Below are 57,316 nucleotides of genomic sequence, written 5' to 3'. Positions count from 1 at the left end.
AACGGATCATGCTGGCCCCGGCCGCACGCTCACGACCTGCCATCTCGCTCGCATTGGCCATTAGATAGTAGGCAGAGACCCAGCGTGTTATTCCCGGATCCGTCGCGCGTCGAACAATACGCCCAACACCATCCAGCAACCCCATGATGATGCCGGTGTAGGCTTGCGCTGATTCACCGGCCGTAATGCGCTGCGCATCAATGGAGGCTCGCTCCTGCGAAAGGCCATCCAGACGACGTGTGGTCTGATTGATACTGGCCCCGATCCGGTCCGGAAATTCATAGACAGCGCGCAGCTGACGGAGTGCCTCCTGATAGCTCTTGATTGCTTCATCCGTTCTTCGGCGCTGGGCTTTCATCGCATCAACTGCCTCCCCGGAATTCGCACCTGCGGCGAAGACTACCGCTGAACGCCCCCGCTCTCTCTGCAACTGCTCAACAACAGGCGCGCCCGCCTGGACAAGCTCAATCATGCTGCTCAACGCCTGAGCATCACGATAACTGCTGTAACTTTCCTGGATATTGAGTGCTGCAAACCAAAGGATCACAGCCAGCGCAGGACAGACCAGGGCAAGGAGTTTGCCCCGCATGGAAAGGCGGTTGAGGAGGTTCATTACAGAGGGGTCCGTGGCAGACAGTGTTAGTGGGCAGCTGTTGGCAGCTCATCTGCCCCCAATAATGCACAGGGATTAGAAGCAAGCAAGCTCTGGAACTTCGGAAAACCGAAACTGACAACCCAAGAGGTAGATCACGGGGGCGTGGACTTACTAGAAAGAGGGAATAAGGCTATCGCTTCAGGGGTAAACGCAACACATGGTCCTGTGACACAGAGACTCGGAAGGCCTGAAACAAAAAAAGGCAAACCAGTAAATAACTGATCTGCCTTTTTGGAATCTGGTAGCGGGGGCTGGATTCGAACCAACGACCTTCGGGTTATGAGCCCGACGAGCTACCTGACTGCTCCACCCCGCAACTGCTTTGTCACCGCTGGGCCTTGGCCCGTCGATGTGGTGCGTATCCTATGGAATCGCGCCCCGCCCGTCAAGGGCTTGGGGCGGATTTCCACTGAAAAGGCCAGCCCGGAGGCTGGCCTGGTTAGACAGACCTTTTACTAGGTTGGAGATGAAGTTGAGATAGAGCCCCTCTTTCGGAATGTTCAAAGACAGCTCAAGGGTTACAAGTCCCAGATCTTCAAATCCTGCCGTATTAGCAGTTACATTTCGTTACGCCTGAAACTCTATACCCCTTCCACGCTTACACTTTGGCCAAACCGGCATCCGTTTGTGTCAAAGAAGGCAGCCGCCACCACTCATTACCAATTCACTTGGTCACCGTTGCCTAATATCAATAACTTAAAACCTAAAAACACGCTATTGCACAAATGTTGTTCACTGTATGTTTCGTTAAATCAGGCATTTATGTGGCGCAAATCACACAGCGAATAAGGTTGTCATGCGGAGGCATCGCGGAAGGCGATGGACTGACGGCGGGAACCAGCCATGCTAGGCTTCAACGAAACGTTCATGCGGCCTGTACAGTACAACATAACGGGATGACGCACGGCCATGCCGGAAGCCTTCCAGCACTACCCTGATGACATTTCCCTCGAGTCCCTGCTCGAGCATGCCCGCCGCAATGAACGGATCGCCCGTAACCTGTTCGATATTGAGCGCGAAATCATGGGGTGCCAGGACTGCGCCGCCTTTGTGGACAGCCTGGTAGACCGGGTACGGGAACGCTTCGAGCTTGATGAGGTCTGGCTGGTGCTCACGGATGTGGAGGCCAACCAGCCACTGCACACCATGCTGGCGGAGGACGGCGCCCTGAGCCTGCTGGTCACGGCCCCGGCGGCGGATTACCTCCACCTGACCGGCGGCAGCCGCACGCCCCTGCTGATTCCGGATACCCGGGGATATCAGCACCTGATCCCGGCCGCTTGGCAGACCGATATCCGTTCAATGGCCATACTGCCGCTGGAAGTTGAGGATCGGCTCGCCGGAGGCCTGGTGCTGGGCACCCGCACAGCGGGGCGATACAGCCGCAACATGGACGCCTTTTTCCTGGAACAGCTGGCGGTGAAGGCCTCCATGGGTCTTGATTCAGCCGTGGCACGGGAGCAGCTGCGCCGCCTGGCTACCAGGGATGCCCTCACCGGGTTGCGCAACCGCCGCGAGATGGAGACGGTCCTTCAGAAGGAACTGAGCCGTTCGCGCCGGTATCAGATGCCACTGTCACTGCTGTTCATCGACTGCGACAACTTCAAGCGGATCAATGACGATTACGGCCATGAGTGCGGCGATGCGTATCTGTGCCACCTGGGCGAGTGCCTGCGTCGCCAGGTGCGCGAGGACGACAGCGTCTTCCGTTTTGCCGGGGATGAGTTCGTGGTGGTCCTGCCCAACCAGAGCGTACAGGCCGCTACTCACATCGGTGCCCGCCTTCAGGAGCGTGTAGCCAAAGAGCCCCTTCAATGGGAAGGTCACCGGATTCCGCTGTCCTTCAGCGTTGGCGTGGCGGGCAATGAGCAGCCCGGCCTTGAGGACTCCCGCGCCCTCCTGCGCTACGCCGACCAGCGACTCTACGAGCAGAAGCGCGAACGGTAGGCCCCGGGGGTCACCCCGGTCCACTTCTTGAAAGCCCGATGGAAAGTGGAGGTCTCCGTGAAGCCCGCGCGATGGGCGATCTCGTTGATGGCAAGCTGGTCCCGCGTGAGGTGCACGATGGCAATGTCCCGCCGCAGGTTGTCCTTGATCTCCTGGAACGAGGTATTCTCCGCCCGCAGGCGCCGGCGCAGGGTCTGGGGGCTGGTGTTGAGCTGCTGAGCGATAGTCTCGAAATCCGGTATGGGCTGGGTGAAGTCCCGCCCGATCAGGGCCCGGATACGGGCGGTGTAGCTGTTGCGGTCGTCCGGCCGGGCCATCAGGTCCGCGGGCGAGGTCATCAGGAAGTGGCGCATCTCCAGCTCATCCCGGATCACCGGTTCCTGCAGGTAACGCACCGGGAAGGCCAGGCCGGTCTGTGGCTGCTCGAACAACATCGGGGCATGGAAGATCCCCCGGTATTCATGGCTGTGGGCCGGCTCCGGGTAGTCAAAGCTGACCCGGGTCAACGGTATGCCCTGGCCAATGAGCCAGGAGCTGAGCCGGTGCCAGATCACCAACAGCGATTCCCGGAGAAAGTGGTGACTGTCTTCGCTGAACGGTGCTTCCGTCTCGAGCGTGATCAGGGCCTCTTTACCACGGATGCTCAACGGCATGGTGATGCCCGTCTCGAACAGACCGTAGAAGTGGCTGGCCCGGCGCAGCACGCAGTCCAGGTTGTCACAGTGGATCACCAGCTGGCACAGGGTCGCGAAGGTCCCGGGACGGCTGCGTGCCGGGGCGAACCCCATGAACTCATCCTTCATCGTGGCCCAGATCACCTGCATCAGCCGGGTGTACTGGTTACCGGTCACCCGCGCCTGTTCCTCCTCGATAAGTTCAGGCTCAATCCCGGCCTCGCGCATCATGGCATGAGTGTCATATCCCTGCCGCCTGGCGCCGGCCAGGGCTGCGGTTACAAAATGGGCGGAGACAGTGAGACGTGCCATGGGCGTCCGTGTCGGTGAGCGGATTGGTCAATGGATCTGAGCACCGGCGCCGGTGGACGCCTGTTCACAGGTGGGTATGGTAGAGCCATCCGCAAGAGAGGACAAAACCCTGATGACGGGACCGCTTACATCGCTCAAGGTACTCGACTTCTCCACCCTGCTTCCGGGCCCCTATGCCACCATGATGCTGGCGGACATGGGCGCGGAGGTCCTGCGGGTGGAATCACCGGACCGCATGGACCTCACACGCATGACGCCGCCCCATGACGGCGGCGTCTCCACCGCGCACGCCTACCTGAACCGCGGCAAGCGCAGCATGACGCTGAACCTCAAGGAGCCGGAGGCTGTGGCCTGGGTGAAGGAGCGGATTCACGAGTACGATGTGCTGGTGGAGCAGTTCCGGCCCGGCGTAATGGCACGTTTCGGGCTGGATTACGAGAGCCTCAAGGCGATCAACCCGGGGCTGGTTTACTGCAGCATCACCGGCTATGGCCAGAGCGGCCCGTACCGCGACCGGGCCGGGCATGACATCAACTATCTGGCGCTCTCCGGTGTAGCCAGTTACAGCGGTCGTGCAGAAACCGGACCACCGCCTCTGGGCATCCAGGTGGCGGATGTGGCCGGGGGCTCCCATCACGCCGTCATGGGCATACTCGCGGCAGTGACCCATCAACGCCAGACCGGTGAGGGCCAGCACGTGGACATCAGCATGACGGATGCCGCCTTCGCTATGAACGCCATGGCAGGCGCGGCCTGCCTGGCCGCCGGCGAGAAACCGGAGCCGGAGGGCGGCATGCTCAACGGCGGTGCCTTCTACGACTACTACCAGACGGCGGACGGACGCTGGCTCTCTGTCGGCAGCCTGGAGCCACCGTTCGCGAAGCAGCTGTTCAGTGTGATCGGCCTGCCGGAACTGGCCGCCAAGGGGCTGAGCCCGAAACCCGAGGACCAGAAAACGCTCAAGAGCGCACTACGGGACGCCATTGGCGGAAAAACGCTGGCGGAATGGCAGGAGATCTTCAGCGAGCAGGATGCCTGTGTGGAGCCGGTCCTGACCCTGAGCGAGGCCACCGAGCACCCCCAGATCCAGGCCCGGCACATGGTGATCGAGGTGGACCGCGGTGACGGCACCACCCAGAAGCAGATCGGCCACCCGCTGAAGTTCAGCGCCACGCCCTGCGAGAGCGCCTTCATCGGGCGATCGTTGGGCGCGGATAACCCCGGCCAATAACCTGCCCGGGAACTGATCGCGAGCGAGGCTCGCTCCTACGGGGCCACATTTTACTGTAGGAGCTTGCCTCGCAAGCGATTACCGATGCCGACTCAGACGCCTTTCAGGGTCGCCATGTCGATCACGTACCGGTACTTCACTTCGCCCTTCTTCACTTTCTCGTACGCCTCGTTGATGTTCTGCATATCAAGCATCTCGATGTCGCAGCGCACATCATGCTCGGCACAGAAGTCCAGCACTTCCTGGGTCTCCGGCATGCCACCGATCAGGGAGCCGGCCAGCACACGGCGCTTGAACACCAGGTTGCCGGCATTGAGGGCCGGATCCACAGGTTCCAGAAGGCCCACCAGGATGTGCGTGCCGTCGTACTTGAGGCAGTTCAGGTAGGGGTTGAGGTCGTGCTGCACGGGAACCGTATCCAGCATGAAATCGAAGCTCTCGGCCGCATCCGCCATCTGCTGGTCATCCGTGGAAATGACCACATGATGGGCACCCTGCTTCTTCGCTTCGGCCACCTTGCTGTCGGAGCGGGTGAAGATGGTGACTTCGGCGCCCAGTGCCCGGGCGAACTTCACGCCCATGTGGCCAAGGCCACCCATGCCAATCACGCCTACCTTATGGCCGGCTTTAACGCCGTAATGGCGCAGCGGTGAATAGGTGGTGATGCCGGCGCACAGCAGCGGCGCGGCGTGGGCCATTTCCAGCTTTTCCGGAATGCTGACCACAAAGCGCTCGCTCACGACCACTTTCTCGGAGTAGCCACCGAAGGTGACGGAGCCATCATGGCGGTCCTCGCCATTGTAGGTGGGCGTCATGCCATCAAGGCAGTACTGCTCCAGGCCGTCCTTACAGGCCTCACATTCACGGCAGGAGTCCACCATGCAGCCCACACCCACGCGGTCCCCCACGGAGTAACCCTTGACCTGGTCACCAACGGCCGTGACGCGACCGACAATCTCGTGCCCGGGCACCAGCGGGTACTGAGTGATGCCCCAGTCGTTCTGGGCAAAATGAATGTCCGTGTGACAGACCCCACAATAGTCGATTTCGATGGCAACGTCGTCCGCACGAAGCTCGCGGCGATCGATGCCATGGGGTGCAAGACCGGAGTCCGGTGCCGTGGCGGCGTAGGCTTTGGTATTGGCCATAACTATCGTTCCTCGCTCTGAATTAGTGTGATATCAATCACGCGCCGATGGTGCGCCTCACCTTTACGGCCCGTCAAACCCTTGCTGCCTGCACGACGGAGCTTTGCCCGCCATTAGATGAACGCTTGCAGGGCAAGCTCCTACAGGGTGACCTCTGCTTCAACTCTGTAGGAGCGAACCTTGCTCGCGATATCTCCCTGACCGCTTGCGGGGCAGGCGCCTACAGGTGACAATCGCGGCTTTGTCCAAGTGAGTACGCTGCCCATGGGCGAACAGGATCATCAGGGCCCGCGCGCCGTAGTCGAGCACGCCGGAACCACCTTCACCATTGTGGGCACGGCCCATGTGTCGAAAGCGTCAGCGGATGAGGTCTCGGAGCTGATCCGCTCCGGCGACTACGATGCCGTGGCGCTGGAGCTGTGCGATTCCCGCTACCAGAACCTGGCCGATCCGGACCGGATGGCGAAGATGGACCTGTTCGAGGTACTGCGTAACGGCCAGGCGGGCATGGTAGCGGCGCACCTGGCCATGGGCGCCTTCCAGCAGCGAGTGGCGGAGCAGTCCGGCATCGAGCCGGGCGCCGAGATGAAGGCGGCCCTGCGCGAGGCCCAGGCTGCTGAACTGCCCGTGACCATGATCGATCGCGACATCGGCACCACCCTGCGCCGGGTCTGGCGCGGCGTTTCCTGGTGGCAGCGTATGCAGCTGGGCAGCGGCCTTTTCGCCAGCCTGCTCACGCGCGAGACCGTCAGCCCCGAAAGCATTGAACAGCTCAAGGAAGGCGATGTCCTGGAATCCACCTTTGCCGAGTTTGCGGAGCAGTCCGAGCAGCTTTACCGGCCGCTGATTTCCGAGCGCGACCGTTATATGGCCCTGAGACTGATGGAATCCATGGCCGGCAAGGGGTATGACAACGTGCTTGTGGTCATCGGCGCCGGTCATCTTAAGGGGTTGAGCGGCCACCTTGAGGGCGAACCCGCAGCCGATCCGGTGTCAGAGCGCGAGAGCCTTGAGCAGGTGCCACCCAGCGGGCGCTTCCTGCGCTACCTGCCCTGGGCGGTGGCAGCCCTGGTGATTGCCGGTTTCGTGATCGGGTTCAGCCGGGATACAGCACTGGGTGTAAAGCTCGTTTCAGAGTGGTTCCTGATTAATGGCGCGCTCTCGGCGCTGGGTTCCGCCATTGCCCTGGCCCACCCGCTGACCATTGTGGCGACCTTCCTGGCGGCCCCGCTGACCTCGCTCAACCCGACGATTGGCGCGGGTTTTGTGGCAGCGGGCGTGGAGCTTCTGCTGCGCCGGCCCAAGGTTGAGGATTTCTCGAACCTGCGCCATGACGTGATCGAGGTCCGGGGCTGGTGGCGCAACCGGGTGTCGCGCACCCTGCTGATCTTCATCCTCTCTTCGGTGGGGTCGGCGGCCGGCACCTACATCGCCGGCTTCCGGATCTTCGATCAGCTGGTGGGCGGCTGAGCGCCTTCGTCAGAGCTTGCTGACGGGTGAGAAGGAGCGTCGGTGCACCGGGCTGGCACCCTGGGCATGCAGTGCTTCGATGTGGACCTTGGTGGGGTAGCCCTTGTGCCCGGCCAGGCCGTACCCCGGGTACTGCTGGTCCAGCGCCACCATTTCCCGGTCCCGACTAACCTTGGCCAGGATGCTGGCCGCCGCAATGGCATCCACACGGCCATCGCCCTTCACCACCGGCAATGACGGCCACTGCCAGTCCGGACAGCGGTGGCCATCCACTAGCACGTATTCGGCCGCCGGCGCCAGGGCCGCCACCGCCCGTTCCATGGCCAGCATGGTGGCCCCGTGGATGTTAAGCTCGTCGATCTCCGCCACCTCGCAGCGCCCCAGCGCCCAGCTCAGGGCCCGCTCCTGGATCACGCCGAAAAGGGCCTCGCGCTTGCGCTCGCTGAGCTTCTTGGAATCCCTGAGTCCTTCCACTGGGTTGTCCGGGTCCAGGATCACAGCCGCGGTGACCACCGGGCCCGCCAGCGGCCCACGGCCCACCTCGTCCACACCCGCCAGATACAGACCTTCATAGGGTACGGTCACGTCATCCAGGATCATGCGTCCTCCAGGTCCTCGGGAAGGGGGTCACCACGGATCAGTGCAGCCACGGACTCGGCAGCACGGTCGCTGGCGTTGCGCCGGAGCTGATTGTGGATCTCCGAAAAAATGGCGCGTTCGTGCTCAATGGTCTCGGGCGCGGTCAGCCGGGTTTTCAGTGCCGCGCCCAGGGCCCCGGCGGTGGCATCCTCCTGCAGGAATTCTGGCACCACCGGTTCCGGGGCCAGCAGGTTGGGAAGCGCCACATGGTCCACATAGACGAGGCGTGAGGCGATCCAGAAGGTCAGCGCGTTCACCCGGTAGGCCACCACCATCGGTCGCTTGAGCAAGGCCGCTTCCAGGGTCGCCGTGCCGGAGGCCAGCAGTACGGCATCAGCGGCCGTCATGACGGTGCGTGACTGGCCGTCCACCAGACGCAGGTCCAGCGCCTGCCAGGCCTCACTGCCCTGAATCATCGCCTGGATCTGTTCACGGCGCTGACGGTTGATACAGGGGATCACGAAAGTGGGCACTGGCGTCATGGCGTCGGCCAGCCATGCAGCGGTTTCCAGGAAGAGCGGGCCCAAGCCCCCCACCTCACTGCCCCGGCTGCCCGGCAGCAACGCCACCATCTGCCCGGATTCGGGCAGGTCCAGTTCCTTCCGGGCCACCTTGCGGTCCGGTTCATCGGGAATCTGGTCAGCCATCGGGTGACCCACAAACCGCACCGGGATGCCATAGTCCCGATAGACACTGGCCTCGAACGGCAGAAGCGTCAGCATCAGGTCCACCGATTTCGCGATGCCCTTGAGACGCCCGCGCCGCCAGGCCCAGACGGAGGGACTCACGTAATGCACCGTGGGAATTCCAGCCTCACGCACCTGGCGTTCAAGGCCCAGGGTAAAGTCCGGCGAGTCGATGCCGATGAGCGCGGCAGGCCGATTGTTAAGACAGTACTCACGCACCCGGGCACGGACATCGAACAGCTCCCGGATACGCCCGAGCACTTCCACCAGCCCCATCACAGAAAGACGCTCCATGGGCACGATGGACTGGAGACCCGCGGCCATCATCCGCTCACCGCCGATACCCACAAAGCGGGCATGAGGGAAGTGGCGTTTAAGGCTGAGGATGAGGTCCGCGCCCAGAAGGTCTCCCGAGACCTCGCCCGCCACCAGCACAATGACCGGGCCGGGTGCGGGGGCTGAGCCCCGGGAAAGCAGCGATTCCATGGCCAATCAGCGGACGATGCCGCGTTCCGCCCGCCGCAGGGTGCTGGCAAAAAGGGCGACCTCGTCGCTATCCTCAAACTCCTGCTCCAGGCGCTCAATCGCCTGCTGCAGCGTGAGGCCCTCACGGTAGACAATGCGGTAGGCGCGGCGAAGATGATGCAGAGCGTCCTTGCTGAAGCCACGACGCTTGAGGCCTTCGATGTTCAGCCCGTGAGCGCCGGCGGACTGACCACCGGCCATAACAAAGGCGGGCACATCCTTGAGTACGATGCTGCCCCCGGCCGTCATGGCATGGGCACCCAGGTGGCAGAACTGGTGCACCATGGTGCCGCCGCCGAGAATGGCGTGGTCGTCCACGTCCACGTGGCCGGCCAGGGTGGCACAGTTGGCCAGGATAGTATTGCTGCCGATCACGCAGTCATGGGCCACATGAACATAGGCCATGAGCAGGTTGTTGCTGCCGATCCGTGTCTCGCCCCGATCCTGAATGGTGCCGCGGTGCACAGTGCAGCTCTCGCGGATGATGTTGCCGTCACCGATCACCAGAGTGGTGGGCTCACCGCCGTACTTCAGGTCCTGACATTCCTCACCGACACTGGCGAACTGGAAGATACGGTTGCGGGCGCCGATACGGGTGGGGCCACTGATGACCACATGGGACCGCACCTCGGTATCATCACCGATCTCCACATCGGGCCCGATCCAGGTCCATGGGCCCACGGTAACGCCTTCCCCAAGTCGGGCTCCGGGATCGACAATGGCTAGGGGATGCACTCCCGGATGAGCATCGCCCGTCATCAGATCGGCCCCTCGGCGGTCGTGATTTCGCCGGCGCAGGCCAGCTGATCACCGACCCAGGCCTTGCAGTCGAACTTCCAGATGTTGTGCTTGTCGGCCACCAGCGTGGCCTCCAGCGACAGCTGATCTCCAGGCACCACCTGGCGCTTGAAGCGGACCTTATTGCAACCGGCGAAGTAGTGGGTGAAACCATCCGCCGGTGAACGCCCAACCGTCACAAAACCAAGCACACCAGAGAGCTGCGCCATGGATTCGACGATCATGACCCCCGGCATGATGGGTTTGGTGGGGAAGTGCCCCTCGAAGTAATGTTCGTTGACGGAGACGTTCTTGATGCCGGCTATGTACTCACCGGCGCGCACCTCGGTAACCCGATCCACCATCAGGAAGGGGTATCGGTGCGGAAGGTACTGCTTGATGTCTTCAATCTGCATGCGCCACAGCCTCGACGTCATTCACTGAGTTTTTTTTCAATCTGGCGCAGGCGCTGAGCCATATCGTCGAGCTGACGAAACCGGACCACACTGCGACGCCAGTCACGATTGGGCTCTACCCCTGTCCCTGAGGAATACAGCCCCGCTTTCTTGAGGCTGCGGGTAACCATGGTCATACCGGTCAGCTGCACGCCATCGGCAATGGTCAGGTGGCCACCGATTCCCGATGCCCCTCCGAAAACGCAGTGCCGCCCGATGCGCGTACTGCCCGAGATGCCGACCAGGGCCGCCATGGCGGAGTGGTCGCCGATCTCCACATTGTGGGCCACCTGCACGAGGTTATCGATCTTCACACCGTTGCCAATGACGGTATCGTCCAGGGCTCCACGATCAATGGAGGTATTGGCGCCCACGTCCACGTCGTCTCCGATTTGGACGCCGCCAATCTGGGCAATACGCTCCCAGTTACTGCCGCTGTGCGCGTACCCGAAGCCATCACTGCCAATCACGGCGCCGCCGCTGATGCGGCAGCGCTCGCCAATGGTGACGCCGTGGTGAAGCGTTACGTTCGCTGCCAGCACGGTATCCGCACCCACGCGTGACCCCGCACCCACAACACTGTTCGGCCCTACCCGTACCCTTTCGCCAACCTCTGCGTTCTGATCAATCACCGCGCCCGGTCCAATCCAAGCGGATTCGGAAACGGTGGCGCTTTCCGCCACGGACGCGGAGGGATGAATGCCCGCCTCGCGTACGGGCTCAGGATTGAAAAAGTGGCTCAACCGCGCAAAACACCCATAGGGGTCTTCCGTCACCAACGTATTGGTCGGGCACTGGTCAGCTTCAACCGGCCGAACGAGAACCGCGCCAGCCCGGGTTGTACCGAGCTGACGCGTGTACTTGTCGTTAGCCAGGAAACTGATGTCATCCGCGCCAGCACTGGCCAGAGTCGCCAGACCGGTGATCCGTTTGCTGCCGTCCCCACGGAGTTCTGCGCCCAACAGGTCAGCCAGTTCGGAAAGGGTTCGTTCCACGCTGTGCATCCACACTCCCGCCGCAGATCAGCGCCGCTCAATTACTGTTTGTGTCACCGTCACCGGCCTGCTCATTGAGCAGCTCGATCATCTCATCGGTCAGATCCATATCCGGCTTGGCGTAGATGACAGCCTCCGCCGGAATGACGATGTCCAGGTCATGCTCTTCCAGCAGCGTTTCCATGGCTGAGTCCACCGCCGGCCGGGATTGCTGAAGAAACTGCTGCTGGCGCTGGTTCACGGCCTGCTGAAAGCGCGCACGGCGCTGCTGGTATTCCTGGACCTTTTGCTCAAACTGGGATTGCAGGTCTGAGCGCTCGGATTCATTCATCATGGCGCCATCGCTTTCCAGGCGCTCCTGCATCTCCGTGGCTTCCGACTCGAGCTGGCTGATGGCCTGCTGTTCCTCTTTCAGCTGGCCCTGAATAACATCGCCGAATTCAGCCCCTGCATCCGAGGAGAACACCGCCTCACGCAGATTGATTACGCCAATGCGCTCCTGTGCCAGGGTCGGCACTGACGCTGTCAGCATCAGTAGAGCCGCAGCGACTGTCAGCGTCCGTCTCATGGATCGCCTCCCCGTGTTGATGTTTGTCATGCTGTAGGAATGCCGCCCATTGTGCCCGCCTGGAAGGGATTCTTCCAGAGGCCACTCAAAATTGCTGGCCGAGCGAGAACTGGAAGCGGCGCGTGTCGTCTTCCGCCTGTTCGTTGAGCGGTTCCGCGAAACTGAAGCCCAGGGGGCCGATGGCCGTGATCCACTCAAACCCGATGCCCACAGAATAACGGATTTCATCGGCTGCCGGCTCAAAACCGCGCTCGGTATCGAAGACGTTACCGCCGTCCAGGAACACCGAGGAGCGCATGCTTCGGCTGTCGGCCGCGAACGGCACCGGGAAGATCAGCTGGGCGCTGGCCTCCGCGAGGACGTTGCCACCGAAGGGCCGGTCATCCCGAAAGGGATCATCGGTGGCGGGCGTCGCTTCATTACCCAGACTGTTGGCCTCGAAGCCCCGCACCGAGTGGTAACCCCCCGCGTAGTAATGCTCATAGAAGGGAAGCGATCCCGTATCAGAGAAACCATCGCCATAACCGAACTTGGTACGCAGCCGTGCCACCCAGCGCTGGTTACTGGTCAGCGGGTAGTAGGCATCCGTTCTCTGGGTGATTTTGTAGTAGGTCTGGTCACTGCCGGGCACTGCTGTCTCCACGGTCAGGCTGTTACGCGAGCCCGACGTGGGCATCCGCCCCCGGTTGTGGGTATTGCGAACAATGGAACCCCGCAGCAGGAAGGCACTCTGGGAGTTACCCTCCTCGTCAATGAACCCGGTAACCTCCCGGGCTGGGAAACGCCCGGGATCAATCCGATTGTATTCATACCCCGGTCCGAAGTTCAGCCGCGTGTACTGGCTGATCGGGTAACCGAAGTTCATACGGGCACTGAGGGTATCCAGTACGAAGGAGGACACCTCTTCCTCTTCGTAGTCGGTCTCGCGTGCCTGAAGACTGAAACCACGACTGACGCCGTCAACGGTGTAGAACGGGTTGGTGTAGGACAGATTGGCACTGGTCACCGAATCACTTTTATTAAGCCCCAGCGAGGCGCGTCGGCCACTTCCGAGGAAATTCTTCTCAGAGACACTGGCGCCGAAGATCAGCCCCGAGGTCTGGGAGAAGCCGATATTCGCGGAGAGGCTGCCAGTGGGCTGCTCTTCAACCGAGTAGGTGACATCCACCTGATCGTCCGTGCCGGGCACCGGTGACGTATCGGCATTCACCTGCCCGAAGAAGCCGGTGCGCTCAAGCTCGTTGCGCGATGTCTCGATCCGGCTGGAAGAAGCCACACCCGCCTCCATCTGGGTCATTTCCTGACGCAAGACCTCGTCGTGGGTGGCCGTATTACCCTCGAAGCGGATGCGGCGTACGTAGGTGCGCTTGCCCGGCTGAACGTCCACGGCCACCGTCACGGTGCCGTCATCATGGGTTTGGGGCGTGGCCTCCACATTCGCGAAGCTGTAGCCCTCACGCCCCAGCCGGCGTGTGATCAGATCCGTGGTCGTCGTCATGCGTTCCTGGGAAAAGAGTTCGCCCTCTTCCAGAACCACCAGCTTGCGCAGTTCCTCTTCGTCCACGATCAGGTTGCCGTTGAGCGTGACCTCACGCACCTTGAATTGCTCCCCCTCGTCCACCGCCAGGGTCACGAACACCTGCTTCTTGTCCTGTGCCAGGGAGATATTGGTGGACTCGACATTGAACTCCACGTAGCCCTTGTTCAGGTAATGGGAACGCAGACTCTCAAGGTCACCGGAAAGCTTCTCGCGCGCGTACTTATCCGCGTTGGTGATGGAGTTCCACCAGCCGGTTTCGCGCAGTTCCATCAAGCTGATCAGCTCTTCCTCGGTAAACGCCTCGTTACCGATGATGTTGATGTGCTGGATGGCGGCGACTTCGCCTTCATTGATATTGAAGTTAATGGCAACGCGGTTGCGCTCGAGTTCTTCAACCTCGGCATTCACATCCGCGTTATAGCGACCCTGAGCAACGTAGGAACGCAGGATCTCGAGCTCAAGGCGCTCCAGCGTCGCGCGCTGGAAGATCTGGCCTTCCTCTACCCCGGCCTGGCGCATGCCTTCCATGAGCTGTTCAGTCTCGATGTTCTGGTTGCCCTCAACCTCAATCCGGGCAATCGAGGGCCGCTCCTCAACAGAAACAATGAGGACATCGCCCTCACGGGCGAGACTGATATCGGCGAACAGGCCGGTCTGAAAGAGATTGCGGATGGCTTCGGAAGCGGTGACGTCATCCACCTGATCGCCAACATCGACCGGTAGGGCGCTGAAGACATTGCCCGCAGACACCCTCTGAAGACCTTCCACCTGAATGTCCGAAACCCGAAAGGTCTCGGCTGGAGCCGACAAGCTGGCCAGAGCCAGCACAACAGCCGGCAGCAACGTCCGTAAAAGGCCCTTCATGGATTCACTAAACGCCTTTTGTCTCGTGACTTGGGAAACAGGGCTGACAGCCTAACGGATACCATCAGTTCGGCGAATACGCCGCCCCATTACGGAAATGTCATGGCGGCCGGGCGCCGACAGAGCCGGGCAATTCTCACAACCGGAGCACGTCATTGTAAAGCGCAAGCACCGTCAACATCGCGATCAGGAAGAGTCCAAGCCGTAACCAGACCCCCTGAACCGCCTCTGAAACCGGGCGTCCGCGCCCCCATTCCCATGCATAGAACAGGATGTGACCGCCATCGAGAATGGGAATAGGCAGCAGGTTGATGATGCCCAGACTGATGCTCAGATAGGCCAGAAACCGCACGAACGACTCGAAACCACTGGTAACCGTGGTCTCGGCCACGCGGGCAATCGTGATCGGACCGCTTATATTGCGTACCGAAAGCAACCCGCTGGCCATCTTGCCCACTGCCACCAGAGTGGTCCGGGTATCATTCCAGAATTGGTTGAACGCCTCTGGTACCGCTTGTACCGGCCCCAGCTGGGTCTGGCGCTGCATCTCCTCCGGCCAGGACACCGACTGCACCCCGGCCCCGATACGACCGATGCGCCTACCCTCGCCATCCGTCTTACGGGCAGGAGTGACCGTAATGGTACGCTCGCTGCCATCACGCTCAATGCGCATGGACAGTGCTTCGCCGGGTGCCGCCTGAATGCGCTCCACCAATGCAAACCAGTCCGGAACCGGCTCATCCTCGACAGCCAGGATGCGATCCCCGGGCTGAAGGCCGGCCTCCTCGGCGGGTGACCCGGGTCGGATCTCACCCAGGACGGGGGGGATGTCCGGCCGCCAGGGTTCAATGCCAAATTCCCGTACCGGGTCCGGATCCCGGGCGCCGCCCAACCAGCCGTCCAGGGCCGTACTGCGCTCCAGACGGCGACCTTCCTGCTCCAGGGTCAGGCTCACCTGCCCCTGCTCACCGGCACGCTGTAGAAGCGCCATACCCACATGGCGCCAGGAGGGGGTCTGGCGACCGTCGACTTCCAGCACCTCCATGCCAGACTCAAGCTCCATGCGCTCAGCGGGGGTCTCAGGTTCCACATCGCCCACTACCGGCGCGATCGTGGTGAACCCGATCACCGCCAGGAGCCAATAGGCGAAAACAGCAAAGATGAAGTTGGCTATGGGGCCGGCAGCCGCAACGGCAATGCGACGCGGAGGGGTCTGGCGGTTGAAGGCCAGATGCTTCTCCTCCTCCGGCACCTCACCTTCGCGCTCGTCCAGCATCTTGACATAACCGCCGAGCGGGATCGCCGCCACGGCGAACTCGGTGCCGTGGCGGTCGCGGCGCATGAAAAGCGGCTTACCGAACCCCACCGAGAAGCGCAGAACCCGTATGCCCAGGCGGCGCGCTACCCAGAAGTGACCGAATTCATGCACCGTCACCAGGATCCCCAGGGTGACGATCAGCGCCAGTACGGTCTGGATCACACTCATGAAGCGTTCTCCGCAGCGTTCAGTTGGTTCAGGGCCCATTCGCGGGCGCGCCCGTCACAGGCCATGACGGCCTCAATGGAGTTCGCGCGGCGCGGGGCCAGCTCCGCCAGGGCCTGTTCCACCAGGCCCGCGATCCGGGTGAAGCCGATGCGCCCGCCGAGGAAGGCATCTACCGCCACCTCATTGACCGCGTTCAGTATGGCCGGCGCGGTGCCCCCGGCTCGGAAGGCCTCAGCGGCCAGGCGCAGGGCCGGAAACCGTTCCAGGTCCGGGCGTTCGAAGTGGAAGGAAGCCAGCTCGAACAGATCCAGCGGCGCGACCCCTGCCTCAATACGTTCCGGCCAGGCCAACGCGTTGGCAATGGGGGTGCGCATGTCCGGGCTGCCCAGCTGGGCCAGCACGGAACCGTCCCGGTATTCGACCATGGAATGGATGATGCTCTCGGGGTGCACATGCACCTGTACATGCTCCGGCGTAGTAGCAAACAGCCAACAGGCCTCGATCAGCTCCAGCCCCTTGTTCATCAGGGTGGCCGAGTCCACCGAGATCTTGCGGCCCATGGCCCAGTTAGGATGGGCACAGGCCTGATCAGGGCTCACGTGTTCAAGCTCGCTGGCTGGCGTAGTCCGGAAGGGCCCGCCAGAGGCGGTCAGGAGAATACGCGTGACACCGGATTCCCCAACACTGGCACCGGCCCTGGGCAGGCACTGGAAGATGGCATTGTGTTCGGAGTCAATCGGCAGCAGCGTCGCGCCATGGCGTTCAACGGCCTCCATGAAGAGCCCACCGGACATCACCAGGGCCTCCTTGTTGGCCAGAAGCACCCGCTTGCCCTGCTCGATGGCCGCCATGGTCGGTGCCAGGCCCGCAGCGCCCACAATCGAGGCCATGACGGCGTCAACGGCGGCATCGGAAGCCGCTTCACAGAGCCCGGCCTCGCCGCTCAGCACCGTAACATCCAGCCCGTCCAAGGCATCGCGCAGCTCGGCTTCCCGCGCGGGATCACTGATTACCGCCAACCGTGGCCGAAACCGGCGGCACAGATCCGCCAGCGCTTCCACATTGGCGTGAGCGCTCAGGGCATGGACGCGGAAACGCTCCGGATGACGGGCCACCACATCCAGCGTACTGGTGCCGATGGAGCCGGTAGCGCCAAGTATCGTGAGGGTCTGCGGTGAAATTCCACCCATCCGGGTTCCTGTCCGTATCGAAGCGTTACTGAACCGGCGTCAGCCAGCCCAGGAGGGTAAAACAGGACGCCAGCACCGGAATCGCAACCACCAGGCTGTCGATGCGATCCAGGATGCCGCCGTGACCGGGCAGCAGCTGGCTGCTGTCCTTGATGCCGCGGTGGCGCTTGAGCATGCTCTCGAACAGATCCCCCAGCACCGAGGCGAGCGCGGTCAGCAGTGATGCAAGAACAAACTGAACCACCGCGATGCTGGCGAGATCAAGCCGCCAGGCCACGACCAATGCCAGCGCCGCCACTACCGCCAGGCCACCCCAGACACCCGCCCAGGTCTTGCCGGGGCTGACGGCCGGCGCCAGCTTTCGCCGCCCGAAAGCGCGCCCGGCAAAATAGGCGCCGATATCCGCGCCCCAGACCACCAGGAAGGTGTACAGGATCAGCAGCAGGTTGTTCCCGGTATGCCCCAGCACCAGCTCGCCACTGCGCAGGTGGTTCAGAGCCAGCCAGGCCCCGACAAGAGCCAGAATACCCAGGGTCAACCGTGCCGGTCGTGGATGCCAGAAGCCCCTGCCACCGGGATAGGCGGCAACCAGCGCCGCCACCAGCAGCCAGAACACCGCCAGCGCCCCCAGAAGGGGCACTACTGGCAGCGCCTGGAATAAGACCATGAGAGCAATCAGAACCAGCGCGAAAGCCCAGCGCTGCAACCCACCTTCAAATCCAGAAAGGTTGGCCCACTCCCAACCGGCAATGGCCAGAAGAGCGCCGGTGAATACCGCAAATCCCGTGGGAGGCAGCAGAAAAAGGCCACCCACAACAATCGGCGCCAGAACGACAGCCGTGATCACCCGCTGTTTCAGCACCGCGCCCCCTTATCCATACTGCCTCTGGGGCATAGCGGTTTCGGCAGCCCCGCCTCCCTGTTGCTCCGAGGTTTCCGCGACCTGGTCACCGGTGCGGCCAAAGCGGCGCTGGCGCCCCGCAAAGTCCTCCAGCGCCTCGCGCATGGCGGTATGCTGGAAGTCAGGCCAATACAGGGGCGAGAAATAGAATTCGGTATAGGCGAACTGCCAGAGCAAAAAATTGCTGATGCGCTGTTCACCGCCGGTACGAATCAACAAATCCGGCATGGGCCGGTCGCCCAGACTGATGTAGCGCTGGACCAGGTTTTCGTCCACCTCATCCGAACTCAGGCGCCCCGCAGCCACCTCCTGCGCGATGCGCCGGGTAGCCTGGGCCACATCCCAGTGCCCGCCATAGTCCGCCGCAATCACCAGCTCCATGCTGTCGCATTGCGCGGTTTCCTGTTCCGCCCGGGCCATGTGCTCCTGGAGCGTATGGCTGAAGCGCTCACGATTGCCGATGAAGGACAGACGGATGTTGTTCTCCCGGAGCCGCCTTACCTCCTTGCGCAGCGAGCGCAGAAACAGCGTCATCAGGGCGCTGACTTCTTCCTCGGGACGACGCCAGTTCTCACTGCTGAAGGCAAACAGGGTAAGGACCTCAACACCGGACTTGCCGCAGGTCTCAATGGCCGCGCGTACGGATTTCACACCCGCCCGGTGGCCGCTGATGCCGCGCTGGCCCCGGGCACGGGCCCAGCGGTTGTTGCCATCCATGATCACCGCCACGTGGCGCGGGCAGCCCGCCAGTGGCGGCATGTCCGTTTCCCGTTCAGTCTCGTTCATGCTTGCCCCAGCAACCCGGGCCTCAGATGGCCATCAGGTCGTTTTCCTTGCTCTTGAGGAGCTCGTCGATCTTAGCGACGTACTTGTCCGTCAGCTTCTGGATCTCACCCTCGGCCTTTTTCTCTTCGTCCTCGGTGATCTCCTTTTCCTTGAGCAGATCCTTGATGTCACTGTTCACATCCCGGCGAACGCCACGCACCGCGACCCGTCCCTGTTCCGCCTCGTTGCGCGCATGGCGGACGTATTCCTTGCGGCTGTCCTCGGTCAGGGTGGGCATGGGAACACGCACAACCTCGCCCGTGGTGGCCGGGTTGAGACCCAGATCGGCTTTCATGATGCCTTTCTCAATCTTGGGCGCCAGATTCTTCTCATACGGCGACACGGCCAGGGTACGCCCGTCCTCCACGGAAACATTGGCAACCTGCTTGAGTGGTGTCTCCATGCCGTAATAATCCACCGTCACCTCATCCAGGATGCTGGGATGCGCACGCCCTGTCCGGATACGTGCAAAGGCCTTGTTGACGGAATCCACCGCCTTCTGCATACGTTGTTCAGCGTCTTGCTTGAGCTCGTCTAACACGGTTTCCGCCCTCTTTTTCAGGCTTCCTCAATGAGTGTTCCTTCGTTGCCACCCAGTGCGATGTCACGCAGAGCACCGGGTTTGCCCATGTTAAACACACGGACCGGCATGTTGTGATCCCGGCACAGGCAGATGGCGGTGAGGTCCATCACACCCAGGCGGCTTTCCAGCACCTGGTCGTAGGTGAGCCGGTCGTACTTGAAGGCTTCCGGGTTGGAGACCGGGTCGTCGTTGTAAACACCGTCAACCTTGGTCGCCTTCAGCACCACGTCGGCGTCGATCTCAATGGCCCGCAGGCACGCCGCTGAGTCCGTGGTGAAGAACGGATTGCCAGTACCAGCAGTGAAGACCACCACGTCGCCGCCCTTGAGATCGCGCGTGGCTTCACGGCGATTATAGTGCTCCACGATGCCACTCATGGGAATGGCCGACATCACCCGGCTCTGGATGTTGGACCGCTCGAGCGCATCGCGCATGGCCAAACCGTTCATCATCGTGGCCAGCATGCCCATGTGGTCACCGGTTACCCGGTCCATGCCGGCCTCGTTCAGCACCGCTCCCCGGAAGAGGTTGCCGCCGCCGATGACGATAGCCACCTGTACACCGATGCTCACAAGCGAGTCGATCTCGACCGCCATGCGATCAAGAACCTTTGGATCAATCCCGAATTCATGATCACCGATCAGGGCCTCGCCACTGAGCTTGAGCAGAACGCGCTTATATCGGGTCTGTGTCGTACTCTGGGTGGGCATGGCCTGCGACCTCCTAACCGGTGTTCTGGATACAAACCGGCCGCACTCTCCCCAACGCGCCATGCGCCGGGAGATGCGGCCCGAGTTATTGGCGGATCATGCCGCCGACTGCATAGGGATCAGCCCTTGAGCTGTGCCGCCACCTCGGAGGCGAAGTCCGTCTCGTCCTTCTGGATGCCCTCCCCCACCTCGTAGCGTACAAAGCTCACGAGCTCGGCGCCGTGCTCCTTGAGAAGATCCTTGACGGCCTGATCCGGGTTCTTGACGAAGCCCTGCTCAACCAGGCTGTTCTCCTTCAGGAACTTCTGGATCCGACCGCTCATCATCTTCTCGACGATTTCCGGCTTCTTGCCTTCCATGTCGGGCTGGGAGCGGATGACTTCACGCTCTTTCTCGACTTCCTCTTCCGGCATGTCGTCCGGCGTGGCAACCCGCGGGTTCACAGCCGTGACGTGCATTGCCAGATCGCGGGCCAGCTCACCTGAGCCGCCCTTGAGCGCCACCAGCGCGCCCATGCCGTTGGTGGAGTGAACATAGCCACCCACAACATCGCCCTCAAGGCGCACAGCACGGCGTGCAGTGATGTTCTCGCCGATCTTCTGGACGAGCTCTTCGCGCTCCTTCTCCAGGTCATCGACAACCAGCTTCTCGATATCGGTTTCGCCGTTCTGGAACGCGGTGTCGAGCACCCGGTCGGCAAACGCCAGGAAACCGTCATCACGGGCGACGAAGTCGGTCTCGGAGTTGACCTCGACCATCATGCCGACGCTGGCGTCATCGGTAACCTTCAAGCGTACAACGCCTTCAGCGGCGGTACGGCCCGCCTTCTTGGCGGCCTTGAGGCCGGAGTTCTTGCGCAGATTGCTGATGGCGGTTTCCACATCACCTTCCGCTTCCACCAGCGCTTTCTTGCATTCCATCATGCCCAGGCCGGTGCGCTCACGCAGCTCCTTAACCTGTGCGGCAGAGATTGCAGCCATTATCTGTTCCCCACTTAAATCAATTCGGTTGTTGCCGTTCGCTCGGGCCGGGGCTTATTCAGCCGCCGGCGCCTGCGGTTCGTCTTCGCTGACTTCAACAAACTCGTCAGCGGCACCGCCACCTGCCTGGGTGCCTTCGATCACGGCATCGGCCACGGCGCGGACGTAGATCTGGACCGCACGGATGGCGTCGTCGTTCCCCGGGATGACCACGTCAACGCCCTTGGGATCGCTGTTGGTATCCACCACGCCGATCACCGGAATGCCCAGCTTGTTGGCTTCCTTGATGGCGATGTCCTCGTGGTCCACGTCGATGACGAAGAGCGCGTCCGGCAGGCCGCCCATGTCCTTGATACCACCGATGTGGCGCTCGAGCTTTTCCATCTCGCGGCGATGATCCAGCGCTTCCTTCTTGGTCAGCTTGTCCAGGGTACCGTCCTGGTCCTGCTGCTCCAGATCGCGGTAGCGGCGGATGGACTGGCGGATGGTCTTGTAGTTGGTGAGCATGCCACCAAGCCAGCGATGGTTAACGAACGGCATGCCACAGCGTTCCGCTTCTTCCTTAACGATCTTGCTGGCGGAGCGCTTGGTGCCCACGAACAGGATCTGGTTCTTGTTCTCGGCCATCTTCTGAACCTGGTCGAGCGCCTGGTTCAGTGCCGGAACGGTATGTTCGAGGTTGATGATATGGATCTTGTTGCGCGCGCCGAAGATGTACTTGCCCATCTTCGGGTTCCAGTAGCGCGTCTGGTGTCCGAAGTGTGCGCCTGCCTTGAGCAGGTCGCGCATGCTCACCTGTGCCATTGCTATCACCTTTGTCTGGTCGGGTTACGCCTCCACGCATCCCATTATCCGACCCTGGGGCCACCTGGCCACCGGAGCACCCGGGACAATGTGTCGATACGTGTGTGTATTTGGTTTTTGCCGCTGCCCGATGAGTCCGGCTGGAACTCCCCGGAGCGGCGCGCGAATTTTTACCATAAAACGCGCCCAAAAGGAAGTTACACCGCCGAACGAATTGCCTTTGGGGCCGGCCTGAAGCCATAACCGCAGGGGGCGTCCTGAAACCGCTGCGATCCCGGGCAGGTTCAATCCATGGCCACGAGCCGGTAGAATAGGCTACCTTTAAATCAACAGACTGCGGGAGCTGCATGAGCGTTCAGATCAAAACCGCCGAGGAAATCGAGAAGATGCGGGTGGCGTGCCGGCTGGCCGCCAGTGTTCTGGAGATGATCGGCGAGCACGTAAAGCCCGGCGTCACCACCGAGGAACTCGACCGGATCTGTCACGAGTACATCGTTGAGCACGGGGCGACGCCGGCACCGCTGAACTACAAGGGCTTCCCCAAGTCGGTGTGCATCTCCGTCAACCAGGTGATCTGCCACGGCATTCCGAACGAGAAGAAAGTCCTGAAAAACGGCGACATCCTCAACATCGACGTCACTGTCATCAAGGACGGCTACCACGGCGATACCAGCAAGATGTTCGTCGCCGGCAAGGCCAACCCTGCGGCGGAAAGACTCAACCGGGTCACCCGGGAGTGCCTGTTCCGTGGCATCGAGATTGTTCGCCCCGGCGCGAAGCTCGGTGATATCGGCGCCGCCATCCAGAAGCACGCCGAGGCCAACCACTACAGCATCGTCCGCGAGTACTGCGGTCACGGCATCGGTCAGGGCTTCCACGAGGAGCCCCAGGTAATGCACTTCGGCAAGCCCGGCACCGGGCTGGAACTGCAGGAAGGCATGACCTTCACCATCGAACCCATGGTCAACCAGGGCAAGCGCCACAGCAAGGTCCTGCCGGACGGCTGGACAGTGGTGACCCGGGATCGCAAACTGTCCGCACAGTGGGAACATACGGTGCTCGTCACCACCGACGGTTACGAGATCCTGACCCTGCGCAACGGTGAGGAACCAGCCTGAACGTCACTACCGTAGGAGCAAGCCCTGCTCACGATGGATTCGACCGCCTGCGAGGCAGGCTCCTACACGATCCACCAGCCGGGACACGCCTGTAATGAATACGACCGGCCCGATTTTTGATCCGGACCAGCATCTGGACCCTGACTCCCTGGCCAGGGAAATCCGTAGCGCGGCGTCTCCAGGCGTGCCCGTGCGTCGCCACCTCGAGCACCTTCAGCAGGTCATGGCGGATGCCTTCCGGGCCGGTGCCGATGTGCGCTCACTGGTACACGGTCGTGCCTACATCATGGATACCGTGCTGTCGTTGCTCTGGGACCACTCCCCCCTCGGCCAGGCACAGGATCTTTCCCTGGTGGCCGTGGGTGGTTATGGCCGTGGCGAACTGCATCCCTGGTCGGACATCGACCTCCTGATCCTGACCGGGGAGGCCGGGGCCCAGGCGCACGAAGAAGCCCTTTCGGACTTCCTGACCCTGCTCTGGGATCTGGGCCTGGCCATCGGCCACAGTGTACGCAGCATTGAGGAATGCGTGTCCACCGCGCGCGAGGACGCCACCATCCTCACCAACATGCTCGAAACCCGGCTGATCGCCGGCAACACCGAGCTCCCCTGCCAGCTCCGCAAGCGGGTCTACTCCAGCGACACCCTCTCCGACCGGGAATACTTCGCCGCCAAGCGCCGCGAGCAGCAGCAACGCCACGGCAAGTACGGCGCCACCGAATACAACCTGGAGCCCAACCTCAAGGCCTCCCCCGGCGCGCTGCGCGACATCCAGACCATCATCTGGGTGGCCCGCCGCCACTTCGGGCTGGATGACCCATCCGATCTGAGGCACTTTTCCATCCTTTCGGACGAGGAATTCGAGATCCTGCGCGAGGGTGAGACCTTCCTGTGGCAGCTGCGCTTCGGCCTGCAGATTCTCGCCGGACGCAACGAGAACCGCCTGCTGTTCGACTACCAACCGGATCTCGCGCGCATGCTCGGTTTTGATGAACAGGACGGGCGCCTGGGCGTGGAACGGATGATGCAGGCCTACTACCGCTGTGTTCTGGCACTGGCGGAGCTCACGGATGTCATCCTGCAGCATCTGGATGAAGAGATCCTGCGCGCGGACGAAACGGAAAAGATCCAGCCGGTTAACCGCCGCTTCCAGATCCGCAATGGCTATCTTGAGGCCATCAACACCCAGGTCTTCGCCTATGCGCCTTACGCACTGATGGAGATCTTTCTGGTTCTGGCCCAGCACCCGGAAGTGAAAGGCATCCGGGCGCCGACCATCCGCGCCATCCGGGCCCACCGGCACCTGATCGACGACGCCTTCCGCCAGAACCTGGCCTGCACCACCCTGTTCATGGAACTGCTGCGCACACCCCATGAACTGGACACCACCCTGTCCTATATGAAGCGCTACAACGTCCTCGGGCGCTACCTGCCCGAGTTCGGCAGCATCATCGGGCAGATGCAGTACGACCTGTTCCATGTCTACACCGTGGATGCCCATACCCTGCGGGTGATCGGCAACATGGTGCACATGCAGACCGCCGAGGGCCGTGAGCAGTTCCCGCTGGCCTCAAGACTGAGCCACCAGCTGCCCAAGCCTGAGCTGCTGTACGTGGCGGGGCTGTTCCATGATGTGGCCAAGGGCCGCGGCGGCGATCATTCGGAACTCGGCGCCATCGACGCCGCCCGCTTCTGCGAGCAGCACCACCTGAGCGACCGCGACACCAAGCTGGTAGCATGGCTGATCGAGAACCACCTGCTGATGTCGCTCACCGCGCAGAAGTGCGACATCTCGGACCCGGCCATCATCCGTGAGTTCGCGCGCAAGATCCCGTCCAAGGTGCACCTGGTCTATCTCTACATACTGACCGTGTGCGACATCGCCGCCACCAACCCGAACCTGTGGAACACCTGGCGGGATTCGCTGCTGCGCCAGCTCTACATCGAGACCCGGCGGGTACTGCGCCAGGGCATCGACAGCCCCTTCGACCGCAACGACTGGATCCGCGCCACCTGCGAGGAAGCCCGGGACATGCTGCGCAGCCAGGGCTACAGCAACGAACAGATTGACCGTGTCTGGAACACCCTGGACGATGACTTCTTCCTGCAGGACGCCACGGTCGACATTGTCTGGCAGAGCGCCGCCATCATCCGCCACGGCGACAACCCGGACCCGCTGGTGATGATCCGTGATACCACCGGCGGCCCGACGGACGGCTACACCCACATCATCATCTACATGCGCGACCGGGCCGCTCTCTTCGCCGCCACCACGGCGGTGTTGGAACAGCTGCACCTGAACATCGTGGACGCCCGCATCCTTTCCGGCGAAGGCCCCTACAACCTGAGCAGCTACGTGGTGGTGGACGAGCAGGGCCAGCCCCTGGGCAAGGACCCGGAGCGCCGGGACCACATCCGGGACCGGCTGGTGGAGGAGCTGGACGACCCGGACGACTACCCGGCCATCATCGAGCGCCGTGTGCCGCGCAAGCTCAAGCACTTCGCCTTCCCCACGGAAGTGACCATCTCCACGGACACGGCCAACCACCGCACCATGCTCGAAGTGGTCACGCCGGACCGCCCGGGCCTTCTGGCACGCATCGGCCGCATCCTGCTGGATCATCACATGCGGCTGGTCAGCGCCAAGATCGCGACCCTGGGCGAACGGGTGGAGGACATCTTCTTTGTGACCGATGAACGCGGCAACCCGGTGGAAGACCCGGAGGCCTGTGAGTCCGTGCGTGAGGCACTCTGCCAGCAGTTGGACGAAGTGGCCGGCCTCAACGGCCACAATGAGCAGGAAATCACGATATGACCCCGAGGCTCGACGACCTCCACCCCTACCCGTTCCAGAAACTGGCCCAGCTTTTTGAGGGAACGGAACCGCCGGATCAGCCGCACATCGCCCTCTCCATCGGCGAACCCAAGCACCCGGCCCCGGAGCCCGTACTGGATGCCCTGCGCGACAGTCTCGCGGACGTGGCCCGCTACCCCGCCACCAGGGGCCTTCCGGAACTGCGGGAAGCCACTGGGGACTGGGCCACCCGGCGCTTCAACCTCGGCGGAGCCAACCTGGATCCGGAAACCCAGATCCTGCCGCTCAACGGCACCCGGGAGGGCCTCTTTTCCTTCGCCCAGGCCATGCTCTCCGGCAGTCCGGATTCACTGGTGGTCAGCCCCAACCCCTTCTACCAGATCTACGAAGGCGCAGCCCTGCTGGCCGGCGCCCAGCCGTATTTCGTCAACAGCACCCGCGATGGCGGCGGCCTGCCGGATTTCAGCAATGTCCCGGCTGCCATCTGGGACCGGTGTGAGCTGGTCTATCTGTGTTCACCGGGCAACCCCAACGGGGCCGTCATGGGCCTTGAGGACTACCGCCACCTGCTGGAACTGGCGGACCGGCATGACTTTGTGATCGCGGCGGACGAATGCTACTCGGAGATCCACCATCCCGAGGCCGAACCACCGCTGGGCATGCTCGATGCCTGCCACCAGCTCGGCCGTGACGACTACCGCCGCTGCGTGGTCTTTCACAGCCTTTCCAAGCGCAGCAACCTTCCCGGCCTGCGCTCGGGCTTCGCTGCCGGGGATGCGGACTGCCTCGCGCGCTTCCTGCGCTACCGCACCTACCACGGCTGCGCCATGCCCATCCATCACCAGAAGGCCAGCATCACCGCCTGGAATGATGAGGCCCACGCCCAGGCCAACCGCGAGGCCTACCGCGCCAAGTTCGATGCCGTGCTCCCCATACTGGCGCCCTGGCTGGACGTGACACGCCCGGAAGCCGGCTTCTACCTCTGGCCGCGCACGCCCATGGATGACGAGACCTTTGCCAGAGCGCTCTACAACGAGGAAAATGTCACCGTATTGCCGGGGCGCTATCTGTCACGCACCAGCGACGGCGTGAACCCCGGCGAAAACCGGGTGCGCATGGCGCTGGTCGCCCCCCAGGAAGAGTGCGTGGAAGCCGCTCAGCGCATCGCCCGCTTCATTGAACGCCGGACACAGAACGGATCCATCTAACAGGAGAGAACCAGGACCATGAGCTTTGCATTCGGCATTGGCATCGGCACCCGCAACCAGAAACAGGAATGGCTGGAGGTGTATTACCAGCAGCCCATCCATGACCCCGACAGCACCCTGGTCGGGATCGTGCGCGACAACATTGAGGGTCTGGGCGAAGGCAACGCGGCCGTGGATGCCGACGCCAACCAGCTTCAGACCCTGGCGGACCGGCTGGAGGAAGCCGGCTACGCCGATCTTGGCGCGCTCGCCGACCAGGCCAGCGAAAGTTCCCTGCCCGTGGTTGTGACGCTTCTGGACACCGACGCCGAGGCGAGCAGCACTCCGGAGGTCTACCTCAAGCTCCACCTCCTGTCCCACCGGCTGGTGAAGCCCCATGGCGTGAACCTCAAGGGCATCTTCCCGCTGCTGCCGAACCTGGCCTGGACCAACGAAGGCGCCATTGATCTTGAGGAACTGCCCCAGCGACAGCTCCAGGCGCGCGCCGCCGGCCGGGTTCTGGAAGTGAAGGCCGTCGACAAGTTCCCGCCGATGACCGATTACGTGGTCCCGAAAGGGGTCCGGATCGCCGATACCGCCCGCGTGCGCCTGGGCGCCTATGTGGGCGAAGGCACGACCGTGATGCACGAGGGCTTCATCAACTTCAACGCCGGCACCGAAGGCAAGTCCATGATCGAGGGCCGGATCTCCGCTGGCGTAGTGGTCGGGCAGGGCTCGGACCTGGGGGGCGGTTCTTCCACCATGGGCACCCTCTCCGGCGGCGGCAACATCATCATCTCGCTGGGTGAGAACTGCCTGCTGGGCGCCAATGCCGGCATCGGCATTCCGCTGGGCGACCGCTGCACCGTGGAGGCAGGCCTCTATGTCACCGCCGGCACCAAGGTGCGGGTGCTGGATGACAATGGCGAGCTTGTCCAGAGCGTAAAGGCACGGGACATGGCCGGCCAGTCTGACCTGCTGTTCCGCCGCAACTCGGAGACGGGCGCGGTTGAGTGCCGGACCAACAAGACAGCGATCACGCTGAACGAAGAACTCCACGCCAACAACTGAGTGAGCGAATGAGCGAGCCGCGCAGCGTCACCCTCGAACTGGCCCGGGACCTGATCAGCCGGGCCTCGGTCACGCCCGACGATGCCGGCTGTCAGCCGATGCTGACAGAACGCTTGGCCGAGGTGGGGTTCCGGGGCGAGGATTACCCGTTTGGTGAGGTTCGCAACCTCTGGCTTCGCCGTGGCGACAACGGCCCGCTGTTTGTTTTCGCCGGCCACACGGATGTAGTCCCGCCCGGCCCGGAAAGCGAGTGGAGCACACCGGCTTTCGAGCCCACCGAGCGTGACGGCATGCTCTACGGCCGGGGCGCTGCGGACATGAAAGGCTCTGTTGCGGCATTCGTTACAGCAGCGGAACGTTTTGTGGCCCGTTACCCGGAACACCAGGGCAGCATTGCCCTTCTTCTGACCAGTGACGAGGAAGGCCCGGCGCGTGATGGCACCCGGCGAGTGGTTGATGCGCTTGCGGATCAGGGCATCCGCCCGGACTGGTGCCTGGTGGGCGAGCCCTCCAGCAGCGAGCGGGTAGCCGACACCATCAAGAACGGGCGCCGTGGTTCGCTCTCCGGCAAGCTGCGCGTTCGCGGCACCCAGGGCCATGTGGCCTACCCCCAGTTTGCGGACAACCCGGTTCACCGCGCCGCTCCGGCGCTGGCGGACCTGATCAACACGGAATGGGATACGGGCAACGACCATTTTCCGCCCACCAGCTTCCAGGTCACGCGCGTGGAAGCCGGGGAAGGCGCCAACAACGTCGTCCCGGGTTCCATGGAAGTGGACTTCAACTTCCGCTTCTCCACGGAGGTCACCGAAGCCCGGCTAAGGGAACGGGTCACCACCCTGCTCGAGCGTCACCGACTGGATTACGAACTGGAATGGCACCTCAGCGGCGAGCCCTTCCTTACAGAGCGCGGTGATTTCATCGATGCTGCCGTGCGCGTGGTCGAAAGGGCCACCGGTCAGCGCCCTGCGCTCTCAACCGGCGGCGGCACCTCTGACGGTCGCTTCATCGCTCCCACGGGGGCTCAGGTGATGGAGCTCGGCCCGCTCAATGCCACCATCCACAAGGCGGATGAGTGCGTATCGGTCGCGGATCTGGAAGCGCTTTCGGGGATCTACGAGGGGATTCTGGAGGAACTGCTCGCGGGCCAGATGGCCTGACCCGCGGAGGGGAACGGCTCAGTCTTCGTCGAGAGTCGTTACGTCGTTGGCCTGAAGGCCTTTTTCCGCCTCGACCACGGTGTAGCTCACCCGCTGGCCCTGGCGGAGGACCCGCCGGCCTTCGCCCTGAATGGCGCGAAAGTGAACGAACACGTCGCCGCCGCTGTCACGGGTGATGAAGCCAAAGCCTTTCTTGACGTTGAACCACTTAACGGTGCCCTCTTCCGAGTCCTTGCCCTTCTTGCGACCCGGCGTTTTGCCACCTTTGGAGGCCTGCTTCTGCTGGCCGCTTCCCGTGTGCGCGGCAAGACTGGACGCCACCAGGGCCACGATAACGAACAGGAGATAGGCGAGCAGGTAGTCCACCAGTGATGCTGACGTCTCCAGATACAGCTCGATATTCCCGTTCATGGGGATCAGCGCCAGGATGAGCGGCGCCGGCAGGGAGACCAGCAGTGATGCGTAAAGTGCTTTGCGATTGATTGGCATGGTTGATGTTACTCTCTTGTGACCTCTTTGTTCAGGCAGCGCGCATCATACCAGAACGCATCCGATGCTGACGAAGCCACCCCTAAGCCCTGCAGCCAGGAAACCACTGCGGCCTGATCCAGAACCAGCTCAGGCGGTCTTTCATACCATTCCACCTCCAGAGCAGCGCGCTCCACAGAGGCTTCATCGTCAAGGGCGTTCCCGGGCGTATCGCCGCGCGCCAGGCTCACCAGTTCCGCCTGCTCATCCATGGCGTGTCTGCGGGTAAGGTGCTCCAGCCGTACGGGGCCGCAGGCCCACTCGAACCGGACCATGGCCGCAGCGGCACTGAGGGCCGAAAGCACATAACCCGGGTCGGCCTCCTGCGCCAGAAGCACCTCATCAAGAACGCTGAACGTCCCGTATTTCCCCGCAGATGCCGATGACGCCCGCACCGCCACTTCCAGTGCCGACTGCTCAATGGGCATGCCAAGCCATGCCTCCATCGCTGGCTGACGCTGCCGGCACCAGGCCAGCACATCCGCAACACTTGAGGCGGGCACCCTGAGACTATGCCGCATTCTGGGAGAGCAGGCGGGAACACGCGACTCCGGTGGGCCATCGTGAGCGGCCATCAGGGCAATCGAGGGATCACCGATCAGCTCCGACCACGACAGAAGTCCTTCCGCCTGCACCACGGAGGCCAGCAGCTCAGGCCCGGTGGCCTCCAGCAGAAACCAGCAGACATCGGCACCAGTGTTGGCCCGGATTTCCCTCATGCTCTGGCAGATAGCCTCCCCGTTACGGATCAGCGCCATCACGGGCACCAGCCAGAGCTCATGCGCATGGCCGGTCGCCTTTTCCGCTACCTGGCGGGCGGATTCCGCCAGGCCCCGGGATGCAAGGGCGTCGCCTCGGCACAACTCGATCGGCCCGCGCACGGAGCTGGCAAGCGCAGCAAGCCGCCGCGACTGGGCAAGCGCTGTTTCGCCAACAGGCGCAATCCGTTCGGGATAAGCGTTAGGGGTGTTGATGAGAAGCGGTTCCGTGGCGCTATGCCAATCTTCCATACCAATTCCCTCTGGTCAGTGGAGGCGGCATCCAGCCGCCCCGGGGGTCAGTGTCTCAGTCAGACGCGGTTGTAGTTGTCCTCAAACCGGACGATGTCATCCTCACCCAGATAGCTGCCCGTCTGCACCTCAATCACCTCCAGGGGAATCACCCCGGGGTTGGACAGGCGGTGGGTTACTCCAAGTGGAATATACGTGGACTCATCCTCGGTCAGCAAGGTTTCCTCATTACCACGTGTTACCAGTGCGCTCCCGCGCACAACAACCCAGTGCTCCGAGCGGTGATGGTGTTTCTGCAGTGACAGCGTGGCCCCGGGATCCACCGTGATCCGCTTGACCTGGAAGCGTTCACTGCGGGCCACACCCTCATAGCTGCCCCAGGGCCGATGCACCTTGCGGTGAAAGCGGTATTCATCCCGGTTTTCGGCCTTAAGGCGGCTCACCAGTTTCTTCACGTCCTGGACCCGGTTGCGATCCGCAACCAGCACCACGTCATCCGTTTCAACAATGACGTGATTGTCCACGCCAATTGCCGCCACCAGGCGCCCTTCGGAATGGAGATAGGATTGGTGCACGTCCTCGGTGATCACATCACCGCGAACGACATTGCCATCGTCATCCTGACCCTGCAGTTCCCAAAGCGATGACCATGACCCCACATCACTCCAGCCAGCGTCCAGCGGCAATACGACGGCGCGCTCTGTCCGCTCCATCACCGCATAGTCAATGGACTCTTCAGGGCACTCCGCAAAGACCGCCTCTGAAACCCGAACGAAATCCTGATCATCCCGGCGTGAAGCCCAGGCCCGCTGGCAGACCTCCAGGATATCCGGGCGATGGCGCTCCAGTTCCGCCAGGTAGTCACTGGCCCGGAAGAGGAACATACCACTGTTCCAGTAGTAATGGCCGTCATCCAGGTACCCCTGGGCCGTAGCAGCATCCGGCTTCTCCACAAATGCCGCCACAGGCCGTGCACCGCCAGCGACCTGCTCGGACTCGGCCCGGATGTAACCATAGCCGGTATGCGCACAGTTCGGTACAACCCCGAACGTCACCAGCCGACCCTCGCGGGCCGCCTCCTCACCCGCCTGAACCGCGCGGGCAAAGGCCTGGGTGTCCTTGACCACATGATCCGACGGCAGCACCAGCATCACACCGTCCGGATCCGTCTCCTGAATCCGCAGTGCCGCCAGTGCAATGGCCGGCGCCGTGTTGCGCCCCACTGGCTCCAGAAGAATGCGCCCGGCCTCCGCCTGCTGCCCGTAGCGCTGCAGATGAGCCGCCACAATGAACCGGTGTGCCTCATTGGTGATCACGGACAGACTCGAACAGCCGGACACCGCACAGGCACGCTGCAGGGTCTCGTCCAGAAGGGATTCGTGGGTGTTCAGTGCCAGGAACTGCTTGGGGTAAGCCTCACGGGACAGAGGCCAGAGACGGGTACCGGAACCTCCGGAAAGGATTACTGCGTGCATGATTCTTCCCTGTTGTCTGATGCCCCAAAGGGTACCGCAGCCAGAGGCCCGGGAAAACAAGCTGATCCTGGATCAGATGCACACCGTAGGAGCGAGCCCTGCTCGCGATGGCTGATCACACGCAGGACCGGCCCCTACAGCGCAGAAGCCGCTAGCTCAGCTTTCCTGCCAGCGGGCAACCTCTTCCTTGCCATACTGCTTCCGCCACGCGTTCAGCGTCTTGTGGTTACCACCACGGGTCTGGACGACTTCACCAGTGTGCGGGTTGCGGTAGGTCTTGAGCGGGCGCTTCTTGCGGCCATCATTTGCGGATGCACCACCGCCCTGATCCAGCTTGCTCTTAACCGCCGGATCCAGCGCCGAAAGTACTTCCAGCATGTCCTTACCGGACTTGCCGTACTTCTCCATGAGCTTGTTCAGCTCCTCCTTGAAGTCAAGCTCTTTCCGGAGCTCCTTATCCTCTTCCATCTTCTGGAGATCTTCCTGAAGTTGTTTTACCGCTTTTTGCTTTTCGTAATAAGTCGAGATCTTTCCCATCAAAATATCTCCGGTTGAGCTAGAGCTGTGCCAATGTTTAAAAACATCTCTATTGTAAAGAATTCATCAACGCTGACAACAACTTTTACCCCAAACACAACAATCCGTTCCAATAGTCCTTTTCACCGGTAAAAGGATTCAAGCCGTTTATACACGTAATCATAAAATCGACGCTTTCCATGCGTTCCATCAGGTGGCTCTCCTGCTCCAAGCCATACAAAAACGCCACCTTCTGAGTCGGCAACAACTGCGGCTGAACTACCGGGGAGTGCGCCCCCATGGATGAATACCGGCATACGATTTTCACCAGGCTGATAACGGTAAAAGGCATAGCCATAACACTGGTAATGCTGATCCACACGACACTCAGGCTCAACGGGAGCTGAGCGAAGCCCAGGTGCCTCTGACTGAATCATCCGACGTACAACTTCCGCGAGATCTTTGGCGCTGCCACTTAAACCCGCCACGGCCGAGAGCGCTTCAAAGTCAAAATACCCCTGATAGCCTTTCCCATAAAACCCCGCAAAACGGAAATCATAGTCAACCTCATCAGGCAGATACTCGCCATCAACAAACCTGAATGACTGACCTGACTTAAAGTAATTATCTTCTATATAGGTTCTGTAATCAGAGCCTGAAACCTGCTCAATAACTGCCCCAAGCACACAATACCCCTCATTGGAGTACGCTTGTTTCTCACCTGGCTTGTAAGCCAATTTTCTGGAAGCGAGCCTTTCAAGTTCATAGGGGCACCACGGCTTTTTATTGATATGGAACATGGCATCCAGAGAACGAACCCGATCAAACCCTGCGCTGTGCATTAAAAGTTGCTTGATCGTAACCTGACTGGGGGGCTTCGCGGGGACCCCGTCAAGGTAGTTAACCACTGATTCGTGTAGCTTGATATGACCACCTCTGACCATTCGCAGAATGGCGTCGGCGGTAAACAGCTTGGTTACACTCGCGTAACGAAAACGTGTGGATGGTCCAACCCGCTCACCGCGCAAGAGCCCTTCTTCCCACCCATTCTGGCAGTAATGAAGTGCCCCTTCCGGCGTCACGTAGGCAATCTGATTAGCAGGCGAGCCATGACTCTTCGCGGCTTCCCTGGCGGCACCGGAAAGCCAGGATGGCGCGTTATCGCTGCACTCAGTTGACCAGGCTGAGATCTGACCAACGGCTGGATAAATGAATTGGCGAGGACCTCGGGGCGAAACAGTAATCCAGTGGACAAAAGCCGCGATAGCTGCCACGGCTCCGAGCACCAGAACAACTTCAAGAGCACGCGATACACTGGCTGTTTTCAAACGCCCGACCCCATACTAAAACTGCGCCCGCAAGGGGCGCAGTATCTTTTCTAGGAAAATAAGTACTTTATATATACCTTAATCTTCAGAACTTACCTCACTTTCAGCTTCTGACTTAGATTGATCACAGCCAGAGGGACGATAGTCAGAAAGCGCCTCAGTAGTGCCACACGCCCAAGTTCCATCGTCACCGCGATACCAAGCAATGGATTCACCACTAATTGCCGCAGACGTATTGCCTGCCAGAGTAGCGTCCAGAGTTGCCGAGGCTCCGTCAAAAGTTATTGTTAGATTATCACCCTGAAAGTTTACAGTATCTCCGCCACCACCGTCTTCATTGCCGAGCAGATTACTGTTGGTCCATCCGAACTCACAGTCGCCAGCTGCTGTACCGTTCATCATGCAGGTTTCGACCGACGTACGCATCGCACCGACCTCACCCACAACCCTGGATACCTGGGAGCTTGCAACATAGGTCTGGTATTGCGGAATCGCGATAGCCGCGAGAATGCCGATGATGGCAACCACGATCATCAGTTCGATGAGCGTGAAGCCCTGTTGGTTCTGATTCGTCTGAATTGATTGCATTGGCGCACCTCCTGAAGGTGTTGTCTTTTTGATTACCGGCGTCAGCAATGGACCCTGCCTTTGCCTGCCTTCAGTGAAGTTAGCAGCTCCCATGCCAGTTTTCCCCCGAACGCGATAAAACTGCAAAATCAGTAACCTGCTAATGTCCAGTGAAAAACGGAACCTCCCAGCAGGGCATCAATGTGACACTTTTTGACAACCAAGGGTGACGCATTACGTCACTGTCATCCCTTTTTCATCACTGGCTGAACCCTCGGGCAGACACTAGACTCTTGTGGCAGAGCAACAGGCGTACAAGAGCCTGTTTTCAGGTTTCAACCGACGATTAAAGAGACGATGGCTTCCGACCCGAACAACGTAACGCTGACCGGCCTGGCCCGGCGATTTGTGGACGATGGCATCCTGGAGGAAACAGTGGCCCGGGAGGCGTTCATCCAGGCCAACCAGGACCGGATCCCCCTCATCACCTATCTCATCCAGAACGAGCTCGCGCCCGGACAGGCGCTGGCGTTCTCAGCGGCCATGGAGTTTGGTGTTCCGGTGATGGACCTGAATGCCTTCGCCACCGAGATGATGCCGGAAGGGCTGGTGGATGAGAAGCTGGTCCGCGCCCACAGTGTGTTGCCCCTATTAAAGCGCGGCAAGCGTCTGTTCGTGGCCATGGCGGACCCTACCAACCTCCAGGCACTGGATGAGATCAAGTTCCACACCGGCCTCAGTACTGAGGCGGTTCTGGTGGAGGAAAGCAGTCTTCGTCAGGCGATCGACCGGTATCTGGAATCCCAGGACACGTCCATGCAGGAGTTGGGCGGCGATTCAGACCTCGCGGATGTGGACTTCGAGGGCGATGACGATGAAGAAGGCCAGGATAAGCACGCTGTAGACGCCACGGACACCGATGACGCCCCGATCGTCAAATATGTGAACAAGCTGCTGCTGGACGCCATCAAACAGGGCGCCTCGGACGTGCACTTTGAACCCTATGAAAAGATGTACCGCATCCGTTACCGCTCCGACGGCATCCTGAACGAAGTCGCCAAACCCTCGATCAAGCTCTCCCACAAGCTGGCCGCACGCATCAAGATCATGTCCCAGATGGACATCTCCGAACGCCGTGTTCCCCAGGACGGGCGCATCAAGCTCAAACTCTCCAAGTCTAGGGCCATCGACTTCCGGGTGAACACCCTGCCCACCATCTGGGGCGAGAAGATCGTGCTGCGGATTCTCGACCCCACCGCCGCTCAGATGGGCATTGACCAGCTCGGCTACGAGGAGGACCAGAAGCAGCTCTATCTGGAGGCCCTCAAATCACCTCAGGGCATGATTCTGGTGACCGGGCCCACCGGGTCCGGTAAGACCGTCTCCCTCTATACAGGACTGAACATCCTCAACACGCCGGAAGTGAACATCTCCACGGCAGAGGACCCGGCCGAGATCAACCTGGAGGGGATCAACCAGGTCAACGTGAACAACAAGGTGGGGCTGACATTCGCGGAGGCCCTGCGCTCGTTCCTCCGCCAGGACCCGGACATCATAATGGTGGGCGAGATCCGGGACCTGGAGACCGCCAACATCGCGATCAAGGCAGCCCAGACCGGGCACCTGGTGTTATCAACTCTGCACACCAACAGCGCGGCGGAAACACTAAGCCGAATGATGAACATGGGTGTAGCCTCGTTCAACATCGCCACCTCGGTGAGCCTGATCATCGCACAGCGGCTTGGGCGCCGCCTGTGCGGCAACTGCAAGCAGCCCTACGACGTCCCGCAGGAGGCCTTGCTGAAAGAAGGTTTCACACAGGAACAGATTGATACAGGCTTTACGCTTTACAGACCGGTAGGCTGTGATAAATGTAAAAACGGGTATAAGGGTCGAGTGGGCATCCTCGAGGTGGTGCGTATCACCGAGGACATGGAGAGCATGATCATGAATGAGGCCAGCTCCGTTGAACTTGCCCGCCAGGCCCGCAATGAAGGCTTCAACAGCCTGCGCCAGTCCGCGCTCGAGAAGGTGATTCAGGGCGTGACCAGTCTGGAAGAAGCGAATCGCGTAACGAAGGACTAACGCAATGTCGGCCAATGAACAGAAGCTGGACACCTATGTCTGGGAAGGCAAGGATCGCAAGGGAAACAAAACCAGCGGTGAAACCACCGGCGCCTCAGTGGCGCTGGTTAAGGCCCAACTGCGCAAGCAGGGCTTCACACCTGGCAAGATCAAGAAGAAGAGCAAACCGCTGTTCGGCGGCAAGAAGAAAATTACACCTTTTGATATCGCGACCTTTACCCGCCAGATGGCGACCATGATGAAGGCGGGGGTGCCGCTGGTTCAGTCCTTTGACATCGTCTCCGACGGTCTGGAGAACAAGGGGCTTCAGGAATTGATCATTGCCATCCGGAATGACGTCGCCTCGGGTAACAGTTTTGCTAACGCGCTGCGCCAACACCCGAAGTATTTTGATGAGCTCTACTGCAACCTGGTGGATTCCGGCGAGGCCGCCGGTGCGCTGGAGAGCATGCTGGACCGGGTCGCGACCTATCTTGAGAAGACGGAAAACCTCAAACGCAAGGTCAGGAAGGCCATGACCTATCCGATTTCCATTATTGTGGTCGCCGTTATTGTGACGGCCATCCTGTTGGTTAAGGTAGTGCCGCAGTTCGAATCCCTGTTCCAGGGCTTTGGTGCGGACCTGCCGGCATTTACCCAGATGGTGATCGCAATGTCAGAGTGGCTCCAGGCTTGGTGGTGGGCTGTTCTGCTCGGTATTGCTGGCACCATTTTCGGGTTCCGGACAGCGAAGAAACGGTCCCCACGTTTTTCCGATACCGTGGACAAGTACGTTCTCAAACTCCCTGTTGTGGGCATGATTCTTGACCAGTCCGCTGTGGCCAAGTTTGCACGCGTACTGTCCACCACCTTCGCCGCAGGTGTGCCGCTGGTCGATGCTCTGGACTCCGTCTCTGGCGCCACCGGTAACGCGGTCTACCGGGATGCCATTCTTCAGATCAAGGATGAGGTGTCCTCAGGCACCCAACTTCAGACCGCCATGCGCCAGACCGGCGTCTTCCCGGTGCTGGCCATCCAGCTCACCTCCATCGGCGAGGAATCGGGTAACCTGGACGAAATGCTCGCTAAGGTAGCCGACCACTACGAGGCCGTGGTGGATGATCTGGTGGATAACCTTACCTCTCTCATGGAGCCGGTGATCATGTCAGTACTCGGTATCCTTGTGGGCGGCCTGATCATCGCGATGTACCTGCCCATCTTCCAGATGGGTTCTGCCATCTAGGGATCATAACCAAGGAAGCAGTCTTGCAGAACCTGATACAGATCATTCTCAGTACACCCTGGCTTCTGTGGCCAGCCCTGGTGGGCGTCTCGCTGTGCGTGGGCAGCTTCCTCAACGTCGTGATCCTGCGCCTGCCTCGGATGATGGAGCAGGCCTGGCGGCAGGAATGCGAAGCTCTTCTGGAACACGACCGTAGGAGCGAGCCCGCTCACGAAACCAGCAACACCGGCAACGCCAGCACAGATAACGATCGCGAGCAGGCTCGCTTCTACGGGCTGTCGTATCCGCGGTCGCACTGCCCGGAATGCGGCAACACCATCCGGGCCATCGACAACATCCCCGTGATCAGCTGGCTGCTGCTGCGGGGGCGCTGCCGGCATTGCGGTACGGGCATCTCTGCGCGCTACCCAGTAATCGAGGCGCTGACGGCCGTGCTTTCAGTGCTTACCGTGCTGATCCTGGGCGCCAACGCCGAGGCACTGGTTACCCTGCCCCTGGTATGGGCGTTGGTCGCCCTGACGGCCATCGACCTGGACACCACCCTGCTGCCGGACAGCATCACCCTTCCCCTGCTCTGGGCCGGGCTTGTGGTCAGTGCCCTGGGGCTGGGCCAGGTGGGGCTCGAAGCCGCCTTCTGGGGGGCCGTTGCGGGCTATCTCAGTCTCTGGAGTGTCTACCATCTCTTCCGCCTTCTTACCGGCAAGGAAGGCATGGGGCACGGGGATTTCAAGCTGCTGGGCGCCCTCGGTTCCTGGCTGGGCTGGACCATGCTGCCGGCCATTATTCTGCTCTCGAGCCTTGTGGGTGCCGTGGTGGGCATTGCGATGATTGCCATACGTGGGCATGATCGCAATATTCCGATTCCCTTCGGCCCCTACCTTGCCGCTGCGGGCGTGATCGCACTCTGGTACGGGCCGGAACTGCTGGATCTGTGGCTGTCCATGATGAGGGTCTGACATGTTTGTGGTTGGCCTGACCGGAGGTATTGGCAGCGGCAAGAGCACCGTGGCCGACCTGTTCCGTGAGCACGGCATCTTCGTGATCGACGCTGACGATGTATCCCGCGAGGTGGTTGAGCCCGGCGAACCGGCCCTGGAGGCGATCCGGGAACACTTCGGCGATGCCATTCTCCAACAGGACGGCACCCTGGATAGGGCCACCCTGCGCCAGCGTGTGTTCAGCGATGACAGCGAACGCCAGTGGCTCGAGGCGCTGCTGCACCCACGTATTGCCGAACGCCTGAAGCACTACCTGAGCGAGGCTGACTCCCCCTATCAGATGCTGGTTTCACCGCTTCTCCTGGAAACGGATCAGTACAGGCTCTGCCAGCACATTGTGGTGGTGGATGTCAGTAACGAGACCCAGATCCAGCGCACCATGAGCCGTGATGACAATGACCGCGCCCAGGTGGAGCGTATCATTGCCACGCAGATGCCCCGGGAAGAGCGACTCAGGGCGGCCGGCAATGTGATCGACAACGACCAGCCTCTGGAACGCGTGCGCGAGGAGGTCGCGGGCCTGCACCAGCACCTGCTTGCCATGGCAGCCGAGGTTTCCGGGGACACGCTCTCATGAAGGGCAGCATCGTCGCCGGCCTGCTCATCATTCTCCTCTTCCAGCTTGCCGGCCTGGCACTGGAACAGATTCCGGGCATGCCACTGCCCGGTCCGATTTCCGGGATGGTACTGTTCTTTCTCTATCTGGTGATCACAGGCGGGGGCTATGACCCGGAGCGCGAAGCGGCGCGAAACCTGCTCACCCACATGGCGCTGTTCTATATTCCGGCCGGCGCGGGCATCGTCACCCTGGGAACACTGCTCATGGAACAGGCCCTGGGCATCACCCTGGCACTGACGCTGGGCACCCTCATCGCCTTCGTGACCACCGCCCACCTGATGCAGTGGCTGAGCCGATGAGCGCCATACTGAACTCGCCCCATTTCGCCATCACCCTGACCCTGCTGGCCTATATCGCCGGCCATGGGCTGTATCGGGTTACCGGCAAGCCCAGTTTTCTTCAACCCGTGGTATCCGGCATAGCCATCGTAGGCGTTACCCTGTTGGTGCTGGACCTCGACTACGGCACCTACATGGAAGGTGCCAGCATCATCCATTTCATGCTCGGCACCGTCACGGTGGCCCTGGGCCTGCCGCTTTACCAGAACCTCGGCCTCATCCGCCGCCACCTGCTGCCGCTGATGGTCACCCTTGCTGTCAGCGGCGTTGTAGCGGCGGGCAGCGCCACCGGTCTGCTCTGGCTCACCGGCTCGGACCATGCCACCCTGATGTCCATGGCCACCAAGTCCATCACCACCCCCATGGCGATCTCCGTCACCGAGTCCATAGGCGGCTATCCACCGCTGGCGACCGGCTTCGTCATGGTCACCGGGATCCTGGTCGCCGCCTGCGGCGGTCCGGTACTGCGCATCACAGGCGTCACGCACCCCGCCGCCAAGGGCTGCGCCATGGGCATGATCGGCCATGGCGTGGGCACCACCCGCGCCTTTGAGATGGGCTCGGAAACCGGCGCCTTCTCCGCGCTCTCAATCGGCCTGATGGGCCTCTACACCGCCATCGGCCTGGGGGTGCTGATGCCGTGAGCTGGATACGGGCCCTGATCGGCACCAGCTGCCTGGCCATGGGCGGCGTGGAAACCACCTGGGCCACCCTGGCCCCACCAGCGGAACGGGAACCGCCGCCGAGGGTGGACATTGAGGCGCTCCCGGCGGATTTCTTTGACTGGGATGGCCCCCGCTACCTTGAACCCCAGGACACCTGGCTCGACCAGACCGGCCACTGGGTGGTGCGCCGCCGCCGCATCCATTCCCGCCATGTTGAAGCCCTGGGCCAGGGGATTGACCAGACCCTGGCCGGCCAGACCTGGGTGGACCAGGACAACGACAGCTACCTGCGGCTGGGCGCCTTCAACCGCTATACCGAAGACGGGAAGATGGGATTTGAGCCGGAAGCCCGCTTCAAGCTTGATGTCCCCACCTCCGAAGAGAAATTCCGCATCATTGTGGAAAGCGACGCCAACGACCTGGCGCCCCTTTCCGAACAGCAGCAACGGGGTACGCTGACGCCTGAGGAGGAGGATGAGAACAGCTTCACGGCCGGCGCTTTGCGCTTCCTCTCGCCACTGTCCGAGCGCTGGAACGCCAGCACCGACGTTGGTGCCCGATTGCGCCTGCCAATGGAGTTCTTCGCCCGCGCCCGCACCTGGTCCGACTGGCAACTCTCCCGAGAATGGCGGCTGCGCGTGGACCAGCGGATATTCTGGTACCTGCAGGAGGGCTGGATCTCCCGTTCATGGTTCGGGTTTCACCGCTCGCTTGGCCCTCACTGGCGGTTCCGGGCTTCATCAGAGGCTCGCTGGGTCCACCGCAAGCGCGGTTTCGAGATGGCCCAGATATTCCGCCTGCAGCGCCGTTACCGCAACCGTCACTTCGTGCGCCTGCGCCTTGGCGTTCTGGGAAACACCTTCGACAACTGGGCTCGCACCGAATACTTCACGGACATGCTCTACCGCAAGCGCCTCCATGACGACTGGCTCTACGGCGAGATCATCCCGTCCCTGCGTTACCGCCGTGAAGAGGACTTCCAGCCCGAAGCCACCCTGACCTTCCGCATCGAAATGTTCTTCTCAAGCAGCGGAGATCTCCAGTGAGCAGCGATTACCGCATCACGCCCGTCGGTACGGTCCACTCCTGTTTTCCGGACAAGTTCGGCGTCCCGCGTCAGCCTTCCCTGTGCCCCCACGCCCGGGGTGAGGTGGTGCTGCACCCGCCCTGGAACAGCGAGGATGCGTTCCGTGGCATCGAGGACTTCTCTCACGTCTGGATCACCTTCCTGTTCCATCAGGTTCCGGCGGATCATGCGCCCTCCACACTGGTCAGACCACCGAGACTGGGCGGCAACACCCGGGTCGGTGTCTTTGCCAGCCGCTCCCCCTTCCGCCCCAACCGCATCGGCCTGTCACTGGTGCGCAACCAGGGGCTCACCCATCGTCAGGGTGAACTGCGCCTGGCGATCAGCGAAATCGATCTGGTGGACGACACCCCCGTGCTCGACATCAAGCCCTTCCTGCCCTGGTGCGATGCCCCGGAGGCGGCCACAGGGGCCTGGGCCAGTGAGCCACCAGCCCCCACGCTGCCCGTCAGGTTCAGCCCGGAAGCAGAGCACCGTCTGCAGCAGATACAGTGGAGCTACCCGGAACTGCGTGAACTGATTAAAGAGGTGCTCAACCAAGACCCGCGCCCCGCCTTTCACCGCGACGATCCGGAACGGCGCTACGCGCTCCGCCTTTACGACCTGGACGTCCACTGGCTGGTGGTGAATGGCACCTGTGTGGTTGAACGGCTTGAGAAGGCGTAATTGTGGAACCGCACCGGTGGCACTATCATGGAGCGCTGAGTCACCATGGTCACTGACAGGAGCACAAGCCCCTATGCGATACAACCGACTGATCCGCACCACCTGCCTCGGCGCCGCCCTGTTTACCGCGTTTGCCGGCACAACCCATGCGGACAGCCTGGACCTGAGCCTGAGCAACGATTCCGTCCGGGGTGAATACAGCCTCACCGATGCCAACGAGGAACTTGGCGGCGGCGTGGGCTACACCTACCACGACGGCAGCCGCCACCTGGCAACGCTCGACCTGCACGCCCAGGGTCGCACGGCCATCCAGAACATACCCATGACCGTGGGCCTGGGCGTCCGCAACATGTACTTCGACGACGGCGATCGCGACATTGACGGTGGAGCCACCGCGCCGGGTGTCTTTGCACGCATGAATATTCCGGAGGTTCCCGGCCTGTCCGTTAGCGGCAGCCTCTACCTCTCCCCGTCCATTCTGTCCTACGGGGACGCGGACGGCATGCGTCACACCGACGCCACCGTCAGCTACCGCCTGATCCGCAACTCCGAGATCTTCGCCGGCTACCGCTACGTGGGCGCGGATCTCGATACCCGCGGCGATGACGACTACCGCTTCGAGGAAGGCCTGATCGGCGGCATGCGCATCCTCTTCTGACAGAACCCGGACTGGTTCACGGCAGTGCCTCCGGAGCTGGGCTAGACTCGTAGGACAATCGTTTTACGGGTCAAGCAGTTCCGGAGGCTCCCCCATGCACGCCCGCCTTTCCTATATTTTCCCCGCTACATTGGCGCTTTTCCTGGCTGCCTGTGGAAGTGGGGATCCCTCGGTAAGCGACGAGAACTCCTTTGATATCGGCGAGGCTCCGGATTTCCGCGACGAGGGCTCAGGGCTGCGATGCCAGAGCACCCGCAACCTTGAAGACAACCAGCTGCTGGTGAGCGTGCAGACCCCAAGCAACAGCCCCGACGCAGAACAAGGCAGCGGGCTGAGCACAACGACCAGTGCCGATCTCAGCCTGATTGAAGTCGAAAGCCCGTGGTCTCAGAGTCTCAGCACTGAAACAGTTGGCGATGACTTCGTCGTCACTTTTGAAGACGGCGTGCCTCGCCGTATCGACCTGGCCATTGAAGCCTCTGTTGCCGGCAGCACCTACAGGGCGCCCGTAGCCTCGGAATGCGGACACGTGTTTGTGAACCCGTTTTCAGACGTGCTGGTCGACGAAGTTATCGAAGGCCTCGATGACGACGGCATCAGTGACATCAACAGCTGCAACGATGTGGCCTGCACCTACGATCTCGTCTGGAAGCCATTGGCGGACCGTGTGCAATCCTTCGAGATCGATGTCACAGATGGCCAATCGGCACTCAAAGACCGCGCGGACTTCATGGCGTTCCTGGAGCAGGCGAAAACGCTGCTGACGAAGGAAGCCGCCACACTCTCCAGTGGCGACAGCGAGGATGTCGCGCCGGGCTACAACGCCGTCCAGTACGGCATCAGCCTGAACGCGGGCGAGAGCTCCGGATTCTGGGCAACGCACACCATTGACCGCGGCGTCAGCAATGCCAACGGCGCAGCCTACACCTATCCCAGCTATTCGATTGGTAACCTGCCACTATCCGAGCTTGGTTTCGATCTTGCCCTGGGCACAGTGGATATTCCAAAAACGCGACGTTCCTTTGACTCGACGCTGGACGATGCGTTCAGGAGCTACAGCACCCAAGCGAACCAGCTTTTCGCACCTCAGGATGACGAGAGCGGCCAGAGTAATCTGCTATCCAGCCTCCGCCCCGTACTACAGACTGTCAGCGATGAAGACGCCCGAACCATTGGTTGGGCCCCCAACCCTCATGTCTACAGGGCCGGCGCCGTACGGGAGACCGATGAACCTCCCCAGGCCATACTCAGCAGCTACTTCCATGCCGCACGGGGATGGGAGCTTTCCGGGACGGACGATACAGGGTATGAACGGGAAGGGGTTCTTGAGCAACAGGCGATCAGTACCATAGAACTCAACCTGTCCGAATGGAGTGGAGAAGAGTCCTTTAGCCCGGATAGCTCCACTGCCGATTATCGCTTTGCGGGATTTGAACTGAAGCCCGTGTCAAAGGGGGGTATCGATGTCGCTCAAGCAAGCCTGGGGACATGGGACTTCACGGGCAGCGGGCAAGACAATGACGAGAATGCGGCCACTTCATGGAAGCTCGAGAACTCAAACACCCCCTCCTATTCCGGGTTCGAGATGACCCCGGTTCTCCAACTGGAAACACCTGATGACAGTAATCCTGAATTCACGGGCAATGTCTTCATTAACTTTGCAGGTAAAAACCAGCAGGGGAATGCGACAGAAGGTATTCCAAACGGTGCCGTGTCAGCCGACGAGCGCTGGATTGCAACCTCATCCCGCCCGACATCCAGCAACACAGCGGGCGGTTCCCTTCTTAGGATTGCCTATAAGCAGGAGAATTCCGACGAAATTCCTCAATCCGGAGCGCCGATCTATAAAGTGCAGGGTTTCAGTATCGACGACTCCAACGGGCTTACACAGCATGAAAACGCATGCCTTCGGCTCGACAGCAGCGATGCTGATTACAGCTTTTCAGGTCACCGGACAGAGTACACGCCAAATACAGACGATTTCTCGGTTGCTCAGTCCGAAAAAGAGTCTGGATCCGGCTGCCCTGTGGTAGAGAATAGCGACGGTTCTTTCACCATCGAAGACTGTGGAACAGACAGCCGGCAATTCCAAGGGTTCGTAGCTGACAGCGGCAAAACCCTCGTCATGATCACCAAATCTAACGAATCCGTAGGATTCCTGTTAGGATTCAGAAACGACAGCGCGGAGGGGTGCCCCAACTGATCCGGATTCCTGCCCTCCGCGTAGCTGTACCAAAACGCGGAGGTATTGATGGAATTGCGTTCTGTACCAGCCCTGATCCTGGTGGCTGTTCTTGTGATTGGTGGTCTGGCCGCCGGCTTTATTGCCAGCCAGTTTGAGTTTGAGCGGCCCACTCCGAAGGTTTCCGAACCAAAACTCCTGGACGCCGATGCCATCCCCGGATGGGCGACGGCTCCCCTGCCGGATTTCACCCAGTACAGCGTTGTCTCCGACAAGAAGGATGCCTTCTTCGGCTACCTCTTTCCCCGCATCGCCCTCGCCAATCTGCGGATCCAGGCTGCCAGGGCCTATCTTAAGGAACTCCGGGGCAAAGCGGAACTGAGTGACGAAGAGCAAGAATGGCTTACCACCCGCGCCACTCGCCTGCGCGTAAAAGGTGATAAGCCAGAGGACCTCATCAGTGGCCTTGAGCGCCGGATGAACATCATCCCGCCTTCGCTGGTACTGGCACAGGCCGCCAATGAATCCGCCTGGGGCACCAGCCGTTTCGCCACCCAGGGCAACAACCTGTTCGGTCAGTGGTGCTTCAGCCCCGGCTGCGGCCTTGTTCCCAACAGCCGGCCGGCAGGCATGACCCATGAGGTGGAGGTGTTTGACTCGCCTTACCGCTCCATTCGCGCCTACCTCACCAACCTCAACCGCCACAATGCTTACCAGCAACTGCGGGAGCGTCGGCGTGCACTGCTCAACGACAACGAGTTCCCCGATGGCATCAGCCTCGCGGGCGGACTGCAGTCCTACTCCGAGCGTGGACAGGCGTACGTGGAAGAAATCCGCAGCATGATCCGCGCCAACAACCTTTCCGATTATGACCAACGCCAGCAGGAGCTGGTAGGAGCGCAGACCCCCTTAGAGAAGCTGGATGCGTTCATCAGCGATTACCGGGAACGGTTCGGCAACTGAGAAAACAGCTGTTCACTGAAAAATTGGCAGGGCGCACTGCCAGTGTATAATGGCGGCCGTCACGAGTTACCCATTCACCGGACAGACGGTCGCCAACATGCTGGATTTCCTTCCTGCGCCGCTCAAGGGCACACTCTGTGTTCTTCTGATCCTGCTCAGCACCCTTATTCTTTATCCCCTTCTTCTCCTGCTTGCCATCCTCAAGCTGATCATTCCGATCACGCCGGTACGCAAGCTGTGCACCCGGGGACTCAATACCATCGCCTTCATCTGGATCGAGAACAATGGGCTGTTCATGCGCCTGCTCAACCGCATCGAGTGGGACGTTGAGCTCAATGCCAACCTGAGCCGGAACCAGTGGTACTTCGTCACCTGCAACCACCAGTCCTGGGCGGACATCCTGGTAACCCAGGTGGTACTCAACCGCCGCATTCCCCTCATGAAGTTCTTCCTGAAGAAGGAGCTCATCTGGGTGCCATTGCTCGGCATTGCCTGGTGGGCACTGGATTTTCCCTTCATGAAGCGCTACACCCAGCAGCAGCTCATGAAAAAGCCCCACCTGAGAGGCAAGGATCTGGAGACCACCCGTAAAGCGTGTGAGAAGTTCGAGTACACGCCGGTGGCGGTGTTCAACTTCATGGAAGGCACACGCTTCACCCCGGCAAAGCACCAGCAGCAGAACTCCCCCTACCACAACCTGCTCAAGCCCCGCTCTGGGGGTACCGGCTTTGTGCTGGGCGCCATGGGCAACCTGATGAGCATCATGCTCGACATCACCATCGTCTACCCGGATGGCCCCGGCGGCATCTGGGATTATCTGAGCGGACGCACACGCCGCGTGATAATCCGTGTTGATGAAAAGCGCATTCCGGAACAGTTCCTGGGACGAGATTACCAGAACGACCGCGAGTTCCGGATCGAATTCCAGAAGTGGATCAGTGAACTGTGGAGGAACAAGGACGAGCTGATAGACCGCATGAAGGAACAGGAAACCGCCAACCCTTCCTGATTTCTCCCTGACATGAAAAAGCCCCGCCGAAGCGGGGCTTTTCTTTTCCTGTTTCAAGCACCGACCAGATGGCCGGCCTCAGGATCAGCGACGACCGGCGCGGCGAAGCGCACTCGGAGAATAATCCCGAAGCTGACGCTCAATCCCGAACTCATAGGGATCGTCCATTTCGTTGGTCAGACCCAGAACCAGATAGCGGCCATTGAGCGTATCGTACAGCGCCTCAAAGGCGTACCACGGCACGTTCTTATCATAGAACTGGACATGGTGGCCTTCTGCCACACGCCAGAGTTCACCCCGGCCATCGTAGTGGTCAACCACGGATGCCGCCCAGGTATCCTCATCAATGTAGAAGTCACGCTTGGCGTAGATGTGGCGCTCATCGTCCTTAAGGGTCGCGGTCACGTGCCATACCCGATGGAGCTCATAGCGGGCGTGATCCTGGTTGATGTGGCCGGCCTTGATGATCTCATCGTAGTCCAGTGACGGATCATCCAGCTGGTAGCCGTTGTAGGGAATGTACATTTCCTTCTTCCCTTTCAACTCCCAGTTGTAGCGATCCGGCGCACCGTTGAACATATCCAGATTGTCCGACGTCCGCTGGCCATCGGACGCTGTACCCGGCCCGTCATAGGCCACCTGCGGGGCCCGGCGTACCCGGCGCTGACCCGCATTGTACACCCAGGCCCGGCGGGGCTCCTTCACCTGGTTCAGTGTTTCGTGAACCAGCAACACGTTACCGGCCAGCCTCGAAGGCGACTTGATCTGCTGCTTGAAGTAGAACAGGACGTTGGAATCCTCGCCCGGCTCATAATCCTGCAGCGCTGTCCGCCAGGTTAGCTCCTCATCGAAGTGCACCGGCGTGTAGTCACCGTTTTCCTGAGGTGTCACCTGATGGATGTTCCGGTTCACCGCACCACCCCGGTAGCGGGTAATGTGGTTCCAGATCACCTGCAGACCGTTCTCCGGAATCGGGAAGGGCACTGCGGTATCGAAGTTCTCCAGGCCGTTACCTCCCTCAACCAGCGTGGTATTGGTGGCGTTCTTCTTTGCCTTCTCGTAGATCTCTTCTGGCAGTGCCCCGGTACGACGGGTCTTATAGACCGGCATCTTGTAGTCATCGTATTCCCGGATCATCTTCTCCTGCCCGGGCGTCAGCCGATCCGCATATTCATCGACGTTGCTCTGATCGATGACGAACAGCGGCTCGTCCTCCGGGAAGGGGTTCAAGTAATGCTCCCCATCGAAGTTATCCGGTGCTTCGGTAAGGCCACCATCCCAAGCGGGGATCTCATCCCCGTTACCCGCTTTTTTCGCGCCGATGGGAGTCAGCTCGTTGCCGAGCTTGGCGGCCTCTTCCTCGGAGACCGCGCCCATTGCCGGCCCCCCTGCCACAGCCAGGGACAGGATGCCCCAGGCCAGTGCGTTCTTTCGGAATGTCATTGTTCGTCTACCTCGCAAGACGTTGGTGGTACAGCTTGTCTTCACACTATGCCGGGATCAGAACGAGTACGTCACGCTGGCCGTGATATTGTCGCGATCCTCTCGGGTGTTGTAGTCGCCACCGAAGAAGTTGGTGTAGTTGATGGCTGCCTGGTAGTTGTTGCGGTATTCCGCAGCAAGACCCAGGCCCACCGCCTTGTTGCCTTCATTGAAGGCACCACCCGGAGCGGGCGCAAATCCGTTCACGTCATGTGACCAGGAGAGCGAGGGCTTGAGCGTCGCACCCATGAAGGCGTTGTTGTAGGTCAGCTCGCCGCGCAGACGATAGCCCCAGGAGAAGTCACTCACGAAGCCATCGTTGGTGCAGTTACTGGGGTTGATGTTTACGAATGAATCGGCCGAGCTATTACCCGGGATATTATTCTCGCTACAGGTTAAGAATCCACCCTGCGCTTCATAATCACCGATGCCGTAAATCCCAGAGCGACCATAACGTGCATCAGACTTGGACGGCAGGTCGTGGACATACGTCATACCAATTTCACCTACAAAGCTAAGGCGGCTGGCCCCCAGAACTCGATCAAAGAATTTAATGAAAGTTGCCTGCGCCTGGGAGACCTTGTGCCGATCATATCCGTTAATATCTTGACCTGCCGTAGGCGTTACTCCTTGCTCAACACGCCGCTGATAAAGCTTAGAGATCGCCTCGCCGCCACCGGCACTAGGCCCTATGGCCCCCTCTAGACCACCGTAAATCAGCTCAAAAGCATTCCACTGCAACGGCATATTTTCACGAAAGCTATATTCCGCGCCGATAGACCACCCACCAGGCACATTGGTATTCATACTGAGTCCATAGAGTTTTATGTCCTCAGGATAATCCACATAGTAATCAGGCAACGGGCTGATGGAAGGATCCTCTGAAATTGTGCCACTGATGTAGGGAAGTCGACTGTCATAGCGGACATGGTAAGCACCAAACTCCGTGTTACCCAGCTCTGGCGAATACCAGCGGAGGGCCACGCCAAACTGGTCATCACCATCTGGTGTATTCTTTTCTCCACGCCCGATCACTTGAGGACCGCTATCCGGAAAATTCTTTTGGTCTACCCCACCACTCGGATAGACAGGGCCACAGTCATTAGCGGTAAAGTCATTGTTCGAGAAGAAGGTCCCGCAGTCCTCAAGGCGCGTCTCATCCCAGCCAAACTGGGCATACGCTTCCACGGTAATGTTCTGCGTAAGACCAATGGAAGTATAGAGTGCCTCGACCGGCAGCAACGCGTCCCGGATCTCGGAACCCGGCGCCCTGATGGCACTGACGTTAATCGGGTTGGTGGCATTAATGCCCCCCTGGATGAAGGTGCTCTCACCCCAATTGATGACCTGATTACCATACCGAACGGTCACCGGCACCTCCCCGGCATACCAATCTGTCCAGACGTAGGCGTCGAGAAATTCACCACCGGAGGCATCGTCCTTACCGCCTTCACTCAGAGGGAATTCAAAATCATCATCCTTGGTCTTGAAGTCATACCAATAGCGACCTCGCACAAAGGTCCCGACACTCGAAAGATAATCCCCTCTGGCGTCCCAGTTCAGGTAGAGCTCACTGGTACCACTGACCCGCTCCGAGTAGGTATCTCCGGAGTCAAAGTTCTGGTTACCATCATCGTAGTTAGTGCTGGAAGCCCCTGTCGTTGTACCCGCAAAGCTGGGCCCCAGATTCCCCTGCCCGATCAGATCCTTATTTTGACTCTCCACACGCCAGCCAGCCGCAGCGGTCAGGCTGGTATCAAAGGCACCGTTGACTTCACCGTAGTTGAACGTAAACGCGCCAGCCGGGGCGGTCATGCCCGCGGCAACGGCGACGGCGAGGGGGAGGCGAGCTCGCTTCTGCCACTGTTGTGTTCTTTTTGTCATTGAAACGCTTCTCCGTTGTCACTGAATCGCTACCCGGGTAATGGAATTACCACAAGTTCACATGCAATATAGACACAAAATCACAGATCCACCAACTTTCCGGTAGCCAATTTTGCGTTTCGTGGACCGCTTCACGGAATTGCAATAAAACACACGCGCAGAGTGATCCAAGAGGCTCTTTTATGCACGATTCCTTCATCTACATCACCGCTGCCCGCCGCACCCCAATGGGCGGTTTTCTTGGCGCCCTTTCCCCTCTCAACGCCCCTGCCCTGGGCGCAGAAGCCGTGCGTGCAGTACTGGCGGATGCCGGCCTGGCGCCGGATGCGGTCGAGGAAGTTGTCATGGGCAATGTGCTACCTGCCGGCACCGGCCAGGGCCCGGCACGTCAGGCGGCGCGGGACGGCAGCCTGCCGGATGGTGCCAGTGCCACGACGGTGAACAAGCTCTGCGGCTCGGGGATGAAGGCCACCATGTTCGGTCATGACCTGATCCGCGCCGGCAGTGCGGAAGTGGTGCTGACCGGGGGCATGGAGAGTATGTCCAATGCGCCTTACCTGCTCACGGATGCGCGCCGGGGCTACCGCATGGGCTCCGGCCGGGCGCCACAGGATCACATGTTCATGGACGGGCTCCAGGACGCGGAAACAGGCCGGCTGATGGGCGAGTTCGCCCAGGAGACGGCGGACCGGCTGGGCTACTCCCGGGAGGCCATGGACGCTTTTGCGATCCGTTCCCTGGAGCGTGCCAACGCCGCCATTGAAAACGGCTGGCTGGACGCCGAAATGATCCCGGTCACCCAGACGGACCGTAAGGGTCATGAGATCACGGTTAGTAACGACGAACAGCCCGGCCAGGCCAACATTGACCGTATCCCCTCCATGCGCCCGGCCTTCGCAAAGGATGGCACCATCACCGCAGCCAACGCCTCCTCCATCTCGGACGGCGCATCGGCGCTCATGCTGATGAGCCAGTCAGCAATGGAACGCCACGGCTCAAAGCCGCTGGCACGGATCCTCGGCCATGCCACCTTCTCCCGGCATCCGTCCGAGTTCACCCTGGCACCCGTAGGCGCCATCCAGCGGCTTCTGGAGCGCACCGGCTGGTCAACGCAGGATGTGGACCTCTACGAGATCAATGAGGCGTTCGCGGTGGTGTCCATGATCGCCATGGATGACCTCGCTCTGGATCTGGAGAAGGTCAACATCCACGGCGGCGCCTGCGCCCAGGGCCACCCCATCGGCTCCACCGGCTCGCGGCTGATCGTGTCCCTGATCCATGCCCTGAGGCGCACCGGCGGTCGGCGGGGTATTGCCTCGCTGTGCATCGGTGGCGGCGAGGCCACCGCCGTGGCCATCGAGCTCTGCGACTGAGCCTGCTCAGGCTTTGTGGGGCAGTTCCAGGTAATCGTGGGACTGCATCTCAAGAAGCCGTGACTCGGTTCGTTCGAACTCAAACGCCAGGTTGCTACCTGTGTAGAGATCCGGGATCGGCGCCTCGGCGGAGATGATCAGCTTAACGCAGCGATCATAGAACTCGTCCACGAGGTTGATGAAGCGCCGGGCCCGGTCGTCCGAGTCCGCTCCCATCACCGGGACGCTGGAGAGGATCACGGCATGGAACTCGCGCGCCAGTTCGATGTAATCGTTCTGGCTGCGGGGCCCGTCGCAGAGTTCCTGGAAGTCGAACCAGACCACATCATCGGCATGACGGCGGGCATGGATCAGCCGCCCGTTGATCTCCAGATCCTGCCCCTGATCACCGCCGGTCAGTGCCAGCTCCTCATAGCTCTTCAGCAGGCTCTCTTCTGCCTCCGGCCCCAGGGGCGAGTGGAACAACCGGGCCTGCTCCAGGGTCCGCAGCCGGTAGTCTACACCGCCATCAATGTTCAGCACCTTCGTATAGCGGTTGAGCAGGTCAATGGCCGGCAGGAAGCGGGCGCGCTGAAGACCGTTCCAGTACAGGCCGTCCGGCTCGATGTTGGAGGTGCAGACCAGGGTTACGCCCCTGTGGAAGAGTCCATCCAGAAGGTTTGCCAGAATCATGGCGTCACCGATCTCGGAGACGAAGAACTCGTCGAAGCAGATGACCCGGCACTCGGCCGCAAACCGTTCAGCGATGGTATCCAGCGGATCGCTATGGCCTTCCAGCTCCGCCAGCTCCCGGTGCACCCGCTGCATGAAACGATGGAAATGGACCCGCAGTTTCCGTTCAAACGGCAGTGAATCGTAGAACAGATCCATCATGTAGGTCTTGCCGCGGCCAACCCCGCCCCAGAAATACAGGCCGGTCACCGGTTCCTCGCGCCCGCGCCGAAGCTTGCGCATCATCCGTTTGGCGGGGCGATTGTGCCTCTCCTCGGCAGCCACCAGCTTCTCATACAGAGACTGGAGATGCTGGATCGCGGTTTCCTGAGCGCTGTCGCGCTGGAAGCCTGCGTGTTTCTGGTCTTCACGGTAGCGGGCCAACGGCCCCGCTGATGGTGCTGCGTCACTGACGCTCATGCGTGCCTCACAACTGCCATTTAAGGAGAGTATTATCCGGATTTTTGCGCCGGCCTCAAAATCCCACCATGGTCGGGACTGTTGCCGGGGCGCGCTTTGTCATACCATGATCGCGTTACGGCTGGTCATAGACCAGCGCCTTCCAGGCAACAGAGGGATTGCACTATGGAGTCCATGCTCGCTGTCGGTATTGCGGCATTGGTGATCGGCCTTGCTCTGGGCTGGGCTATTGCGCGCTCAACAGGCGGACGCAACGTGCGCCAGCGCCGGCTCGCCCAGCAGCTCGACGCGCTCCAGAACGAACATACCCGCTATCAGGCGCAGGTGAACGAACATTTCGTGGAGACGGCGGAACTGTTCCGGCGACTCAATGACTCCTACCGGGAAGTGCATGAGCACCTGGCCAAGGGTGCCTCACGCCTGTGCACTGAAACCGAGGCCCGCGAGGAGCTGGAACAGGTTCAGCGCGACCACAAGCTGAGCTACAAGGGCCCCGCCGGGGAAGAAGATGGCGTGGAGCCGCCACGGGATTATGCCCCACGCAATACGCGCAACGACAACGGCATGCTCTCCGAGGATTTCGGCCTGAAGAAGGAAGAGCCCGAGAACGGCAGCCGCAGCTCAGCGTCCTGAACCCTGCCATCCGAGCCCGGTTATGCCGGGCTCGGATCCTCGACGAATCGGTGCTCAATGCCATGGGCCTCGGCGAGTGCCGCACCCAGTGCCTGCACCCCGTCACGCTCAGTGGCGTGGTGGCCTGCCGCAAAGTAGTGAAGCCCCTGCTCCCGTGCGCTGTGGACGGTCGGCTCCGAAATCTCACCGGAAAGGTAGGCATCTGCCCCGAGCGCAGCCGCCCGGTCAATCATGCCCTGGGCACCGCCGCTGCACCAGGCCATCCGACGGATCAGCTCCGGTCCGCCCTCAACAGCCAGCGGCGCCTTTTCCAGGCGTGACTCCAGACGTGAAGCCAGTGCCTGCGGCGTCATGGGTTCCTCCAGGGTTCCAGCCCACATCAGCTCACAGGGATCGTCCGAAACCGGGGCACCATCGGAAACACCCAGCGTGCGCGCCAGACAGGCGTTGTTGCCCATGGCCCGGTGCGCATCCAGCGGCAGATGATAGGCCACCAGAGAGACGTTGTTGCTGAGCAGAAGCTCAATGCGCCGTTGCTTCATGCCCCGGATGCACGGGTCCTCGCCCTTCCAGAAATAGCCGTGATGCACCAGCACCATATCGGCCCCAGACTCGATGGCCTGCTCCAGGAAGCGCTGGCTGGCGGTTACCCCGGAAATGACCGTACGCACCCGGTCACGCCCCTCCACCTGGAGGCCGTTGGGGCAGTAGTCCCGGAACAGTTCCGGGCGCAGCCACTGGTCCATGGTCGCAACGAGTTCATCGCGCTCCGGTGCACTCATGACTGAACCTCTCCACCGTTGAGAATGTCTGCCAGTGCAGCGAGTAGTGCATCCATCTGCTCAGCCGTCCCGATAGTGATGCGCAGATACTGCTCGATCCGCAGTTTGTCAAAGTGGCGCACAATGATATGGCGCTCACGCAGCTGCGCCGCCAGCTCCGCACCGCTGACCGCCGGATGGCGGCAGAAGACGAAGTTGGCCCTGGAGGGCACCACCTCGAAACCCAGCGCTTCCAGCCCGCTGTTGAGGCGTTCACGCTGCTCAATCACCGCCTGCTGCCCGGCACGGAAGCCCGCCTCATCCCGGAAAGCCGCAATGGCGCCGGCCTGCGCCAGCCGATCCAGGGTATAGGAATTGAAGCTGTTCTTGATCCGCTCAAGTCCCTCGATCAGGTGCTTCTGGCCCATTGCATACCCCACCCTGAGCCCGGCCATTGAGCGCGACTTGGACAGGGTCTGGGTAACCAGCAGGTTGGGATGATCCGGGATCAGCCGGGCGGCACTCTCTCCGCCGAAATCCACATAGGCTTCGTCGATCACCACTACCCGATCAGGGTTGGCCACCAGGATACGCTCAACGGATTCCAGATCCAGGAAGCGACCCGTTGGCGCGTTAGGGTTCGGGAAGATCACGCCAGCGTTGGGCGGCTGGAATGCCTCCACCGGTATCCGCAGCTGGTCATCCAGCGCCACGGTGCGACTCTCCAGGCCATAGAGGCCGCAGTACACCGGGTAGAAGCTGTAGCTGATGTCCGGGAACAGCACCGGTTCCCCGGGCTGGAACAAGCCCTGGAATATGAACGCCAGCACCTCGTCGGACCCGTTCGCCGGGAAGACCTGTGAGGCCTCCAGACCGAACCAGTCCGCTATGGCTTGGCGCAGTTGCGTGGCATCCGGATCCGGGTACAGGCGCAGGCGCTCGTCCGCGGCTTCACGGATCGCCTGCGTAACCGCCTCGCCGGGGCCGAATGGATGTTCGTTGGTGTTGAGCTTGACCAGGTTGGTCATCTGCGGCTGCTCACCCGGCACATAGGGGGTGAGCTCGCGCAGCCGTTCATTCCAGAACCGGCTCATGGTCGCTCCTCAGTCGCGGATGCGGTATTCAGCCGAGCGCGCGTGCGCCGTCAGCCCCTCGCCCCTGGCCAGCACCGAGGCACAGCGGGCAGCACGGTCCGCGCCTGCCGCCGAGAAGTGCACCACCGAGGAGCGTTTCTGGAAGTCATAGACGCCCAGCGGGGATGAGAAGCGGGCAGTGCCGCTGGTAGGCAGTACGTGGTTGGGGCCGGCGCAGTAATCCCCCATCACCTCGGCGGCCCAGGAGCCCATGAAGATGGCGCCGGCGTGGCGGATCTGCGGCAGCAGCGCGTCCGGGTCCGCCAGCGACAGCTCAAGGTGTTCCGGAGCCACAAGGTTGCTCACCCGGGCCGCCTCTTCCAGCGAAGCGCACTGAACCAGTATACCCCGGCCCGACAGGGACTGGCGTATGATCTCCGCCCGCTCCATCTCCGGCAGCATACGGGCCATGCTGGCTTCCACTTTCGCAATGTAATCCGCGTCCGGCGATACCAGTATGGCCTGGGCCTGCTCGTCGTGCTCGGCCTGGGAGAACAGGTCCATGGCGACCCAGTCCGGGTTCGTGTGGCCGTCAGCGATCACCAGGATCTCGGACGGACCAGCGACCATGTCGATGCCCACGCGCCCGAAGACCTCACGCTTGGCCTCGGCCACATAGATGTTGCCCGGGCCCACGATCTTGTCCACTGCCGGTACGGTTTCGGTCCCGTAGGCCAGTGCCGCGATTGCCTGGGCGCCACCCAGAGTATAGATCCGGTCGATGCCGGCCACCCGCGCGGCAGCCAATACCAGGTCATTCAGTTCGCCGCCCGGCGCCGGCACCACCATGACAATCTCCTCGACGCCCGCCACCTTCGCCGGGATGGCGTTCATCAGTACCGAGGAGGGGTAAGCCGCCTTGCCGCCGGGAACGTAGAGTCCGGCGCGGTCCACGGGCAGCACACGCTGGCCAAGGCGGGTGCCGTCAGCCTCTTCATAGGACCAGTCCTGCGGCAGCTGCTCGCGGTGATAGCGCCGGATCCGGTCAGCCGCGGTTTCCAGCGCCTGGAACTGCTCGTCGGTGATGGCGTGCATAGCGGCGTCGATGCGCTCACGCGGCACTTCCAGTTCGCTCACGGACGCCACGGTGAGGCTATCCAGCTTCGCGGTGTATTCCAGCACAGCGGCATCGCCTTCCTGGCGCACCCGCTTCAGGATCTCGGCCACGGTCTGGCGCACGCTGGTGTCGACGCCTTCCTCCCACTCGGTATGGCGGCGCAGCGCCACCTCGAAGTCCGGGTCAGCTGTATTGAGCTGGGTAATGGACAGTTCACTCATGCCTGTTTCTCTCACTGCGTCTGTCTGCGGGCGACGGCCTCGCCCATGCGATCCAGGATCGGCTGGATCCGAGCGTGTTTCATCTTCATGGAGGCACGGCTGACGACCACCCGGGAGCTGATCTCCGCGATGGTCTCGCGCGGCTCCAGGCCGTTCGCCTTCAGCGTGTTGCCGGTATCGACGATATCCACAATCTCATCCGCCAGCCCCAGAAGCGGCGCCAGCTCCATGGCGCCGTAGAGCTTGATGATGTCCGCCTGCTTGCCCTGGGCCGCGTAGTACTCGCGCGCCAGGCGGGTGAACTTGGTGGCCACGCGCACGCGCCCTTCAGGCACGGCCTGGCCGGCCACGCCGGCGGTCATCAGACGGCACTTGGCAATGGCCAGATCCAGCGGCTCGTAGAGGCCGT

The 57,316-nt window shown here is 61.3% G+C and carries 53 protein-coding genes and 1 tRNA gene (1 of these 54 cut by a window edge); 22 read left to right on the top strand and 32 right to left on the bottom strand.

Annotated features, from left to right (window positions below):
• Together H4I92_RS11320 and H4I92_RS11315 are read right to left on the bottom strand one after the other, a co-directional pair.
• Window positions 1-613, bottom strand: the 5' portion of a protein-coding gene (locus H4I92_RS11320; RefSeq protein ID WP_077530698.1) for a methyl-accepting chemotaxis protein. It extends 1,412 nt beyond the left edge of the window; 613 of the gene's 2,025 nt are visible here — the first part of the coding sequence; the start codon lies at window positions 611-613; its stop codon lies beyond the left edge, outside the window.
• Window positions 614-894: 281 nt separating this feature from the next.
• Window positions 895-971, bottom strand: a tRNA-Met gene (locus H4I92_RS11315).
• Between the two features lie 593 nt (window positions 972-1,564).
• Between H4I92_RS11315 and H4I92_RS11310 the strand changes: the two genes are divergently transcribed.
• Window positions 1,565-2,602: a GGDEF domain-containing protein gene (locus H4I92_RS11310; protein WP_077530697.1), complete on the top strand. Its 1,038-nt coding sequence runs from the start codon at window positions 1,565-1,567 to the stop codon at window positions 2,600-2,602.
• Here H4I92_RS11310 and H4I92_RS11305 read toward each other — a convergent pair.
• Window positions 2,578-3,588 (bottom strand): AraC family transcriptional regulator, encoded by a 1,011-nt coding sequence (locus H4I92_RS11305; RefSeq protein ID WP_077530696.1) that lies wholly within the window; start codon window positions 3,586-3,588, stop codon window positions 2,578-2,580. The genes H4I92_RS11310 and H4I92_RS11305 overlap by 25 nt on opposite strands.
• A 112-nt stretch (window positions 3,589-3,700) precedes the next feature.
• Here H4I92_RS11305 and H4I92_RS11300 point away from each other — a divergent pair, with 112 nt between their 5' ends.
• On the top strand, window positions 3,701-4,819 hold the full coding sequence (locus H4I92_RS11300; RefSeq protein WP_077530695.1) for a CaiB/BaiF CoA transferase family protein: 1,119 nt from the start codon (window positions 3,701-3,703) through the stop codon (window positions 4,817-4,819).
• A 92-nt stretch (window positions 4,820-4,911) separates the two neighbouring features.
• Here the strand turns inward: H4I92_RS11300 and H4I92_RS11295 are convergent, their stop codons facing one another.
• A complete protein-coding gene (locus H4I92_RS11295; protein WP_077530694.1) occupies window positions 4,912-5,967 on the bottom strand; it encodes an NAD(P)-dependent alcohol dehydrogenase in 1,056 nt (351 codons plus the stop codon).
• A gap of 264 nt (window positions 5,968-6,231) precedes the next feature.
• Between H4I92_RS11295 and H4I92_RS11290 the strand changes: the two genes are divergently transcribed.
• Entirely contained in the window at window positions 6,232-7,437 is a 1,206-nt protein-coding gene (locus H4I92_RS11290) for a TraB/GumN family protein (protein ID WP_077530693.1), read from the top strand.
• Between the two features lie 9 nt (window positions 7,438-7,446).
• On the opposite strand, the gene rnhB is transcribed toward H4I92_RS11290, so the two are convergent.
• From rnhB to rpsB, 15 genes are all read right to left on the bottom strand, one after another.
• A complete protein-coding gene (gene rnhB, locus H4I92_RS11285) occupies window positions 7,447-8,037 on the bottom strand; it encodes a ribonuclease HII (protein WP_077530692.1) in 591 nt (196 codons plus the stop codon).
• Window positions 8,034-9,248, bottom strand: coding sequence for a lipid-A-disaccharide synthase (gene lpxB / locus H4I92_RS11280; RefSeq protein WP_077530691.1), 1,215 nt, complete (start codon window positions 9,246-9,248; stop codon window positions 8,034-8,036). Before lpxB ends, rnhB begins: the two co-directional genes overlap by 4 nt.
• Before the next feature lie 6 nt (window positions 9,249-9,254).
• Window positions 9,255-10,046 carry an acyl-ACP--UDP-N-acetylglucosamine O-acyltransferase gene (gene lpxA / locus H4I92_RS11275; protein WP_077530690.1) on the bottom strand — a complete coding sequence of 264 codons (792 nt, stop codon included), beginning with the start codon at window positions 10,044-10,046 and terminating at the stop codon, window positions 9,255-9,257.
• Window positions 10,046-10,480: a 3-hydroxyacyl-ACP dehydratase FabZ gene (fabZ, locus tag H4I92_RS11270; protein ID WP_077530689.1), complete on the bottom strand. Its 435-nt coding sequence runs from the start codon at window positions 10,478-10,480 to the stop codon at window positions 10,046-10,048. Before fabZ ends, lpxA begins: the two co-directional genes overlap by 1 nt.
• A gap of 17 nt (window positions 10,481-10,497) precedes the next feature.
• Entirely contained in the window at window positions 10,498-11,523 is a 1,026-nt protein-coding gene (gene lpxD, locus H4I92_RS11265) for a UDP-3-O-(3-hydroxymyristoyl)glucosamine N-acyltransferase (RefSeq protein ID WP_077530688.1), read from the bottom strand.
• 28 nt (window positions 11,524-11,551) lie between these two features.
• On the bottom strand, window positions 11,552-12,082 hold the full coding sequence (locus tag H4I92_RS11260) for an OmpH/Skp family outer membrane protein (RefSeq protein WP_179105692.1): 531 nt from the start codon (window positions 12,080-12,082) through the stop codon (window positions 11,552-11,554).
• Between the two features lie 85 nt (window positions 12,083-12,167).
• Entirely contained in the window at window positions 12,168-14,486 is a 2,319-nt protein-coding gene (gene bamA / locus H4I92_RS11255) for an outer membrane protein assembly factor BamA (protein WP_077530686.1), read from the bottom strand.
• A gap of 136 nt (window positions 14,487-14,622) precedes the next feature.
• On the bottom strand, window positions 14,623-15,972 hold the full coding sequence (gene rseP, locus H4I92_RS11250; protein WP_077530685.1) for an RIP metalloprotease RseP: 1,350 nt from the start codon (window positions 15,970-15,972) through the stop codon (window positions 14,623-14,625).
• A complete protein-coding gene (gene ispC, locus H4I92_RS11245; RefSeq protein WP_077530684.1) occupies window positions 15,969-17,162 on the bottom strand; it encodes a 1-deoxy-D-xylulose-5-phosphate reductoisomerase in 1,194 nt (397 codons plus the stop codon). The genes rseP and ispC overlap by 4 nt, the downstream gene beginning before the upstream one ends.
• Before the next feature lie 25 nt (window positions 17,163-17,187).
• Window positions 17,188-18,024: a phosphatidate cytidylyltransferase gene (locus tag H4I92_RS11240; protein ID WP_077530683.1), complete on the bottom strand. Its 837-nt coding sequence runs from the start codon at window positions 18,022-18,024 to the stop codon at window positions 17,188-17,190.
• 9 nt (window positions 18,025-18,033) lie between these two features.
• Complete coding sequence (gene uppS, locus H4I92_RS11235; protein ID WP_077530682.1) at window positions 18,034-18,849, bottom strand: polyprenyl diphosphate synthase; 816 nt, start codon at window positions 18,847-18,849, stop codon at window positions 18,034-18,036.
• Between the two features lie 22 nt (window positions 18,850-18,871).
• Complete coding sequence (frr, locus tag H4I92_RS11230) at window positions 18,872-19,429, bottom strand: ribosome recycling factor (RefSeq protein WP_077530681.1); 558 nt, start codon at window positions 19,427-19,429, stop codon at window positions 18,872-18,874.
• Window positions 19,430-19,446: 17 nt separating this feature from the next.
• A complete protein-coding gene (gene pyrH / locus H4I92_RS11225) occupies window positions 19,447-20,181 on the bottom strand; it encodes a UMP kinase (RefSeq protein WP_077530680.1) in 735 nt (244 codons plus the stop codon).
• Window positions 20,182-20,300: 119 nt separating this feature from the next.
• A complete protein-coding gene (gene tsf, locus H4I92_RS11220) occupies window positions 20,301-21,161 on the bottom strand; it encodes a translation elongation factor Ts (protein ID WP_077530679.1) in 861 nt (286 codons plus the stop codon).
• Window positions 21,162-21,215: 54 nt separating this feature from the next.
• Complete coding sequence (gene rpsB / locus H4I92_RS11215; protein WP_077530678.1) at window positions 21,216-21,965, bottom strand: 30S ribosomal protein S2; 750 nt, start codon at window positions 21,963-21,965, stop codon at window positions 21,216-21,218.
• A gap of 347 nt (window positions 21,966-22,312) precedes the next feature.
• Between rpsB and map the strand changes: the two genes are divergently transcribed.
• The 5 genes from map to dapE all read left to right on the top strand — a co-directional run bounded on the left by map (window position 22,313) and on the right by dapE (window position 29,316).
• The gene (gene map, locus H4I92_RS11210; RefSeq protein ID WP_077530677.1) at window positions 22,313-23,083 is read left to right on the top strand and encodes a type I methionyl aminopeptidase; all 771 of its coding nucleotides are present in this window, start codon (window positions 22,313-22,315) and stop codon (window positions 23,081-23,083) included.
• A 94-nt stretch (window positions 23,084-23,177) separates the two neighbouring features.
• Window positions 23,178-25,898, top strand: coding sequence for a [protein-PII] uridylyltransferase (locus tag H4I92_RS11205; protein WP_077530676.1), 2,721 nt, complete (start codon window positions 23,178-23,180; stop codon window positions 25,896-25,898).
• On the top strand, window positions 25,895-27,106 hold the full coding sequence (gene dapC / locus H4I92_RS11200; protein ID WP_077530675.1) for a succinyldiaminopimelate transaminase: 1,212 nt from the start codon (window positions 25,895-25,897) through the stop codon (window positions 27,104-27,106). The genes H4I92_RS11205 and dapC overlap by 4 nt, the downstream gene beginning before the upstream one ends.
• Window positions 27,107-27,124: 18 nt before the next feature.
• The gene (dapD, locus tag H4I92_RS11195) at window positions 27,125-28,156 is read left to right on the top strand and encodes a 2,3,4,5-tetrahydropyridine-2,6-dicarboxylate N-succinyltransferase (protein WP_077530674.1); all 1,032 of its coding nucleotides are present in this window, start codon (window positions 27,125-27,127) and stop codon (window positions 28,154-28,156) included.
• Between the two features lie 8 nt (window positions 28,157-28,164).
• On the top strand, window positions 28,165-29,316 hold the full coding sequence (gene dapE, locus H4I92_RS11190) for a succinyl-diaminopimelate desuccinylase (protein WP_077530673.1): 1,152 nt from the start codon (window positions 28,165-28,167) through the stop codon (window positions 29,314-29,316).
• 18 nt (window positions 29,317-29,334) lie between these two features.
• Here dapE and H4I92_RS17020 read toward each other — a convergent pair whose 3' ends face one another.
• The 6 genes from H4I92_RS17020 to H4I92_RS11160 form a co-directional block, all read right to left on the bottom strand.
• A complete protein-coding gene (locus H4I92_RS17020) occupies window positions 29,335-29,805 on the bottom strand; it encodes a cold-shock protein (protein WP_077530672.1) in 471 nt (156 codons plus the stop codon).
• An 8-nt stretch (window positions 29,806-29,813) separates the two neighbouring features.
• The gene (locus H4I92_RS11180; RefSeq protein WP_077530671.1) at window positions 29,814-30,854 is read right to left on the bottom strand and encodes a hypothetical protein; all 1,041 of its coding nucleotides are present in this window, start codon (window positions 30,852-30,854) and stop codon (window positions 29,814-29,816) included.
• Window positions 30,855-30,913: 59 nt separating this feature from the next.
• On the bottom strand, window positions 30,914-32,329 hold the full coding sequence (locus tag H4I92_RS11175; RefSeq protein WP_077530670.1) for a mannose-1-phosphate guanylyltransferase/mannose-6-phosphate isomerase: 1,416 nt from the start codon (window positions 32,327-32,329) through the stop codon (window positions 30,914-30,916).
• Window positions 32,330-32,485: 156 nt separating this feature from the next.
• Complete coding sequence (locus H4I92_RS11170; protein WP_077530669.1) at window positions 32,486-32,866, bottom strand: histone-like nucleoid-structuring protein, MvaT/MvaU family; 381 nt, start codon at window positions 32,864-32,866, stop codon at window positions 32,486-32,488.
• Between the two features lie 122 nt (window positions 32,867-32,988).
• Complete coding sequence (locus H4I92_RS11165) at window positions 32,989-34,173, bottom strand: serine hydrolase domain-containing protein (RefSeq protein ID WP_077530668.1); 1,185 nt, start codon at window positions 34,171-34,173, stop codon at window positions 32,989-32,991.
• A gap of 78 nt (window positions 34,174-34,251) precedes the next feature.
• The gene (locus H4I92_RS11160) at window positions 34,252-34,761 is read right to left on the bottom strand and encodes a pilin (RefSeq protein ID WP_077530667.1); all 510 of its coding nucleotides are present in this window, start codon (window positions 34,759-34,761) and stop codon (window positions 34,252-34,254) included.
• A gap of 336 nt (window positions 34,762-35,097) precedes the next feature.
• On the opposite strand from H4I92_RS11160, the gene pilB reads away from it, so the two are divergent.
• The 12 genes from pilB to H4I92_RS11100 all read left to right on the top strand — a co-directional run bounded on the left by pilB (window position 35,098) and on the right by H4I92_RS11100 (window position 47,232).
• Window positions 35,098-36,825: a type IV-A pilus assembly ATPase PilB gene (gene pilB / locus H4I92_RS11155; protein WP_077530666.1), complete on the top strand. Its 1,728-nt coding sequence runs from the start codon at window positions 35,098-35,100 to the stop codon at window positions 36,823-36,825.
• A 4-nt stretch (window positions 36,826-36,829) separates the two neighbouring features.
• The gene (locus H4I92_RS11150; protein ID WP_077530665.1) at window positions 36,830-38,047 is read left to right on the top strand and encodes a type II secretion system F family protein; all 1,218 of its coding nucleotides are present in this window, start codon (window positions 36,830-36,832) and stop codon (window positions 38,045-38,047) included.
• A gap of 23 nt (window positions 38,048-38,070) precedes the next feature.
• Complete coding sequence (locus tag H4I92_RS11145) at window positions 38,071-39,003, top strand: prepilin peptidase (RefSeq protein ID WP_077530664.1); 933 nt, start codon at window positions 38,071-38,073, stop codon at window positions 39,001-39,003.
• Between the two features lies 1 nt (window position 39,004).
• Window positions 39,005-39,622, top strand: coding sequence for a dephospho-CoA kinase (gene coaE / locus H4I92_RS11140; protein ID WP_077530663.1), 618 nt, complete (start codon window positions 39,005-39,007; stop codon window positions 39,620-39,622).
• The gene (locus H4I92_RS11135) at window positions 39,619-39,963 is read left to right on the top strand and encodes a CidA/LrgA family protein (RefSeq protein WP_077530662.1); all 345 of its coding nucleotides are present in this window, start codon (window positions 39,619-39,621) and stop codon (window positions 39,961-39,963) included. Before coaE ends, H4I92_RS11135 begins: the two co-directional genes overlap by 4 nt.
• Window positions 39,960-40,646 carry an LrgB family protein gene (locus tag H4I92_RS11130; RefSeq protein WP_077530661.1) on the top strand — a complete coding sequence of 229 codons (687 nt, stop codon included), beginning with the start codon at window positions 39,960-39,962 and terminating at the stop codon, window positions 40,644-40,646. Before H4I92_RS11135 ends, H4I92_RS11130 begins: the two co-directional genes overlap by 4 nt.
• Window positions 40,643-41,713 carry a hypothetical protein gene (locus tag H4I92_RS11125; RefSeq protein ID WP_077530660.1) on the top strand — a complete coding sequence of 357 codons (1,071 nt, stop codon included), beginning with the start codon at window positions 40,643-40,645 and terminating at the stop codon, window positions 41,711-41,713. Before H4I92_RS11130 ends, H4I92_RS11125 begins: the two co-directional genes overlap by 4 nt.
• The gene (tsaA, locus tag H4I92_RS17080; RefSeq protein WP_077530659.1) at window positions 41,710-42,420 is read left to right on the top strand and encodes a tRNA (N6-threonylcarbamoyladenosine(37)-N6)-methyltransferase TrmO; all 711 of its coding nucleotides are present in this window, start codon (window positions 41,710-41,712) and stop codon (window positions 42,418-42,420) included. The genes H4I92_RS11125 and tsaA overlap by 4 nt, the downstream gene beginning before the upstream one ends.
• Before the next feature lie 73 nt (window positions 42,421-42,493).
• Window positions 42,494-43,078: a YfaZ family outer membrane protein gene (locus H4I92_RS11115; protein WP_077530658.1), complete on the top strand. Its 585-nt coding sequence runs from the start codon at window positions 42,494-42,496 to the stop codon at window positions 43,076-43,078.
• A 94-nt stretch (window positions 43,079-43,172) separates the two neighbouring features.
• Window positions 43,173-45,281: a hypothetical protein gene (locus H4I92_RS11110; protein ID WP_077530657.1), complete on the top strand. Its 2,109-nt coding sequence runs from the start codon at window positions 43,173-43,175 to the stop codon at window positions 45,279-45,281.
• A 48-nt stretch (window positions 45,282-45,329) separates the two neighbouring features.
• Window positions 45,330-46,223 carry a glucosaminidase domain-containing protein gene (locus H4I92_RS11105; protein ID WP_077530656.1) on the top strand — a complete coding sequence of 298 codons (894 nt, stop codon included), beginning with the start codon at window positions 45,330-45,332 and terminating at the stop codon, window positions 46,221-46,223.
• A gap of 97 nt (window positions 46,224-46,320) precedes the next feature.
• Window positions 46,321-47,232 (top strand): acyltransferase, encoded by a 912-nt coding sequence (locus H4I92_RS11100; protein WP_077531740.1) that lies wholly within the window; start codon window positions 46,321-46,323, stop codon window positions 47,230-47,232.
• An 84-nt stretch (window positions 47,233-47,316) separates the two neighbouring features.
• Here H4I92_RS11100 and H4I92_RS11095 read toward each other — a convergent pair whose 3' ends face one another.
• Together H4I92_RS11095 and H4I92_RS11090 are read right to left on the bottom strand one after the other, a co-directional pair.
• Entirely contained in the window at window positions 47,317-48,675 is a 1,359-nt protein-coding gene (locus H4I92_RS11095) for a DUF1329 domain-containing protein (RefSeq protein ID WP_077530655.1), read from the bottom strand.
• A 57-nt stretch (window positions 48,676-48,732) separates the two neighbouring features.
• Complete coding sequence (locus H4I92_RS11090) at window positions 48,733-50,598, bottom strand: DUF1302 domain-containing protein (RefSeq protein WP_077530654.1); 1,866 nt, start codon at window positions 50,596-50,598, stop codon at window positions 48,733-48,735.
• A gap of 182 nt (window positions 50,599-50,780) precedes the next feature.
• On the opposite strand from H4I92_RS11090, the gene H4I92_RS11085 reads away from it, so the two are divergent.
• Window positions 50,781-51,971 (top strand): thiolase family protein, encoded by a 1,191-nt coding sequence (locus tag H4I92_RS11085; protein WP_077530653.1) that lies wholly within the window; start codon window positions 50,781-50,783, stop codon window positions 51,969-51,971.
• Window positions 51,972-51,977: 6 nt separating this feature from the next.
• Here the strand turns inward: H4I92_RS11085 and zapE are convergent, their stop codons facing one another.
• Complete coding sequence (zapE, locus tag H4I92_RS11080; protein WP_077530652.1) at window positions 51,978-53,102, bottom strand: cell division protein ZapE; 1,125 nt, start codon at window positions 53,100-53,102, stop codon at window positions 51,978-51,980.
• Window positions 53,103-53,267: 165 nt separating this feature from the next.
• Between zapE and H4I92_RS11075 the strand changes: the two genes are divergently transcribed.
• Entirely contained in the window at window positions 53,268-53,735 is a 468-nt protein-coding gene (locus H4I92_RS11075) for a Z-ring associated ZapG family protein (RefSeq protein ID WP_077530651.1), read from the top strand.
• 20 nt (window positions 53,736-53,755) lie between these two features.
• Here the strand turns inward: H4I92_RS11075 and H4I92_RS11070 are convergent, their stop codons facing one another.
• From H4I92_RS11070 to hisG, 4 genes are all read right to left on the bottom strand, one after another.
• Window positions 53,756-54,517: a Nif3-like dinuclear metal center hexameric protein gene (locus H4I92_RS11070; protein WP_077530650.1), complete on the bottom strand. Its 762-nt coding sequence runs from the start codon at window positions 54,515-54,517 to the stop codon at window positions 53,756-53,758.
• Window positions 54,514-55,590, bottom strand: a complete 1,077-nt coding sequence (gene hisC / locus H4I92_RS11065; protein ID WP_077530649.1) for a histidinol-phosphate transaminase — start codon at window positions 55,588-55,590, stop codon at window positions 54,514-54,516. The genes H4I92_RS11070 and hisC overlap by 4 nt, the downstream gene beginning before the upstream one ends.
• A 9-nt stretch (window positions 55,591-55,599) precedes the next feature.
• A complete protein-coding gene (hisD, locus tag H4I92_RS11060) occupies window positions 55,600-56,907 on the bottom strand; it encodes a histidinol dehydrogenase (RefSeq protein WP_077530648.1) in 1,308 nt (435 codons plus the stop codon).
• An 11-nt stretch (window positions 56,908-56,918) separates the two neighbouring features.
• On the bottom strand, window positions 56,919-57,316 hold a 398-nt coding region (hisG, locus tag H4I92_RS11055), incomplete at its 5' end, for an ATP phosphoribosyltransferase (RefSeq protein ID WP_077530647.1).

Origin of the sequence: Vreelandella halophila (genome assembly GCF_019903425.1) — a bacterium.
GTDB classification, from domain to species: domain Bacteria; phylum Pseudomonadota; class Gammaproteobacteria; order Pseudomonadales; family Oleiphilaceae; genus Halospina; species Halospina halophila.
Note: the sequence above shows the minus strand (reverse complement) of the source record. Positions and strands in the feature narration are given on the sequence as shown.

Excerpts from the sequence above, each read along its gene's own strand:
- pilB (WP_077530666.1), top strand. The coding sequence starts at position 35,098 with ATGGCTTCCGACCCGAACAACGTAACGCTGACCGGCCTGGCCCGGCGA.
- H4I92_RS11170 (WP_077530669.1), bottom strand. The coding sequence starts at position 32,866 with ATGGGAAAGATCTCGACTTATTACGAAAAGCAAAAAGCGGTAAAACAA.
- lpxB (WP_077530691.1), bottom strand. The coding sequence starts at position 9,248 with ATGGAATCGCTGCTTTCCCGGGGCTCAGCCCCCGCACCCGGCCCGGTC.
- H4I92_RS11150 (WP_077530665.1), top strand. The coding sequence starts at position 36,830 with ATGTCGGCCAATGAACAGAAGCTGGACACCTATGTCTGGGAAGGCAAG.
- H4I92_RS17020 (WP_077530672.1), bottom strand. The coding sequence starts at position 29,805 with ATGCCAATCAATCGCAAAGCACTTTACGCATCACTGCTGGTCTCCCTG.
- tsf (WP_077530679.1), bottom strand. The coding sequence starts at position 21,161 with ATGGCTGCAATCTCTGCCGCACAGGTTAAGGAGCTGCGTGAGCGCACC.
- H4I92_RS11095 (WP_077530655.1), bottom strand. The coding sequence starts at position 48,675 with ATGACATTCCGAAAGAACGCACTGGCCTGGGGCATCCTGTCCCTGGCT.
- H4I92_RS11090 (WP_077530654.1), bottom strand. The coding sequence starts at position 50,598 with ATGACAAAAAGAACACAACAGTGGCAGAAGCGAGCTCGCCTCCCCCTC.
- rnhB (WP_077530692.1), bottom strand. The coding sequence starts at position 8,037 with ATGATCCTGGATGACGTGACCGTACCCTATGAAGGTCTGTATCTGGCG.
- zapE (WP_077530652.1), bottom strand. The coding sequence starts at position 53,102 with ATGAGCGTCAGTGACGCAGCACCATCAGCGGGGCCGTTGGCCCGCTAC.
- H4I92_RS11130 (WP_077530661.1), top strand. The coding sequence starts at position 39,960 with ATGAGCGCCATACTGAACTCGCCCCATTTCGCCATCACCCTGACCCTG.
- uppS (WP_077530682.1), bottom strand. The coding sequence starts at position 18,849 with ATGAACGAGACTGAACGGGAAACGGACATGCCGCCACTGGCGGGCTGC.
- H4I92_RS11160 (WP_077530667.1), bottom strand. The coding sequence starts at position 34,761 with ATGCAATCAATTCAGACGAATCAGAACCAACAGGGCTTCACGCTCATC.
- lpxD (WP_077530688.1), bottom strand. The coding sequence starts at position 11,523 with ATGCACAGCGTGGAACGAACCCTTTCCGAACTGGCTGACCTGTTGGGC.
- H4I92_RS11085 (WP_077530653.1), top strand. The coding sequence starts at position 50,781 with ATGCACGATTCCTTCATCTACATCACCGCTGCCCGCCGCACCCCAATG.
- dapD (WP_077530674.1), top strand. The coding sequence starts at position 27,125 with ATGAGCTTTGCATTCGGCATTGGCATCGGCACCCGCAACCAGAAACAG.
- H4I92_RS11295 (WP_077530694.1), bottom strand. The coding sequence starts at position 5,967 with ATGGCCAATACCAAAGCCTACGCCGCCACGGCACCGGACTCCGGTCTT.
- hisC (WP_077530649.1), bottom strand. The coding sequence starts at position 55,590 with ATGAGCCGGTTCTGGAATGAACGGCTGCGCGAGCTCACCCCCTATGTG.
- ispC (WP_077530684.1), bottom strand. The coding sequence starts at position 17,162 with ATGGGTGGAATTTCACCGCAGACCCTCACGATACTTGGCGCTACCGGC.
- H4I92_RS11205 (WP_077530676.1), top strand. The coding sequence starts at position 23,178 with ATGAATACGACCGGCCCGATTTTTGATCCGGACCAGCATCTGGACCCT.
- lpxA (WP_077530690.1), bottom strand. The coding sequence starts at position 10,046 with ATGACGGGCGATGCTCATCCGGGAGTGCATCCCCTAGCCATTGTCGAT.
- H4I92_RS11110 (WP_077530657.1), top strand. The coding sequence starts at position 43,173 with ATGCACGCCCGCCTTTCCTATATTTTCCCCGCTACATTGGCGCTTTTC.
- map (WP_077530677.1), top strand. The coding sequence starts at position 22,313 with ATGAGCGTTCAGATCAAAACCGCCGAGGAAATCGAGAAGATGCGGGTG.
- dapE (WP_077530673.1), top strand. The coding sequence starts at position 28,165 with ATGAGCGAGCCGCGCAGCGTCACCCTCGAACTGGCCCGGGACCTGATC.
- coaE (WP_077530663.1), top strand. The coding sequence starts at position 39,005 with ATGTTTGTGGTTGGCCTGACCGGAGGTATTGGCAGCGGCAAGAGCACC.
- H4I92_RS11100 (WP_077531740.1), top strand. The coding sequence starts at position 46,321 with ATGCTGGATTTCCTTCCTGCGCCGCTCAAGGGCACACTCTGTGTTCTT.
- pyrH (WP_077530680.1), bottom strand. The coding sequence starts at position 20,181 with ATGCCCACCCAGAGTACGACACAGACCCGATATAAGCGCGTTCTGCTC.
- rpsB (WP_077530678.1), bottom strand. The coding sequence starts at position 21,965 with ATGGCACAGGTGAGCATGCGCGACCTGCTCAAGGCAGGCGCACACTTC.
- H4I92_RS11175 (WP_077530670.1), bottom strand. The coding sequence starts at position 32,329 with ATGCACGCAGTAATCCTTTCCGGAGGTTCCGGTACCCGTCTCTGGCCT.
- H4I92_RS11305 (WP_077530696.1), bottom strand. The coding sequence starts at position 3,588 with ATGGCACGTCTCACTGTCTCCGCCCATTTTGTAACCGCAGCCCTGGCC.
- H4I92_RS11115 (WP_077530658.1), top strand. The coding sequence starts at position 42,494 with ATGCGATACAACCGACTGATCCGCACCACCTGCCTCGGCGCCGCCCTG.
- rseP (WP_077530685.1), bottom strand. The coding sequence starts at position 15,972 with ATGAGTGTGATCCAGACCGTACTGGCGCTGATCGTCACCCTGGGGATC.
- H4I92_RS11290 (WP_077530693.1), top strand. The coding sequence starts at position 6,232 with ATGGGCGAACAGGATCATCAGGGCCCGCGCGCCGTAGTCGAGCACGCC.
- H4I92_RS11105 (WP_077530656.1), top strand. The coding sequence starts at position 45,330 with ATGGAATTGCGTTCTGTACCAGCCCTGATCCTGGTGGCTGTTCTTGTG.
- dapC (WP_077530675.1), top strand. The coding sequence starts at position 25,895 with ATGACCCCGAGGCTCGACGACCTCCACCCCTACCCGTTCCAGAAACTG.
- H4I92_RS11260 (WP_179105692.1), bottom strand. The coding sequence starts at position 12,082 with ATGAGACGGACGCTGACAGTCGCTGCGGCTCTACTGATGCTGACAGCG.
- H4I92_RS11075 (WP_077530651.1), top strand. The coding sequence starts at position 53,268 with ATGGAGTCCATGCTCGCTGTCGGTATTGCGGCATTGGTGATCGGCCTT.
- H4I92_RS11180 (WP_077530671.1), bottom strand. The coding sequence starts at position 30,854 with ATGGAAGATTGGCATAGCGCCACGGAACCGCTTCTCATCAACACCCCT.
- H4I92_RS11310 (WP_077530697.1), top strand. The coding sequence starts at position 1,565 with ATGCCGGAAGCCTTCCAGCACTACCCTGATGACATTTCCCTCGAGTCC.
- hisD (WP_077530648.1), bottom strand. The coding sequence starts at position 56,907 with ATGAGTGAACTGTCCATTACCCAGCTCAATACAGCTGACCCGGACTTC.
- H4I92_RS11300 (WP_077530695.1), top strand. The coding sequence starts at position 3,701 with ATGACGGGACCGCTTACATCGCTCAAGGTACTCGACTTCTCCACCCTG.
- bamA (WP_077530686.1), bottom strand. The coding sequence starts at position 14,486 with ATGAAGGGCCTTTTACGGACGTTGCTGCCGGCTGTTGTGCTGGCTCTG.
- H4I92_RS11070 (WP_077530650.1), bottom strand. The coding sequence starts at position 54,517 with ATGAGTGCACCGGAGCGCGATGAACTCGTTGCGACCATGGACCAGTGG.
- H4I92_RS11135 (WP_077530662.1), top strand. The coding sequence starts at position 39,619 with ATGAAGGGCAGCATCGTCGCCGGCCTGCTCATCATTCTCCTCTTCCAG.
- fabZ (WP_077530689.1), bottom strand. The coding sequence starts at position 10,480 with ATGCAGATTGAAGACATCAAGCAGTACCTTCCGCACCGATACCCCTTC.